Genomic DNA, 56929 nt, shown 5'->3' on the forward strand with positions numbered 1-56929 from the left:
CACCAAGGGATTTGAGAAACGAATTTGTAGCACACATTGCGAAACGCACTCCCAACATTGAGATGCGTATCAAGTCGCAACCCGGATCAAGACGGGCAACGTGGGGTGCTGCCAACGCTTACCTTTTGCTTACGAGGTGCGCTCAAATTTCTCTGCTTGAAATTGCCTGAACTCGCTATGCGTTGCGTAGTTTTGGAATACACAACGAATAACCAAGTACACCAAATTTACACCATTGGCTCAAAAACGGCAGAAACCTGCGACTTTGATCCCTTCCATCATGGGGGCCACGGAAAAGCGCGGCTGATGGCGGGTGTAGAGGCGGTCAGAAGTCGTCATGGGCGGCTCAATATCATTTGCGGGCCGAAGACGCAAAGGCGGCGTGCCGTGCCTGGTATCTGTCCAGTCAGGCCACGTCCGTCAAATGACTTCCGGCGTCAATTGATTGTCTTGGGCCGGATAAGGGCTCCGATGATACGGTCAAAGTCGCCGGTACCGCGGATTATTTCCAGGCCGCGGTTGAAAGAATCGATGAAATAGGGGCCGTCATCGATCTGGCGCGATACCAGCAAGTGATAGGACCAGGCATAGGTCATGGTGTGCAGATGGCCGATCCGCTTCTGCTGGTCCGGCGTCAGGTGTTCCAGCACCGCTTCATAACCGCTGGTTTCAAGCTCCGGGACAAAATCCACCCGTCCCATGGCCAGCATTTCAAACAGCTGCTGATTGTTCTGCACACGAGCGACAGTGATCGAACCGTCCTCAATCAGAGGCGCGAATTGTCGGCCGAAGGCGCTGGAATCGAGTGCGCCCATGACCTTGCCTTTCAGGTCTTCCGGTTTGCTGGCATCAAGCGCATGGTCCTTGTTGAAGAAGACAACCTCCTGCAAGGTGAAAAGCGGATCGCTTGCCAGGAAAATGCGCTCACGTTCAGGTGTCAGAACCCACATGAACGTGCCGTCCCAAGCGCCACGTTCCACCAGCACCATCGCCCGGTTCCACGGGAAGAATCCATATTCCACGTCTATGCCGACGGCGGCAAAGGCAGCCGTAACAAGAGACGATGCCGCTCCATAGCCGGGCAGAGTTTCCGACTGATAGGGCGCCCACTCCCCATTGGTCAGTCGTATTTTATCCGGGGTATCCGCGAAAGCCGCGCTGCCGAAACATAACAGCGTCAACAACGAAAAAAGCAGGCTTCTCGCAAAAGGCATACAAAACCTTATATGAATTGAGTGAAATTTACACCCTTGAATTGCCTTGCCGACCGGGTCCGTTCCAATGCGGCGAACACCAGCCTTGCGTAAGTACCCGCCTGTGCTTACCTGATCTTTCGGGCAGGAGACCAAGGTATGCAGACAGCAACAGCCGGCACAGGCTCTCAGGCGACAACCGGCATCCTGTTGATGTCGCTAGGGGTTGCAAGTCTTTGCGTCAACGATGCCATCGCCAAGACGCTGACGGAGGGCTATTCGCCGATCCAGATCCTGTTCCTGCGCAACATCATCGCCCTGCCCTTTGCCATGCTGATCGCGCTCAAGATGGGTGGACGCGCCGCGCTGGTGACGCACCGGCCGGTGGCTCATCTCCTGCGCGGTGTCCTGTGGCTGATCGCGGCGACGCTGTTCTTCACCAGCTTTCTCTATCTGGGCCTGGCCGAAGCGACCGCCCTGATCTTCGTGATGCCGGTCTTTGTCACCGCCGTGTCGGCGCTGATCCTGCGGGAACCGACCGGCTGGCGGCGCTGGTCAGCGGTTCTGGTCGGTTTTGCCGGGGTGCTGGTGATCGTTCGCCCGGGTGGCGACACGTTCCAGACGGCCTCGCTGCTGCCGGTGACGACCGCGTTTTTCTATGCCTTGCTGATGCTGAGTGCCCGCTGGGTCGATCCGCGCGAAAGCGTCTGGACCATGATGCTGTACCTGGTCGGCGCCGGCGCGCTCCTGAGCGCCCTGGTGATGCCTTTTGTCTGGGTTCCGCCGCGGTTGGAAGACACCTGGCTGTTTCTGGGCCTGGCGCTGTTCGGCACCGTCGGCATCACGCTGATGACCCAGGCCTTCCGTTTCGCGCCGGCGGCGGTCGTCGCCCCGTTCGACTACACGGCCCTGATCTGGGCGACCCTGCTGGGCTACCTGCTCTGGGGAGAAATCCCGGACCTCGCCACGTATCTCGGCGCTGCAATCATCATTGCCAGCGGTATCTATATCGTCTTGCGTGAGCGCAAGCTGGAGAGCTGATTGGCTGCCGCCGTCGACCTTGCTCCGGCAGCAAACCAACCCACACACTTTCTACTGCAGCGGCGGCGTAATGCGATTGGCGGCCGACCACACATTTGGCGAAATATCGCAACCAAGCCCCAGCTCATTCAACCGCTTGGAACGCTGTCCAACCTGATAGGGGCCGGTAAACGTCGGACACTGACAGGTGGTCAGGCCGTTTTCATCGATCGAACACGGCGCGGTCATGCAGCCCGCATAAAGCCCACTGTCGCAGGTGGTCGAGCCGAAGCTATGCTCAGAGACATGCGCGAAGCTGAAGGTCGAGATCAGATGCACGTCCGGCCGATCCGGATAAAGCGTCTGTTTCTTGTTGTCACTGGCGCTGCCGAGCATGGAGCAGACAGCGGCCTGCTGGCATTCTTCAGGCTTGAACTTGGCTTCCGAACACTTGTTCAGGTTGATCATGTTGAGACACTTCTTGCCCAACGGCCCGCATGTGGTGCGCGTCTCCTCTAGGGTCTGTGGACAATTAGGATTTGGTCTTGGTTTGAATGCAAATGGCTCGAGTTCAAGAAGCAAAGGCGCAGGAAGGGTCAACCCTTTCAAGCCTTTGCGACGCCGAAATGAGCCATTTGCATTCAAATCCCCCATTCCTGATATCTGGGGGGACGCAGCGGATTTCGGTTTCGCGTGCGTCGGAAAGTTCTTGTAGTGGGCAGCACCACTGCGAACTTTCCTTCTGCTCGAAGACCGAAATCCGACAAGCGCCAAGACCGAAACCTAAATGTCCACAGACCCTAGCACCTCTGGGTTCAAGATGCTGGTCAACAGCACATAATTATTCTGAAACTCAAGACCAAGCTGTTGCCCATCCGGTGCCCCGGTCTCCCCGTCCACCGCATAACAGGTGCAGGCGGCTGCCCCGGGATCGTTCGGATCCAGCTCGCAGGGCATCACGGGCGGATCGGAATAGCGGTGGCTGGGCGTCGCGATCTCGGGACCGGAATAATAACAAAGCGCATAATCATTGCCGCTACAGGCAAGGAATTGTGTCGGTAGGGTTCAACTGTCCGACCGCGGCGGCGGCAGGTCGTTGGCGGCCGCGGGCGAAGCCGGTAACAGACACAGGCTCAAGGCTAGAACAAGGGCCGAAAGAATGGATTTCATGATTGACCTCCCCAGGCTGCTGCATGTCTTTCTGATTTAATCTTTTTCAAGAAACTATCACTGGTTGCAGATTTCACCAACAGGGTTTGGGCAAAGAAGCGACCCATGAACTCCCGCCAGGCGTGACAGACACCATCTGCACACACGAAGGGGCGGTCCCGGACCGCCCCTTTGCTGGCACATCCTTTTCAGCCGGTGTCAGATGAAATCGGTGCCCGGTACGCTCATGTCCAGGGCACTGGTACCGTGACCAAGAGCCGTATCGAGATCGGAACCGACAGCGCTTGCCTCCGAAGCCCCAAAAGCGCCGAGCGTGTCCGCTGCGCCGTCGAGAAGCGCCAGAATGTCTGCGGAGGCGAAGGTCTCCGATCCGATGGAGACACTGTCGGCGCCAAAACTCACGCCGTCCTCGACGCCCACCTGATGGTATATCGCCGTCAGGTCGAACCGGAAGCTGTCGGCGCCCTGGACCACGTCGAGCCATTCCACAGCTGAGGAGGCGTCGTCCATGCCGTGAACCGTGGCGACGGTCCTGTCCTCGACCTGGATCTGCAGCGCATCCGCCGACCGCGTGAACAAGAACGTGTCCTCTTCCAACGCCATCGCGGAGAAGCTGCGAAGTTCAATCGTGTCGTTGCCGCTCGGCGCCTGGCTCAGCTCGTCGAGCTCGGGCAACTCGACGCCAAAGCCTTCCAGGAAGGACTGGATGCCGTCGGTGGCGCGTTCGGCAATGCTGACTTCACCGTCGGCCCAGATCGTGTAGGTGTCGTCGCCGGCTTCACCGGAGAGGAAACCGACCCCACCGAGGACGTCGTCGCCGGCGCCGCCCAGAGTGACATTCGCCTTGACCTCATAGGCGCCGATGCCGGGCAGTCCCAGGTCGGGGCTGAAATCGGAGACCGCGTCGATCAGATCCGACACCGGCTCGGTGACGTCCTTGATCGCGTTGGCGGTGCTTGTCAGAGCGGACCGGAAGGTCTGCACCAGCGGCACGTCGGTCAGGACGTCGTGGATGATCAGCTTGGTGAAGTCCATCACATCCAGGATCACATCGTTGCCGTCCCCACCGGCATAGAGGTTGCCCGCACTGACCGCCAGGACTTCGGGAGCTTCGCCCTGGTCGATTTCCTGCTGCATTTCCAACGCGTCGATCAGCTTGTCGAGACCGTTGCTGGAGAGGATCAGATCGTCCCCCTCACCGCCCATGACCAGCGAATTGGTATCCGCCAGGGCAAAGGCGACGTCATTGTCGGCGCCGCCGTGAACGATCGCGCCGGGACCGCCGGCAACCATCAGGTCTGCGCCCTCGCCGCCGAGCTGGGCCGTCAGAACCAGTTCCTCCGGCAGGGCCCCGGTGACGACGGCGCCCTTGCGGTTGCCGTCCGTGTCGGTTTCCGTGTTGGGCGACAAGGTCACAGCGGCCTCGTCACCAAAGGAAAGACCAAGCATCACGTCGGTGCCGGCGCCACCATGCTGGAAGGACACAGCGCCCTTGAACTGCGGGGCCACGACCTTGGCGGCCGCAACCATGACATCCGATCCATCCCCGCCGAACTGGGCAACACCCTGGCCACCGCCGATGACGATGTCGTTGCCGGCATCGGCATATTGCAGGACGCCGACGCCGCCGCCGACCATGACATCATCGCCCTGGCCCATGACCTGGACCGTGGCCGCGCCGGCACCGAAGGCATAGTCCTTGCCCGAGCCGCCGAACTGGAAGTTGTTGGCGCCGCCACCGATCAGCACGTTGGTGCCGCCGCCAGTCGTCTCGAAATACTCGTCGAAGTTTTCGATGACCTCGGCGAACTTGCCGTCATCGAAGCCGAGATCGGAGGGAACCGCGCTCCACAGGTGATCGCCGAACTGGATGTTGCTGGTGCCACCCGCCATCAGGACGTCATCCCCGGAGCCACCAATCTGGATATTCGCGCCGCCGACCGCAAAAAGCGCATCATTGCCGGCGCCGCCATGCTGCAGGTTGACCCCGGCAACACCGACCAGGACATCGGCACCGTCGCCGCCGAACTGGCCGACATTGGTTCCGAGCCCGAACAGACTGTCGTTGCCGGCCTCGCCGAATTGCAGGTTGCCGGTGCCGGCCGCGGCCAGGAGATCGTTGCCTTCACCGCCAAACTGGATATTGGCAACGCCGAGCGCCTTCATCCGATCTTCGCCGGTGCCGCCCCACATGGTGTTGACGCCGCCAAGGGCAAGCATGTCGTCGTCACCCGCGTCGCCATGGATGAGGTTCACACCGCCAACGGCCTCGATCGTGTCGTTGCCGTCGTCGCCGTGAAGCACGTTGATGCCGCCGGCCGCCTTGATGGTGTCGTTGCCGGACCCGCCATAGGCCCAGGTGGCACCGGCAACGGCTTCGATGTGATCGTTGCCGGCCTCGCCATGAATAACATTCGACGCGCCGTAGCCGTAGATGGCGTCGTCGCCATCGCCGCCGCGCATCACGTTGGAAGCGCCCCGGCCTTCCATGTGGTCTTCGCCGTCATTGCCGTACATGACGTTGGACGCGCCATGGCCTTTCAGGGTGTCGTCGCCGGTGCCGCCATGCATCACGTTCGAGAGGCCATGCCCCTCCATCGTGTCGTGGCCGCTGTCGCCATGCATCACATTGGAGGCACCGTAGCCATACATTCTGTCGTCGTGATTGCCGCCGGACATGACGTTTGACGCGCCACGGCCTTCCATGTGGTCCGCGCCGTCCTCGCCATACATGACATTGGACGCGCCATAACCTTTCACTGTGTCATTGCCGGTGCCGCCATACATCTTGTTGTAGGCGCCATAACCATAGACACCGTCATGGCCCGAACCACCCTTCATGATGTTGGTGGCACCGTAGCCATAGAGAGTATCGTTGTAGCTGCCGCCGTCCATGTCATTGTAGATGCCATAGCCGTAGAGCTTGTCGTAGCCGCTATCGCCGCGCATGACGTTCTTGGCGCCGTAACCATAGAGAGTGTCGTTGCCGGTGCCGCCATACATGCCGTTATAGGCGCCATATCCATAGAGCTTGTCGGTGCCGCTGCCACCATAAAGATAATTGGTGGCACCATAGGCCTTGATCTTGTCACTGCCCGAGCCGCCATAGAGATAGTTCGTCGGAGCCCAGGCCTCGATATAGTCGTTGCCGGAGCCGCCCCAGAGCTTGTTGCGGATCGCGGAATAGCCGTAGATCGTGTCGTTGCCGTCACCGGCATCCTTGTTGCCGTAAAGGCCGTAGAGCTTGTAGGTCTGGTGAATGCTTGAAGAAGAGCCCATTTCGAAAAGTCCTTTTATCTGGAAGGATTTGGATCACGCCGCGTAGGCGCGGGCCTTGACGGGACGGCCGAACTGATCGCGTCCGGGGTGCTGGACGACGCGCAGAATGCGGCCTGTTGAATCGCGCCGGACCGAGCGAAGCGCACGTTCTGGAAAGACGGTGCGTTTCAGATCGCGCGCGACATGAAACCCGTCTCCGAAGGGCGCTATGAAATCGATCACGACGGGGTTGTCGCCGTTGTTCCATTCCTCGGGTGCGGGTGTGTGGTCCTGGTGCAGAACGGCCTGTTCGCTCGCCTCGTCGAGCCACGCCCAGGTCGCCAGGGCAACCGGCCGGCCGGCGCGCCGCCAGACACGCATCTGGCCGAGCATCAGCGGCGGCAGGATCAATCCGCCGATTGCCGCGATGCTGCGCTCCTTGTGAAGCGGGCTTTCCGCCATCAGGGCGGTCGCTTCGCCCAAGAGGGCAAAGGTCACTTGCGGGGGAATTTCGACGGGGGCCATGAACTTGCTCCTGACTGCGTTAGCGTTGTCAGAAAGCTAAGAACGGCCGCTCCGCTGCGTTATGGGGTAAATCCCCCAATCGTCGGGTCGCCGGAAACCGGGCCCTCTCGCCGGGAAGGCCTGTCAGTCCTGGCCAGCGCCTTCGGGCGGAGTGGCCGCGACGAGCGGTATGCCGAGCGAGAACCTTGTGCCGCTGCCCGGCAGCGACGCGGCATCGAGCGATAACCCGTGCCCCGCGGCGAGTTCGGCGCAGATGGCGAGCCCGAGGCCGTGCCCTTCGCTGCCCTCGCCCGATTGCCAGGCTTGGCGATAGCGGTTGAGATCCTCGGCGCTCATGCCGGGCCCGGTGTCGAGGACCTGGATCTCGATCCGGCCGCCCCGCCGCCTCACTCCCGCCAGCACCTTGCCCTTGTCTGTGTATTTGATGGCATTCGACACCAGGTTCGAAACGATCCGCATCAGGGCCAGGGGCTGAACAGAGACCAGAGCACTGGAATTGACGACCTTGAGGGACAGTCCCTTGATCCGGGCTTCATCGCCGAACATCTGACCGACAGTGTCGAGGATTAGGGAGACGCTATAGGGCTCGGCTTCTGACTGCACGGTGTCCCTATTGTCTTTGGCGCTTTCGCCGGCCGCTTCAATTTGTGCTTCGTCCAGATGGCTGAGGGCCAGGTCCTGAATGTAGTCGAAGGCTTCCTGGAGGCGTGCGCGCGTCGCGCCCGGATCGTCGCGTGTCATCGCCTCCACGCTCATGCGCAAGGCACTCAGCGGCTGCTTGATGTCATGGGACATGGACGCCAACTGAAGCTGCCGCTTGTCGGCAAGGTCGCGAACACGGGAATAGTTCTGTTCCGCCTTCAGGAGTTCCTGTGTGACGGCGGCTTCCTTCCGCACCGCCTCGATTTCCCGGGCGAGCGCATCGGCATGTTCGCGGCGCAGCTCGATCAGGCCGGTGGAGAGGCCAGCCATGACGCCGAAGGCGAGCGTCGCGTAGACGCCCTTGATAAACCAGGGAATGGAGATGTCACCGACACCTGTTCTGGCGATTGCAAGGACCACGACCGCGGAGAAGCCAAGCACCGTCACCAGCGTGACCCAGCGCACCACACGTCTTCTGGCACCGTCAAAAGCATCCCACTGGAAGACGCAATAGACCTGGGTGGCAAACATGGCGGCCATCAGCAGGTAGCTCAGCGGCGCAACGATCTCCGCCGGAAGCACAAACACCAGGGCAATGCTGGCAAGCACAGCAGCTGACAGCGCGTAGAACAGCCGTACATGTTTCTGCTCACTGGAATAGCGCCGGATCGACAGGCCCGCCGTGAAAAATCCTTCCGCGATCAGGATCAGAAAAAGAACAAGACCAACTGGCAAGTGCCAGTCGGGATGGTCCGGATAGAGCCAGCGGAACGGAAAATTATCCAGATAGGCGACGAAGCCCAGGCCGAGCAGCAGCAGCAACGCATAGGCGAATTCGACGAGGCTGCGCATGGCCAGGCTGAAGACAAAGAAGAACAGCAGGCAGGCGCCGAGAAAAGCATAGAATCCGGCCAGTTTCAGCACATCGGCAAAGGCGGCTGCTAGATGTTCCGATGGCTCTTCGAGCGCGAAATTGGCCTCCTCGATCGCGCCATGGACCATCCTCACGGCCAGCGTGGCACGTTCCCCCGGCACCAGCGTGACCGGCGCACTGCGCAGCCGGGTCAGGCTGTAGTCCCTTGCGGAAAACGGCAAGCGGATATCATGGGCAAGCAGCTGCTCGCTCTTTCCGCCGGCGCGCAAGAGATAGACCTCGAGCGCGATCAGTCCATGAATACCGGACGTCAGGATCCAGCTGTGTTCACTCTCCTCACCGACAGTCTCGCGCGCCTCGATGTCGACCAGCCCCCAGATGGCCTGGTAGGGCACGACGGCGGCTCCGGCCGCCTGGAAATCCGGCGTGAGGTCACCGCGCCGATGGCGGTGTTGCAGATCCTGCAGCGTTTCCCGGGTGTCGGGAGCGAACCGCATTGCGCCCGCGACATCAATGACCTTGGCAGACGGATCGAGCATCAACGGCTTCTGTGCCTGCGCACTGCCGGGGAGCATGGTGAAGAGAAGGCTCAAGCAGACCAGAAGATATGTTATGACTGCTTTCACGCCGTGCCCTTCATCCGTTTGGTCGAGCTTATCGTGCAAGAGCCCCGCTTTCATGCCGTAATTGCAGACGACCATGCAATTGTCCGTGCCGGTCTGCGCATTGCCCTGGAAACCCCGGGAACCGTCGTTTCAGAGGGGATTGCGGTGGTCGCGGAGGCAAATGACGGCCTGCAAGCGATAGCGGCCGTGCGCCGGCACCGCCCGTCCCTACTCCTTCTGGATGTTCAGATGCCGCTTGCGGGCGGACTGGAGGTTTTCGTCGAGGCCAGGCGCTGGTCGCCGGACACGAGGGTCGTCATCCTGACCGGCGTGTCATCGGTGGGGAAAATCGGTGAACTCGTCGCCAGCGGGGTCGATGGCCTGTTCTCGAAAAGCGAGGACCACGACGAGCTGATTGCCAAGCTCCCCAATATCTTGAGCGGACAACGTCACATCGCGGGCCGGTTCGAGGAGATGCTGCGGGATGCACCTGCCCCACCTTTGCTGTCGGACCGCGAGCGCCAGACGCTCAATCTGATCGTTTCCGGCCGGTCGAACAGGGAGATCGGCGAGACCCTCGGCATCAGCGCCAAAACGGTCGACCGGCATCGCACCAACCTGATGAAGAAACTCGATGTGCATTCGGTGGCGCAGCTGATCGCCTATGCGCTGCGCGAAGGTCTGATCGACCCGTCCGTGGAATTGTGACTGCAACTGTTTACAGAGAAGGCAGCCGGTCCTTTCAACCGGCTGCCTGTCGTTGTCTCAGCGCCCTCAGATCCGCTGGGTGAAGGTTGCCGCCTTCACCTGGATCGCATAGTCCTTGGCAAGCTCAAGGAATGCGTCGTAGCTCTTCTGCACTTCGGCGAATTTTGGATTGGCCGAAGCGTTTTCGGCCATCACCTCGGCGACAGCCGGCTTCAAGGCGGCTATGACGTCGTCCGGGAAGGCCGCGAAGGTGACGCCGTCATCCTTCAGCTTCTTCATGGCCACGGCGTTGTAATAGTCGAACTGGGCCGTGGTCTCGACAGAGGCTGCTTCGGCCGCATTGGCAATGATCGCCTGCAGATTGGCCGGCAGGCTGTCATAGGCGTCCTTATTGACCACGATCTCCAGAGCGGCGGAGGGTTCGTGGAAGGCGGGCACATAGCAGTATTTGGCGACTTTCTGCAGACCGAATGCCTGGTCCAGCATCGGACCGACCCATTCGGCGGCATCGATGGCGCCAGACTGGAAGGCCGGGAAGATTTCCGGAGGCGGCAGCAGCACCGCGTTGACGCCGAGCTTGCGCATGGCTTCGCCGCCAAGGCCGGCAATGCGCATGTTGAGACCAGCCAGATCGTTGAGGCTTTCGACCGGCTTCTTGAACCAGCCGGCTGCCTGGACGCCGGAACTGCCGGAATAGAACGGCTTCAGGCCGCGCTCTGCGTAAATGCTGTCCCAAAGATCCTGGCCGCCGCCGTAGCGCAGCCATGCGGTTGTCTCGACCGCGGTCATGCCGAAGGGAACGGCGGAAAAGAAATGCAGCGCCGAGTTCTTTGAGGCTGCGTAATAAGGCGTTGAGTGACCAATCTCGGCCGTGCCCTGTTCGACCGCGTCCTCGACACCGAAGGGGGGCACCAGTTCGCCGCCCGAAAACACTTTGAAGGTCAGCTGCCCGTCGGACATCGCCGCCACCCGGTCAGCAAAGGTGGTCACGTTGGTGCCGACGCCGGGCGCCTTGGCCGGGAACGAAGTTGGAAGTTTCCACTCGATCTTACCCTGGGCAATCGCCGGGGCGGCCAACAGGCTGGCAGGCGCGGCGACCGCGCCCGCTTTCAGGAAATCGCGTCTCTTCATGGTACTCCTCCACATTATCTGAACAGAATCTCAGGCAGGAACGTCGCCAGTGCCGGAAAGGCCGCGACCAATCCCAGCGCCAGCAGCTGGATGACAACAAACGGAATCACCGAAACATAGATATCCGACGTGCGGATTTCAGGCGGCGCAACCGACCGGAAATAAAAGAGCGCAAACCCGAAGGGCGGCGTCAAGAAGGATGTTTGCAGGTTCAGCGCGATCAGGACTGCGAACCAGACCGGTGAGATGTCCGACTGCAGGATGATCGGGCCGACAATCGGCACGACGATGAAGATGATCTCGACGAATTCCAGGATGAAGCCGAGCAGGAAGATGACCAGCATGGTCAAGACCAGCATTCCCAAGGCGCCTCCCGGAAGAGAGGTGAGCAGTTCCGCCACATGTTCGTCGCCATTGAAGCCGCGGAACACTAACGACAGGATGCTGGCCGCCATGACGATGCCGAAAATCATCCCGGTTATGGTCACGGTTTCCCTTAGCGCCGGCAGCAGAATGCCACCGCGCAGCAAGGACCCGGAAGCAGCAAGCAGCAACAGGAAGGCCGTCCCGGTCAGCACCAGGGACAGCAGGGTCATGGCTGACCAGCTGACCTGCCCTCCTTCGAAATCGAGACCGAACAGCCCGGCCTGACGCAAGACAAGAAGCAGCACCGCCAGACCGGCGCAAGCCATGGCCACGCGCGCCATCGCGCCGCCCCGGTTTGCGGCCGCAATCAGGATGGCACCGGCCACGCCCACGCTGGCGGCCTCCGTCGGGGTCGCAATGCCCACCAGAATGCTGCCGAGCACCGCCACGATCAGCCCCAGGGTCGGCGCAATGTCGCGGATCAGTTCTATGGCAGAAACGGAGCGTTGCGAAGACTTCCGCCCGGTATCACGCCCCTGCCCCGACCGGCGCAGCCGGAGCAATACGTAAGCGCCGTAAAGGGCAACGAGCAGCAAGCCGGGCAACAGCGCGCCGGCGAAGAGGTCGCCGACCGTCACCGGATCGGGCGCGAAGTTACCGGCCTCCTGCTGCGCCTCGAAATAGGCGTTGGAGACCTGGTCTCCCAGAAGGATCAGCACGATCGAGGGCGGGATGATCTGACCGAGCGTGCCGCTGGCGCAGATCAGGCCGCTGCTCATGTGTTTGTTGACGCCGGCCGACAGCAGCGCCGGCAGCGTGATCGTGCCGAGCATGACGATGGTTGCGCCGATAATCCCGGTCGAAGCCGCAATCAGCGCGCTGACCAGAACCACGGAAAGCGCGAGCGCCGCCTGGTGCCCTCCCAGGGCCGCCGACAGGCTTTTGAGCATGCGTTCCGCCTGGCTGGATTTCTCCAGGACCAGTCCCATGAAGACAAAGAGCGGAACCGCCAGGAGCAGCGGATTGGACATGATGCCGAACACTCGCTGCGGCACCGCCTGGAAATAGAGAAGATCGAATGCGCCCAGCGAAGCCGCCGCAAGCGCGACCAGTGTCGGCGCCCCAGCAATAGCCAGCAGAACAGGCACACCGCTCAGGATGCAAGCGAAGACCGACACGGCCATGATGATGAGCCAGACAATATCCATGCTCATGAACGCGGCCGCCTGAGAACGCCGATAAGCCGCTGCAGCACAAACAGAACCACAAGCGCCGGCAGGATCAGGAGGCAGGTTTTGACAAGAAAAAGCCCCGGCAGGCCACCGGTTTCGGGAGAACCTTCCAGGATTTCCCAGGAACTGCGTACCAGCGGATAGGCTGTCCACAGCATCAGGCAGAACACCGGCAGCGCAAGCAGGAGATCTCCAGCAGCGTCGATTGTCCGGTTGGTCCAATCGCTCCAGGTCTGCCGGAAGACATCGACACGCACATGCTTGTCGGCATCGAAGGCAACGGCAACGGACAGGGCAACCAGAGCGGCGAAGGCATAATTCACGCCGTCCTGGATTTCCAGGAACCCGACGCCGAGCAGATAGCGCATGAGCACCATTGCCAGCTGCCCTAAAAAGACAAGGGCGGCAAACCCCATGCAGAGCCACCGAATGGTCTGAAAAATCCCTTGCATCAAATGGCCTGTCTCCAAGGACGGAATCCGTGTTTCGGCAAAAATATCCGTTCCGACAATGATTTGCCAGAAATTCCGCTTGGAAAGCTGTGCAAGCTTTTTGCGCATCCAGAAGGATTTTGGGCGACTGCCTCGCTGTATTTTTCAATCGCGGCCGGCGACCGTTGCCGCTGATGCCCCCTGTCAATCCCGTCAGGTTTTCCAACAGAATAAACTGCGCACAAGCTTCTTTGTCGCAGGCGGGCAAAAGCATTGCGGCAATGCAGCAAATGCGATAGGCGGGTGTCCTCTTCCGCTTTCAGGGCTCTGGTGTCCGGCTGCAATCCTCCCGCGGTCCGGACACGGTTTCAGGGCGCTGACCATTCTGCCTTAAGCCAATTCCGGAGTGAGAGATGCTCGGCAAAAAAGTTCCGTCCGTTACCTTCCGCACGCGCGTGCGCGACGAATCCATCGAAGGCCCGAACCCGTTCCGTTGGGAAGACAAGACCAGCGACGACTATTTCAAGGGCAAAAAGGTTGTGCTGTTCTCGCTGCCGGGTGCGTTTACGCCGACTTGCTCCACCTACCAGCTGCCGGATTTCGAAAAGCTCTTCGACGAGTTCACGGCTGAAGGCATTGACGAGATCTACTGCGTGTCCGTCAACGACGCCTTTGTCATGAATGCCTGGGCCAAAGCTCAGGGCATCGACAAGGTCAAGGTGATTCCGGACGGTTCCGGCGAGTTCACCCGCAAGATGGGCATGCTGGTCGCCAAGGACAATCTCGGCTTCGGCATGCGTTCGTGGCGTTACGGCGCGATCGTCAACGATGGCCAGGTCGAGCAGTGGTTCGAGGAAGAAGGCTTCTCCGACAACTGTGAAAGCGATCCCTACGGCGTCTCCTCTCCGCAGAACATTCTGGAAAAGCTGCGCGACGCCAAAGTGCAGGCTGCCTGATTTTCCGGCCCCTTCCAAAAACGAAGAGCCCGGCAATTGGCTGGGCTTTTTTCGTTTCTGCTGCCGGTCGGCCGGCGCTCAGAACACCTGGTCGCAACCTTCGATTTCCGTCACGGGTTCGATTTTCAGATGACCTGACGCGAGCTCCTCCTTGGTCTCATTGACCTTCCCTTCAATGTCGGCCACCAGCGCCTTGTTATACTGGTCGACGGACCAGTCGACGCCGTTGTCGCTGACGGACATTGTCAGGACACCCGCTTCCCAGGTGCCCTTGGACACCGCTTCCCATGTCGAAAAGGCAGCCTCGTCCACGCGCTTTAACGCGCTGGTCAGGACCGTTCCGGGAATGAAGTCGTTCCGGTTGGCGTCCACCATGATGACATGCGCACCGGCTCCTTCCGCGGCCTTTGCGACACCTTCCGCCGCAAGGCCCGCCGGAGCAAAGATGACGTCGACCCCTTCGGCCAGCATCTTCTCGGCGATCTGCTTGCCGCCAATTATGTCCCGGAACGCGCTGATGTCGGCACCGACGAAGGCGGCAACCACCTGGGTCTGGCTGTTCGCATGTTTCGCACCGGCGGCAAAACCGCACATGAAGCGGCGCACCGGTGGAATATCCGTTCCACCGATGGTTCCGACCTTGCCGGTCCTGGATTTCAATCCGGCAACATAGCCGGCGATGAAGCCGCTTTGTTGTTCCGAAAACAGAATGGACCTCACATTGGGCAGATCGGCAACCATTCCATCAATCAAGGTGAAGCTGACATCCGGAAACTCGACCGCCGCCGTTCTGACCGCGTTCGTGTTGGCGAAGCCCAGGGTCACCAGATGATTGGCGCCCCGTTTGGCGAGCATGCGCAGCACGTTGAGCGTCTCTTCCTCATCCACGGTCACCCATTCGTCGATGTCCAGGCCGAAATCGCCGATCGCACGGGATGTGCCGAGATGGGCCAGTTCGTTGAAGGAACCGTCATTCTTGGTGCCGGCGAACAGGATGGCGCCGCTCGTCTGGGCAAGCGCGGGCGTTGCCACGAAAAGGCACAGCACGCCGATAACCGCCAGCACTTGTTGTCTATTTCCAATCATTGGCCCGCGTTTCCAAAGGCAAATCCGGTCACCTGCAACATCAAAGGAAACGGATAGTCCGTCCGTAAGGACAGCAACAGAAAACTGTACACATCAATTCACATTAGAAGTGTCCCCAGCCCAGAACAATGGTCACTTCCGACAAGGCCGGCCGGCCCAGAAAGTGTCGACCGGCTCGGGAGGTCGTAGTTGACCTGTCGAAACGCAACAGGCCGTTCAACAGAAGCAATTTCCGGTGGAATTTCTTAAGATCCACGCCCCATGATTTTGAAACTCGCCCTGTTTCAGAGATGGTTCCCATGAAGAACTTGAAATCCGCATTGCTGGGAATTGGCCTGCTGACCGCGGGCAGCCGGGACGCGTTCGCCCTAAACCTGGGATTTGTCAGGTTTCCGGACTGGATGGACATCTACATTTTCTCGCAGTTCGCCATCACCTTTGTCGCCTGGCTCGGTCTGTGGGTGACCAAACCAAGAGGTGTTGCCTTCCAGGATCTGTGGAATGTTCGGCTCTCGCCCTTGGCAAATCTCTTTCACTACACGATGGCCATTGCCTTCATCGCGGGCATGATCCTGCTGTTCTTGGGGATGGGGCTGACCCGCTACGCGGAAGCAACGTCGTGACCTTCGGCGTTGCAGTCCCGCATTAGCGCCGCTCCTCGAGCCGCCTGCGGGCGTCCTCTGAGCGCAGCTCCAGCCACATGGCGTTCAGGATGGCCAGGCAGCAGGCCAACGGCATTCCGAGGATCCAGGCAAAATACCACATCGATTTGTCTCCTCAGTAAGCCGTGTGGTTGTCGCGCTCGATGCTTTCCTCGTCCACCTTGCCCCACAGGACTTTGTAGACCCAGGCGGTATAGACCAGCACGATCGGCAGGAAAATGAGGGTCGCAACCAGCATGTTGAACAGGGTTCGGTGGCTGGAGGATGCGTCCCAGACCGTCAGGCTCGCCTCCGGCTGGATCGAGGATGGCAGAATGAACGGGAACATCGACACACCAACGGTGGAGATAATGCCGAACAACGCCATCTTGGAAAACGGGAAAATCATGATCTCGAGACGGGTCTGCAGCAGCAGCAACGTGCAGAACAACCCCAGGAAACCCATGGCCGGTGCCAGCCACAACACGGGATGGACCGTGTAATTGTAAAGCCAGGCGCCGCTTTCGGTGATCGCCTGCTTGGCAAGCGGATTGGCCTGCATGTTCGGGTCAATTTCCGAGGTGATGCGGAAGCCTTCGACATAACCGGAGGCGACCAGATAGCCGCCAAGTGCGAACAGCACCAGACCGAGACCGGCTGCCAGGGTTCCGAAGCGGCGCGCACGCGCGGCAACGTCACCGGTTGCCCGCATCACCAGCCACACGGAGCCGTGCATGACCAGCATGGAAACAGACAGCAGGCCGCACAGAAGCGAGAATGGCGAGAACAGTCCGAAGAAGGAACCCTCGTAGGTCATGCGCAGATCATTGTCGAGCGAGAACGGGACCCCGAGCATGACGTTGCCGACTGCAACGCCGAAGACCAGCGCCGGCACGAAGGAGCCGGTGAACAGCGCCCAGTCCCAGGCAGTGCGCCAGGCCGGATCCGGACGCTTGGACCGGTACTTGAAGGCAACCGGCCGCAGGATCATCGCGGCCAGCACCACGAACATGGCGAGATAGAAACCGGAAAAGCTGATCGCGTAGAGCGGCGGCCAGGCGGCAAAGATCGCCCCGCCGCCGAGAATGAACCAGACCTGGTTGCCTTCCCAGGTCGGGCCGATCGTGTTGATGACAACACGCCGTTCGATGTCGGTTTCGGCAACGAACGGCAGCAGCGCGCCGACCCCCATGTCGAAACCGTCCATGACCGCAAAGCCGATCAGCAGCACCCCGAGCAGCAGCCACCAGATCATTTTCAGCACCGAGTAGTCGATCAATTCGTAAAGAACCATGTCAGATCACTCCGCGGGAACTGAGGCTGCAGTTGGAATGACCGGCTTTACAGGCGCGGCGGGCGGTGTCCGTGCCGCCTCGCCGTCCTCCGGGCCGATCTTGATATATTTGATCATCAGGGTGATCTCGATCACCAGAAGAGTACTGTAGAGCGCGATGAAACCGGCAAGCGTCAGCAAAACCTCGGTGACGGACAAGTTGGAAACAGCCGCGTGCGTCGGCAGCATGCTCTCGATGATCCAGGGCTGACGGCCGTATTCGGCGACGAACCAGCCCATTTCACAGGCAATCCACGGAAGGGGAATGGCCCAGACCGCCACATGCAGCAGCCAGCGGCGCTTCTCGCGCAAGGCATCCAGCTGGCCCGAGGAGGAGTAGAAGAAGAACAGCCCGGTCATCAGGATGAAGAAAAAGCCGCAGGCGACCATGATCCGGAAGGCGTAGAACATGGGCATGACTTCCGGAACGGTCGACCAGGCCGCCGCGTCCACCTGCTCGGTGGTCGCCTCCATCGGATTGTCCGTGAACGGCAACAGCAGATAGGCATAGCCGAGCGAATTCTCGTTCTGCAGGAAGGTCTCGCGCACCTCCGCGCTGGCATTGGCCGGGTCCTTTCGGATCGTCTGCAAGGCGTCCCAGGCAATCGCGCCCTGGCGGATCCGGTCCTTTGTGCGTTCCACCAGATCCTTGATGCCAGGAATGACCGTGTCGAGCGAGCGGGTCGCGATCAGCCCCATCACATAGGGCACTTCGATCGCAAACACGTTCTCGCGCTTTTCCATATCCGCCCAGGCGACCACGTTGAAGGAGGCAGGCGCCGGCTCGGTGTCCCACATCGCCTCGATCGTCGCCAGCTTCATCTTCTGGTTCAAGTTGGCTTCGTAGCCGCTTTCATCGCCGAGAACGACAACAGAGAGCGCCGAGGCAAAGCCGAAGGCGGAGGCAATCGCCATGGAGCGCTTGGCAATCGCGATGTGCCGTCCTTTCAGCATGTACCAGGCCGAAATGCCGAGCATGAACATTGCCGCGGTCACATATCCAGCCGACACCGTGTGCACGAACTTGGCCTGAGCCACCGGGTTGAACAACACATCGAAGAAACTTGTCACTTCCATGCGCATGGTGTCGGGATTGAAGGCGGCGCCGACCGGGTGCTGCATCCAGCCATTGGCGATCAGGATCCAGAGTGCCGAGAAATTGGTGCCGAGCGCGACCGCCCAGGTGGCCGCCAGGTGCTGGCGCTTGGAAAGCTTGTCCCAACCGAAAAAGAACAGGCCGACAAAGGTTGCTTCCAGGAAAAAGGCCATCAGCCCTTCAATGGCCAGCGGCGCGCCGAAGACATCGCCGACATACTGGCTGAAATAGGCCCAGTTCATGCCGAACTGGAACTCCATGGTCAGACCCGTCGCAACCCCCAGCACGAAGTTGATCCCGAACAGCGTGCCCCAGAACTTGACCATGCGTTTCCAGACCTCGCGGCCGGTCATCACATAGACCGTTTCCATCGTGGCCAGCAGGATCGACAGCCCGATGGTCAAGGGCACAAACAAGAAGTGGTAGAGCGCTGTCATGGCGAATTGCAGCCGGGACAGGTCAACGACGTTGAGTTCCATCGTATTCCCCCTTTTCAAACCCGATCGGGCTTGAGCAAAAACCTGATCGAAAACTCAATTGTCCTGCCGGTCCGGCAAGCGGCGCCCTTCCGTCCTGAAAGCTTGTCTGCTTGCCAATCCCGTCAATAAACCAGCTTGGAATATGAGTCTTCGTATGACCGGATGGTGGCCCAGGGTTAGAGCGAGGTCAATGCGACACTTCGGATGGAACAACCTGAAAGCGAGAAAAAACGGACGCGAACTCTTTGCAAAATGAACCACCTAGACAGCGATGAGGGTCAGATCGACGGGTTTTCCGTCAGGTGCAGACACCGGTCCGCATGGGCCGCTTCGCGTTGTTTATGGGTGATCATCAGCACTGACGCCTCGCCCCTGAAAGCAAAGAACCGTTCCAGCACCGCCGCAGCTGTTTCCGCGTCCAGGCCTTCCGTCATTTCATCCAGAATGAACAGGTCGGGGCGCGTCAAAAACGCACGCGCAAGCGCCAACCGGCGTTGTTCGCCTCCCGACAGACCCAGGCCGCCTTCCCCCATGACCGTGTCCAGCCCCAGGGGCGCCGACCTGATCCGGTCGGCAAGCGAGGCTTTTTCAAGGGCTTCCCAAAGCCAGTTTGCATCCGCGTCAGGCCTGGCAATACGCAGGTTTGCGGCGACCGTGTCGTTGAAGAGATAGGGACGCTGGCCCAGCACCGATACACGGCTGCGCAAGTTGGCGTCCGGAAAGGTTTCAAGATCCTGGCCATTTAGCAGGATACGCCCCCTACCCGGCACGATCAGACGCGCCGCCAGCGCCGCGACGGTGCTTTTGCCGCAGCCGCTACGGCCCGTGATCGCAAGCACCTCGCCGTTCGCGAGCTGGAAACCGAAATGGTTCAGGACGTCACGTGCCGCACCCGGATAACGGAAACCGACGTCCTGAAACGACAGCGCCACCGCAGGGGGGCCGGCGGATGACTTGACGTCTGAAACCATCGGCTTGGGCCCCGCCGGCCCGTCTTCGGGCATAAGTTGCCTGGACCGGCCGGCGGCAAGGGCAATCCGTGGCAGACGGTTTAGCCCCGTCACCAGCAGACCAATCGTTTCCGGCAAGGCCATCGCGACCAGAACCAGAGCGACGGCAAAGGCCGCACTGAAGTGCCCGGCAAGCGCGCTCCAGACAACAACCGCCAAGCTCGCCGCGAGAAACAGCTGGCCGATCAGACCGGACGCCGCACCGAGTTTGAGGGCACGCCGATCCTCAAGGGTCTCGGCAGCCTGCAGGCGTTCCTCGGCCGCCAGGACTGTCCGTGCTGCGGCGTCCAGCCCGCCATAGATCGCAAGGTCCCGACGTCCGGCAACCAGATCGGTGGTCCGGAGCCGCATCGCTTCAAGCGCGGCATCCGCCCGACGCGCCGTTTTCCTGTCGGCACGCGACAGGGAAAACGCGAATACACCGAGCCAGGCACAAATGAACAGGCTCCCAACCGCAAGCACCGGCAACGTAATGGTTGACCACCAGACCGCCAGCGATAGGGCCAGAACCGCTGCCACGACACCGGGCACGACCAGGCGCAGATAGAGCGTATCGAGGGCCGCGATGTCGAGCGTCAGCCTGTTGAGCAGCTTGCCGGATCGGGCGCCGCGCTGACCGTTCGCGGACATCGTGGAAAAGATCCGGTTGCGCAGGTCCGACAGGAACCGGAATGTCGCATCATGCGTGAGGACACGCTCGCCGTAGCGCCCGCCGGTTCTCGCGATCGCCAGAGCTCGGATGATCGCGCTTGGGGCAAAGATGTTCAGAAAGGAGCCGGAAAGGCCTGCGACAGCGGCCGCAGTGATGAACCAGCCGGAAACGCCGAGCAGCAACAGGCCGGCCGCGGCCGGGATCATCGACACAAGCACACCCAGCAGGAAAAAGCTCTTGTCGTGCCGGTACTGCGCCCGGATGATCTGCCAGACAGCCCTCATGAGCGCACCCCGGCAAGGGCCGGTTCAAGGGTGTTCAGATCGATAATGCGGCCGGGCAAGGAAAGAACCGCCGGATCATGGGTCGCGATCACCGTTGTCCGGCTCCTTGAAAGCTTTGCCAGGCCGGCGATCACATCGGCGGCTGTGTCTTCGTCCAAAGCGGCCGTGGGTTCGTCAGCGAGCAGAATTGCGGCGTCGGTCCGCAGCGCGGCGCGGGCAAGCGCAATCCGTCTGATCTCGCCGACGGACAGGCCGAACCCGTCTTCACCGACGGGCGTTGCCAGCCCGCGCGGCAATCGCGCGACCAGATCCGTGGCACCGGCCAGCGCGAGCGCTCTCCAAAGGTCGGCTTCCGTCACGGTCTCGGGACGGGTTGCCCCTTTCAGGAGATTGGCTTTCAGGCTGCCGTGAAACAGGCGTGGGGCCTGACCCAACCAGCAAATCGTCTGCAGCAAGTCCGGACCGGCCTGCTGCGGCGAAACGCCCCCAATCCTGATCTCCCCTTGCTCAAGCCGATGGAACCCGAGAAGGCTGTCGATCAGGCTGGTCTTGCCGCTGCTGCTCGCCCCCGTGAGAAGGATCGTCTCGCCAGGCTCGATCAGCAGGTTGAAATCCTTGAAGACAGTCTGGCCCCCCAGCAAAAGCGTTGCCGCTTTCACCTCAATGGCGGGAAGCCCCGGACACTTTCGGGCCGTCACCGCACTTTCGTCCCCCTCCCGTGCGGGACTGGAGCCGCCAGGGCGGCATTCCTTAAGGATCCGCGACAGGTTCTCTTGAGCGGCCAGCCCGGCTGCGCGATCATGATAGGCGGCGGCATACGCCCGGAGCGGGGCAAAAAACTCCGGTGCCAGCAACAGGATGAACAGGCCGGGCGCATATCCGAGCGGTGCCCCCCAGGCACCGATCGAGAGGTCGCCCAGCAGGGAAAAGCCGACAAAGACGGCGCAAAAGGCAATGCCAAGCGCCGAGAACAGTTCCAGCACCGTCGAGGACAGAAACGCGATCCTCAGTACCCGCATCGTGCCCAGACGAAACCGTTCGCCAGCGGCTGCAATGTCTTCGCGGGTCCGGTCAAGGGCACCGAACAGTTCCAGGGTCTCCAGGCCCCTGATCCGGTCCAGCAAAGTACCGCTGAGACGTGTCAGCTCTTCCTGCTGGTCCGCGCTGGCGGCTTTGGCTTTCATGCCGATCAGGGCCATGAACACAGGGATGAGCGGCCCGCAGACGAGGAGGATCAACGCCGCCAGCCAGCTGAACCAGGCCGTCGCCAGGACGATCGCAAGCGGCACAATTTTCAGCCGCAGCACCTGGGGAAAGAAGTTTCGGTAATAGGGGCCGAGATGATCGACCTGCTCGGTGACATGGGCTGCAAAGGCCCCTGATGACGGAAAATCGGCTGCCGGTGAAGCTTGAGCGGCTGCGGTGAGCAGTTGCGCGCGCGCCCGGCTCTGCAACGACTGGGCCGCCTGCCGCGCCATATCCGCTCCCAGCCCTTGCAACACGACACGAAGGATTGCCAGCAAAACCAAACCAGTCACGCAGACCAGAGCGGGACCAGACACGGAGGCTATGGCAAACGTCTCTTCCGGCACCGCATGCAAGCTCGTCAACAAAACCCCAAGCGCGAAGGCGATCAGACCGGCTTGCGGGATCCACAGCAAATCGGACGCCGCCGCAAGCCAACCGGCGCGCCGCAGACACTGACGTTCTTTTGCAAGAGGCTGGCCAATGTTCACCACGCCCATCGGTTCGTCGATGGGGTCCCGTGACCGGACATGTTCACTTACACGCTTTTGCATCGCTGTGTGATGTCGCGCTCCCCTCGCGAATTCAAGCGGCGTATTGCCACGTTTGCGGCATTTGTCGTCAGGCGGCCAGCTTCCAACGAAAGCGCGCATATTTCCAGCTGAAGGAAAATCCATGTTTGGAAAACTCTCCTGACAGAAGGCTGTCAGGATGGCTGTGGCATGTAGGTGCCAGGGAATTCCCCCTTTCAAAAACATGGAGATAACAATGTCAGCCCCGTGCCTCGAACTGGTCATTTTCAAGGTCAAGGACGCAGAGAAAGCCCGGATTGCCCGACGTACCGCCCAGGACACGGTCAAAACTTATGAGGGGTTCCTGTCCTGGACAGCCTATGAATCGGACGAAGATACCAATCTCTTTGCCGATGTCGTTCTGTGGAAGGACCTGAAGACGGCGAAGGCAGCCGCGGAGAAAGTGATGAAGGATCCTGGCTTTGCAGCTGTCATGGCCGAAATCGACGGGCTGGTGACCATGTCTCACTATCATGCCGACCGCATGGTGACGGCGGACGCTGCGGCCGCCTGACCCGGAACGGGTTCCGCGGCAATGGCCTGCGGAGCCCCTCTCTTGCCTTTGAAGGCGAAATGACGGCCAATGACCGGATCAGGTTTCAATCGTGGCACCTGTCCGGAGACTGTCATGAGCGAAAGAAGAACCGGCTTCGGCTACGTTATTGCGGCCCGCATGCTCGCAACCTTCATTGCGGCAATCGGGATCACGATGGCAATGTTTTTGATCCTGATGGGCGCCTACGGTCAGGCGGTTCTCGGCCTGTTGATTTTCCTGTTCGGCGCAGCCTGCGGTTATTTGCTGGTCAGGGACTTTGCAGACGGCAAGGTTCTCCTACCGCACGGCTATCTCGAAAGATCCCGGCACGAAGCAGCCTTCTGGATCTTCTTCTGCGTTTATTGCCTTTTGCTCCCCCTGCTGCTGGCCGGCACAGCCGGCTATCTGATGGGGTTCTAACTCCCAGAGCTCTTCTTCGGGCTGTCCAAAACGCCTCTTTCGAGACTCGCGATAACGGCCTGGATCACGGCGTCGGCGCGGTCCGGCGTGCATTTTGCCCAAAGGCGCGCAATGACATAGGGATCCCGGAACATCTGCGTGGCCTTCCAGACAAAAAAGGCGCTCCCAACCAAATTCGGGAGCGCCTTTAGGGTCAGCCTGGGAGGCTTATTTCATCGTCGGAATGACGAACTCGGCGCCGTCCTTCAGGCCGGACGGCCAGCGCGATGTGACGGTCTTGGTGCGGGTATAGAACTTGAACCCGTCCGGACCATGCTGGTTGAGATCGCCGAAGCCGGATTTCTTCCAACCACCGAAGGTGTGATAGGCGAGCGGCACCGGGATCGGCACGTTGATGCCGACCATGCCGATGTTGATGCGGGACGCGAAATCACGGGCGGTGTCGCCGTCACGGGTGAAGATCGCCGTGCCGTTGCCGTATTCGTGGCTGAGCGGCAGGTCGAGAGCTTCCTCGTAATTCTCGGCACGGACAACGGAGAGCACCGGACCGAAGATTTCGGTCTTGTAGATTTCCATTTCCTTGGTGACGTTGTCGAACAGGCAGCCGCCCATGAAGAAGCCGTTTTCATAGCCCTGCATGGAGAAGTTTCGGCCGTCGACGACCAGCTTTGCTCCTTCCTTGATACCCTGATCGACCAGACCCTTGACGCGGGCCAGGGCTTCCTTGGTGACGAGCGGGCCGAAATCGACATCGTTGCCTGCGGTGTACGGACCGATCTTCAGGGCTTCGACCTTCGGCGCCAGCTTCGCGATCAGTGCGTCTGCGGTGCTTTCGCCAACCGGGACAGCGACGGAAACAGCCATGCAACGTTCGCCGGCTGCACCATAACCGGCACCGATCAGGGCATCAGCAGCCTGATCCATGTCGGCATCCGGCATGATGATCATGTGGTTCTTGGCGCCGCCGAAGCACTGGGCGCGCTTGCCCGAAGCGGTCGCCCGGGAATAGACATACTGTGCGATCGGGGTGGAACCAACAAAGCCGACCGCCTGGATGGTTTCGTCGTCCAGGATCGCATCGACCGCGCTCTTGTCGCCGTTGACGACGTTCAGAACGCCCGCCGGCAGACCGGCTTCAATCATCAGCTCGGCCAGCATGATCGGCACGGACGGATCGCGCTCGGACGGCTTCAGGATGAAGGCGTTGCCGCAGGTGATGGCCGGGCAGAATTTCCACATCGGGATCATGGCCGGGAAATTGAAGGGCGTGATGCCGGCAACGACACCCAGCGGCTGGCGCATAGAATACATGTCGATGCCCGGGCCGGCGCCTTCGGTGAATTCACCTTTGAGCAGGTGCGGCGCACCGATGCAGAACTCGGCGACTTCCAGGCCGCGGATGACGTCGCCCTTGGCGTCCGGGAAGGTCTTGCCGTGTTCGCGGGAGAGCGCCTCAGCGAGCTTGTCCATGTCGCGGTTGAGCAGATCGACGAATTTCATCATCACGCGAGCGCGGCGCTGCGGGTTGGTGGCGGCCCAGGCCGGCTGCGCGGCGGCTGCGTTGGCGATGGCCGCGTCCATTTCAGCCTGGCTGGCCAGAGCGACCTGCGCCTGCACTTCGCCGGTGGCCGGATTGAACACATCCGCATAACGGCCGGACGTGCCTTCGACACGCTTGCCGCCAATGAAATGACCGATCTTTTCCATGTCGCGTTTCTCCCAAATGTCTGACGCGCCGGCGCAGAATTTCTCACCGGGTCTGAGGACTGTTTTGACTTTATTTTTTGTTATAAACAAGATCCGTTTTTCCGGATCTATTGTGCGTTTTTTATAGTTATGGCAAATTCTCGAAGCAGTTCCGCCTCGCTGTCGAAACGATAGAACCAAAGACCTCTCCTTGTCATCCCGGCCGCAGTGAAGCGGAGTGCCGGGACCCAGTACGCCGTAGCCTTCGACGATAGCAACTGGCGTTTCGGGATACTGGGTCCCCGCCTTCGCGGGGATGACAAGGAAAGGTTTGGGAATGTGGCACGATGAACTGGGACGACATCCGCATTTTTCTGTCGATCGCGCGCACTGGCCAGATCCTGGCGGCGGCGCGGCGGCTGGGCCTCAATCACGCCACCGTCGCCCGGCGCCTGACCGCGCTGGAAGACAGCGTCGGCACAAGGTTGTTCGACCGGTCCACCTCCGGCTGCCTTCTGACCGAGGCCGGCAGCCGTTTCTTCGACCGGGCCGAACGGATCGAGGCCGAGGCCGTGGCGGCGGAAGCCGATCTCGGCGGCGACACGCCGGACATTTCCGGCACGGTTCGTATCGGCGCGCCGGATGGTTTCGGCGTTGCCTATCTCGCACCCAGGCTCGGCAAGCTGACCGAAAAACATCCCGGCCTGACGGTACAGTTGGTCCCGGTTCCGCGATCCTTTTCGCTCTCCCGGCGCGAGGCCGACATCGCGGTGACCATCGACCGTCCGGAAACCGGCCGTCTGGTCGCCGGCAAACTGGTCGATTACCGTCTCGGCCTTTATGCCTCCAAAGATTACCTGCAAAGGCGCGGTACACCGTCCACGCCGGCCGATCTAAGCGCGCACGACCTGATCGGATACGTGGAAGATCTGCTCTACTCCCCGTCCCTCAATTACGGCACGGAAATCGCCAAGGACTGGACTGCCCGGTTCGAGATCGCCTCCGCGCTCGGCCAGACGGAAGCTGTGCGAAGCGGTGCCGGCATCGGCATCCTGCACGATTTCATCGCCCGCGATGACGGCAATCTGGTGCCTGTACTTCCGGAGATCAAGCTGGAGCGCGCCTATTGGATGGTGACCCACGAAAGCTCCCGCCCCTTGCGCCATGTCGCCGCCGCACAGGAATTCCTGCGCGATCAGGTCGCCCGCGACAGAGCGATGTTTGGGTAAACGATTGAAACAAGATTTACGAATTCAGCGGCCTAACAACATTCAATATTTCCGCTTCATCATGTACGCCCCAACGCAAAGCACAACAAAAACCGAAAGATATTTATTCCAAGGCTCCGAAAAAAATAAGTAAATCGCAAAAATTAGACCTATTACAATCACTCCAGAGAAGACATGCTTTGCGAACTTCTCAAACATCTCTTTGTCTGATCGCATAATTTAACACTCCTGAAGACTCTCGACACCTATACTCAGGCAATAAACTGAAATCGTCCACCCGACGTGTTTAAGAATTCCTCCACGTCTCCGTCGCCGCGATCCATTCCCGGGTCTGCGCTTCCGGATCTGCGTTGAGGGTGATGTCGGTGACGACCGCGGCAACATCGGCGCCGTTTTCGAAGACGCCCGGCAGACGCTCCGGGTTGAGACCACCGATGGCGACGAGCGGCAGATCGCCGACCTGAGCCTTCCACCTGGCGATCTTCTCGACGCCCTGAGGCGCCCACTTCATCTTCTTCAGGATGGTCGGATAGACCGGGCCCAGCGCCACGTAGTCCGGATCTACGGAAAGCGCCGTGTCCAGCTCTTCGCCGTCATGGGTGGAAACGCCCAGCTTCAGACCGGCGCTTCGAATGGCACCGACATCGGCCTCGGCCAGATCTTCCTGGCCGAGATGGACAAAGTCGCAGCCCTCGTCGATGGCGAGTTGCCAATAGTCGTTGACGATCAGCTGGCAGCCATGGTCGGCGCAGATGATTTTGGAGGCAGCGATTTCCCGGCGCAGCACATCCTCGGGCTGGTCCTTGATGCGCAGTTGCACCAGCTTCACGCCGAGCGGCACCAGCCGGCGGATCCAGTCGGCACTGTCGACTATGAGGTAAAAGGGATCGAGCTTCATTCAAACACCGCCATTCCAATAACCGGGGTTGAGGGCACCGCCATGTCGCGCGGCTCCAGGGGAATTGCTTCAAAGGCCAGCCGCCCAGCCTCGACCGCGCCGGCAAAGGCCTTGGCCATGGCCACCGGATCGCCAGCCTTGGCAACGGCCGTATTCAACAGCACCGCGTCAAAGCCGAACTCGAGCACCTGCACCGCATGGGAGGGACGACCGAGACCGGCATCCACGACGAGCGGAGTGTCCGGGAAATGCGCCCGGTAGCTTTTGAGCGCGTCCGGATTGGCCGGCCCCCTCGCCGATCCGATCGGGGCGCACCAGGGCATCAGCACCTCGCACCCCGCCTCAAGCAGTTTCTCGCCAACGACAGCATCCTCGGTCGTATAGGGAAACACCTTGAAACCGTCGTCGCTCAATATGCGCGCGGCCTCGACAAGACCGAAGACATCGGGCTGCAGACTGTCGTGATGGCCGATCACTTCCAGCTTGATCCAGTCGGTGCCGAAGAGGTCGCGCGCCATTTTTGCCGTCATGACCGCTTCCCTGACCGAATGACAACCGGCGGTGTTGGGCAGCACCCGCAGTCCGAGCTCCCGGATCATCTCCCAGAATTGACCTCCCGTTCCACCTCCCGCGGTTTCGCGCCTGAGTGAAACCGTCAGGATCTGCGTGCCGGAGGCCTTCACGGCCTCACCGAGCACCTTGGGTGACGGATATTGCGCCGTGCCGAGCAGAAGACGCGAGGACACGGTTTCCCCGTAGAGGGTCAACATGGCTCAACCTCCCTGCATGGGCGACAGGATCTCGATCCGGTCTCCCGACTGAAGCTGGCAGGCCGAACGGTCTTCAGCCGTCACGAGATCACCGTTCCGGGCCGTCGCCAGGAAGTCATGGTCGTAAGCCAGTTCTTCCAGCAGCAGCGCCAGGGTTGCGCTCGTCACCTCCTGGGACTCGCCGTTAATGATGAGCTTCATGAGCCCTCTCCTGAGCTTGTGTAAGAATGAGGTCGGTGGCTTGCCCGGCATAATGAGGGGCCAGAAGAAAGCCGTGCCGGTAAAAGCCATTCACGGAAACGGTAATTCCTTTGCGCCGAACCCGCGGCAGGTTGTCCGCATAGGCCGGGCGCAGCCCTGCGCCGGTTTCAATGATCCTGGCTTCCGCAAATCCCGGATGGAGACTGTAAGCCGCGTTGAGCAGCTCCATGGTCGAGCGCACGGTGACGGGGCCGTTGTCGGCGCTTTCGATCATGGTCGCACCGACCATGAAGTGATGCTTGTCCCTCGGCACCACATAGACCGGAATGCGGGGATGCAGAAAGCGAACCGGTCGGGACAGCGTGACCTCCGGAGCGTGAAGCAACAGCATTTCGCCGCGCACCGGCCTCAGATCCGGTTCTCTTGCGGCCATGCCGGTGCAGTCGGCGATCACATCCGCATGGTCCCGGGATTGGGTGCCGTCGCACAGATACCGGACACCTGTAGCGACCAGCTTTTCGAGCAGTCCCGTCAGCGCGGTACGCGGATCGAGATGCGCCTCGCCCTCGAAGAACAATGCTTTGGCAAAGCGTCCAGCAAGATCCGGCTCGAGGACGGTAATCTCTTCTCGCGCCACTCGCCGATAGCCACTCGTGCGGGCTGCGAACCGGTCAATTTCCTTTGCATCCCTTGGTGAGGCGACCACCAGGGTGCCCTTGCGCTTGACCAAACCGGGCAGCGCCCTTTCCCACCAGTCGATGGCGCCACGGCCATGGAGCAGGACTTCCTCCTCGGCATTTTCCCGCTCGCACCAGGGTGCCAGCATGCCGCCTGCCAGCCAGGACGCGCTACCGGTAAGATCGCGGCCCGCTTCGACCAGGGTCACCTTGGCCCCGCGCTCCACGAGTTGATACGCGAGCGCAAGCCCGGCGACGCCAGCTCCCCTTATTTCGACATGCGGTGTCTGCGCCAACAAGGACCTCCGGCAAGCCTTGGAAAAGCTTGCTGCCAGGGCGGTCAGTGCGGAAGAAAGAGCTGATTGGGGCGGGTTCCGTTTGGATCCAAGCACTCCCGATAGGCACCCTCCCTTCGCCAGCATGACCTGGATCAGGTTCGTCGGGTCCCTGCGCTTGCGCGGGCGCGCCAGCAGTATCTCAGCCCCTTGTCGGGACACCCCGGGTGGAAGTTTCCTTGTGCCGCCGTGAAGGCACTCCTGTCAAGAGAGCGATGTCTTACCCAGCTCTGCCAGGAACGCTCTAACCTCGGCTAGACTTGTCAGCCGGTGTGCGGTGAGATGGGCGGGCGGCGCCTGATAGACCGCATCGAGCTTGGCCCGCGCGGAATGACGCGTCCGCCAGATGAACCGGAGAAACTCGGCGGTCTGCCAGTTAAAGCGTTCCGGGCAGCCTTCGGGCAGATCCGGGCGGCTACGTCCGTAGTAACGCACGGACCTCTTGAGGACGCGGGCGATGCGCAGTCCCACCGGCACATCAAGCCAGATGAACGTATCCGCACGCGCGATCCGTTCGGCGTAAGTGCTGGAATGGCCACCTTCAAAGATCCAACGGTCCTGGATATGGACTTCATGGGTCAGCCGGTCTTTTTCGGCCCTGGGGCGTTCAACCCAGCCCGGCCGGTAGTGGATCTTGTCCATGTGAAAGACGGGCAGACCGGTTGTCTCGCCCAGCGCGGTCGCGAGCATGCTTTTGCCCGAGCCGGGACCGCCGACGATCATGACGCGTTTCATGGCACACCTTGGAGAAGGAAGGGAGGGCTCGCGGTTATACACGTTCCGGTTCAGAAGAAAAGCCGGAAACAGACTGTTCAATGGACACTTTCGCATCTGCAGCCCTATCTAGTCGAAGCAGACACGACATCATGCCAAGGAGAGGACCATGAGCTGGCTGAACTGCCCCGATCCCGTAGCAGGCAACGCGGCGAGTTGCGATCCGATCGACACGATTGTTGTTCCCCGAACTTCGGATCTCGGCGGCTTTTCCGTACGCCGTGCCCTGCCCTCCGCCAAGCGGCGCATGATCGGGCCTTTCATCTTTTTCGATCAGATGGGCCCTGCGGAACTCCTTGTCGGCGGCGGCATCGATGTGCGCCCGCATCCGCATATCGGACTGGCCACCGTCACCTATCTCTTTGAGGGAGAGATGTATCACCGCGACAGTCTCGGCACCGAGATCGCAATCGCCCCGGGCGCACTCAACTGGATGAGCGCTGGCAAGGGCATCGTACATTCGGAACGGGAGCGGCCTGAACGGCTCCAGCAAAAGCGGCCGCTGTTCGGCCTGCAAAGCTGGGTCGCCCTGCCGAAGCATCTGGAAGAAGGCGATCCAAGCTTTCAGCATTTCGGCACCGAGGAGCAGCCGGAATTCACCGACAAGGGTGCGTCCGTCAAACTCATTGCCGGTGAGCTCTATGGGCACAACGCACCCGTCAAAACCGCTTCGGAGATGTTCTATGCGGATATCACCCTGGAACCGGGCGCCAAGATCCCGCTTGATGCCGGGTGGGAAGAGCGCGGTCTTTACACAGTCGCCGGCCAGATCACTATCGCGGGCCAGAGCTTCGATCCGGCGCAGCTGCTGGTGTTTAAGCCGGGTGACCATCTGGTGATCGAAAACACCACACCCGTCCCTGCACGCTTTGTCGTGCTGGGCGGCGAACCGATGGATGGGCGCCGCTACATCTGGTGGAATTTCGTGTCTTCGTCGAAAGAACGGATCGAACAGGCCAAGGAAGATTGGCGACAGGGCCGCTTCGACACCGTTCCGGGCGACGCGGAAGAATTCATTCCTTTGCCGGACCGTTCCGGTCCCTGACACTCCAGCCGCTTTCCAGAGGCGGTGCCTGCTCAAACCTGTCGGCGGGCCGGATCAGGTCCGGCTCGCCGAAATTCATGATGATATTCATCCGCTGGCTGGCAAGCGGATCGCCCGTCAATTTCGGATCCTCGGGAGCGACCGACAATTGCACGCCGCGATGAGTTGTCTCCAGGCGTTTGAACTGGGCAACCGCCTCGCGAAAGGCATCGGGCACGGTCCAGCCGTAGCGGCCCGCCAAAGCGTCGATCACCAGCCAGACCGCATCCAGGCCAATCTGCTTCTGGCGCGGATCCTCGACAACCAGCTTGAGACGCAAATAGTCGATCTTGTCTTCAGAGGCGCCGCGCAGCAAAAAAAACAGGGTCGTCGATCCGAAGTCGACACTCGGTGTCGTCAGCTCGACCAGATCGGAAGCACATTGCCACCGGTTTTTCTTGAAAGGGGCTTTGCGCCAGCCCGGGTTGGACAAGCCGATCGCCCGCAGCTCGTCGCACAGCGCATCCGGCTTTCCCAGAAAACTGCGTTTGAGCTCGGCAGCCAGTTCCGGCGTTGGTGCAAGCAGAACGTCGCGCGCGCCCTCCTGCAGTGCGACCAGAGGGTCCGCCAACCCGGTGCCCTGCCCGGCTCCCTCCGAGCGGCCGTCCGGCCAGAAGCGCATGCCAGGTCCGCCAACCGCGATACCGGCCGCCAGCAGAGCGAGCGTGCCCCAAAGGTAATAGGACGTGACAAAGGACGCGTGACCGCGCTTCCCGGAGTTGGTTCGTTTCCCGGGAGCCGGCTCAATATCGGGGTCCGCCCATCGCGGCCCGCTCTGATGCTGCGTGGAGCGCCTGGACACCGGCTTGCCGTCCTTGCGGCCGGCCTCTCCCGTCCCTCCGGATTTGAACAGTTGCCTGAACCTGTCTGCTGGTCCTGCCATGGTGTCCTAAACTGGCGTCCCGCGCGGCCGGATGGCCGGGCTTTCGGGATTTATCGATACAAAGTCTTGAAAACGCAACCGGATACCTGTCATCTATGCCCCGCTTCCACCGCGCCTGCAGAATTCCGGTTCGAAAGATCGAAAGACCAGTCCAAGATGTCCTCGTTCGAAGATGATACCCCCGACCTGCGCCGAGAGATCATCGAAACGGCCCGCGCGCTGCCCCGGCTCGGCCTGACCAAGGGCACATCCGGCAATGTCAGTGCACGCACCAAATCCGGTTTTTTGGTGACGCCGTCAGGTACGCCCTATGAAGTGCTCACGGAAGACATGATTGTGGCGCTCGATATGGAGGGCTGTTACCGGGGGGAGATCCTGCCCTCGTCGGAGTGGCGGATGCATCTGGATTTCTATCTGGCGAAGCCGGATTGCGGCGCGGTGGTCCATTGCCACAGCCCGCGCGCAACGGCGCTCTCCTGCCATCGTCGCGGCATTCCGGCGTTCCATTACATGGTCGCGCTGGCTGGCGGAGACCGGATCGACTGCGCGGACTATGCCAGTTTTGGAACCCGTGCGCTGTCAGAAGCAATGATCGCGGCTCTTGGAGAAAGGAATGCCTGCCTTCTCGCCAATCACGGTCAGATTGCCGGTGGTCCAACTCTCAAAAAGGCTCTTGCGGTGGCGGAAGGTGTGGAGGATCTGGCGGATCAGTATTTGTCAGCCCTCGCGCTTGGCGAACCGGTCATTCTCGACAGTGCGGAAATGACCGAAATTCTCAAGAAATTCAAAAGCTACGGCAAGCAAACCGACGAGCTTGACGAGGGTCAGGCCGCCGCCTTCGAATTGCCGAAACGGGTGGACTGACATGCGACTTGGAATTGACTGGGGCGGAACAAAGATCGAGGTCATAGCCCTGTCCGATACGGGCGAGGAACTGTTCCGGCAAAGGTGCGACACCCCAAAGGGAGATTACGAAGGCTGTCTGGAGGCGGTCCGTCAGCTGGTTGAGGCGGCTGAGCAGGCAACAGGCGCAACCGGCACCGTAGGCTTTGGCATTCCCGGCTCGCTGTCCCCCAAAACGGGGCTCGTCAAGAACGCGAATTCCACCTGGATGAACGGCAAGCCGCTGGACAAGGATCTTCAGCGTGTGCTGAACCGGCCGGTGCGCATCCAGAACGACGCCAATTGCCTGGCTGTCTCTGAAGCAACCGACGGGGCCGGTGCCGGGGCGCATGTGGTCCATGCCATCATCATCGGAACCGGTAGCGGCTCAGGCATTGCCATAGACGGCAAGGCTCACCTTGGCGCCAACGGCATCGGCGGCGAATGGGGCGGCATCACGGTGCCCTGGCTGAAGCCGGAGGAATATCCCGGACCCGATAGCTGGATCGGTCACAAGGGTGTCATCGATCAATGGTGCTCAGGCACCGGATTTCAGGCCGACTATCAGGAAAGGACCGGCACGTTCTTGAAGGGACCCGACATCATGGCACTTAAACGCGCTGGCGACGAGACCGCAACCGCCGTTTATGAGGGCTATGTCAGCCGCCTCGGACGGTCGCTGGCCATGTCCGCCAACCTGCTCGACCCGGATGTTTTTGTGCTCGGCGGTGGCATGTCGAATATCGACGAATTGTATGATGACCTGCCCGGCGCCATGGCGCCTTACATCTTTTCAGACACGTTCGAGACGCCGATCCGGAAGGCCGTTCACGGAGACAGTTCGGGTGTGCGTGGCGCGGCCTGGTTGTGGGGCTGAGGCTGCCAGAACTTCAGGGACCTTAGAAAGCTTCTCCAGCCCGGGCGGAGTTCCCGCGCTATCGCGGCCCGTGTCTTTTCGGCGCCGCGCCTGTAGTGCTGCTGCGCAGCCTCGATGTCCGGAGTACCTCCGACGCGAAACAGGAAAGAATCCTTGTTGTTCTGCTTGACCAGCCTGCATCCGAGCGACGCCATCATGCCGATCAGCGCGTCTTCGGTGAAATAGTATTTGTGCGAGATGTGGAAATGCCGAAGCCATTGGCGCGCCCGCTGTCGATCAATGATCGGCGTTGCCACCAGAAGCAGGCCGTCCTTGGTGCAGCACCGATCGATGATGTCGCGCATCTGGTGGACCGGATCGATCATGTGCTCGATCACATGAGAAACGATCACCAGGTCGTAGCGGGCTGAAGGATCGTGCGGTTTGATACCGTTTTCAAAGGCGTATTGGCTGTACCTGGTTTCGACCTCGTAGAGCGACAGGTCCTTGCTGGCCTTGAGAAAATCGGCTGTCTTGCCACCCGCGCCGCCGCCATAATCCAGGACTGTCTCGAACTCGCCCAGGATATCGTCAAAGAACGGCACAATCGACAAGGCTTGCTGTTCGCGGAACAGCTGCTCGGGCGAACGGTCGGTACGCTTCACGTTGCCATAGACATTGCGGTAATAGAAATCGGCCGTTTCCGCTGTGAGATAAGGATTGGCCCGCAAAGTGCCACATGTTTCACAGGCAACAATCGGCTGGAAGTTCCGGTGCCGCGATGTCGTCGAAACCACGGTCGCTTGATTGCCGCCGCAGACACAGGTTGTGTACTCGACCGCGTGGTTTTCGATACCTGGGAATTCGTCGAATTCTTCCCTGTATTTGTAATGGGACTTGTTGATATCGAAAAGCATGCGCTGGCTCTGCTGCAGTGAAGGATGCCCCGCTGGTATCTGACTGCCAAAGCTCCTGTCAACCAATTCCCAGCCACTCTGGCGCAGTGCCGCTCTTTGTCCGTGCGAAACTGCGCCAGTCAGGTTTTTTTGTTTCCTAACGGCCCCGCCGACCAAGGGACACCAGCACGATCCCAGCGCCGACCGATGCAACCGCAGCCAGTTTCGCCGCATTCGGCACTTCACCAAAAACGGCATAGCCGAGGCCCAGTCCGACGACAGCGGCAACAGACCCGATCTGGCTGAGATAGACGGGACCGGCGGTCTGCTGTAGCCGGAAGTAAAGGCCATATTGAACCGCGAAAATCGCGATCTGTGCGGCGATAAGGCCAGTTGCCATCGGCGTCCAGGACTGCGGCACCATGGAAATTCCCATTGCAGCATTGAACGCCGCCAGGGCCAGGAAACCCGTTGCCATCATGCCAAGCGCGAGGTCGACCGGTTTCGCGCCTTCCGGCCAATAGTACGTCCGGAAGATATTGCCGGTCGCCAGAAACACCGGGATCAACAAGGCGACCAGCGACCACCAGGACGCTTCAACCGACAGGTCCGCGCCGGAGACCGCCAACAGCAGTCCGCCTGTCAGGCCGAACAGCACGCCTGTGACCCGCAGCAACTGAAACCGTTCGATGCGCAACAGCACCGCGAAGGCGTAGGTCAGAACAAGGGGAAAGGCAAAACTCAGCGAGACAAAGCCGGCGCCGACTTCCGGCGCTGCCATCACCGCGATCATGTTCGGAGCGATGAACAACAGACCGCTCATGACCAGGTAACCGATCAACCTGCCACGCCCGGCGCCTCCTTGTGCCGTGTCCACCCGCCGGCTGCCAGCAAATGCCCGATTGATGGCGAACAGGCCGATCGCGCCGCCGAAGATCGCCCATTGCAGAAGCGCAAGCGGGTGCCAACCTGCAAGCGGCGCGGCCTTGGCGATGACCGTCGAAACTGCGAGAAAACTGCCTACCACCAGCAACAGAACGGGTGGTTTCTGGAACAATTCCGCGCTGCCTCCGGCAAAGATCGCCCGCCTTGACGCAAGGCCGACACCATCGGTGTTCGCACCGGACCTGACCGTGTCCACCATTGGACTTTCCCTTCAATTCTTCGGCGCCGGCACGTTGCCCCGCCTCTGCCGGAAGAGATAACACTATTTATCTTGAAATCAAGATACTTGATATAAAGATTCTTGAAGAGGATTGACATTTCTCTGTATCGAGGGAATGATGTATAAACCAAATTCACAGATATTTCAGCAAGTTATCTCGGCTTCAGCGATCCTCGGAAACCGGGCTCAGAACGGACGCGAACAATGACAAAGGCTTCGACAGGACGGGATGCACCAAAGGACAATCTGTTCGGCGATCCGGAGGATCTTCTGATCGACCGCGCCGAGCGGGCCCGGCGGCAATGGCAGAAGGAAATGCCGGATTTCAGGGACCGGCTGGCCCCGATGGTTCTGCTGGGGCGCTTGAACGAAGCCTCACAGGTGATGAGCCGGGACTATCTTGCGCCGGCCTATGCGGATATTGGCCTCAAGACCGGCGAGTTCGACGTGCTCGCCACCCTGGTGCGCTCCGGACCGCCCTACAAGCTGACACCGACCGAACTTTACCGCAGCACCATGATGAGTTCCGGCGGAATGACCGCACGCGTGGACAAGCTGGAAAAGGCCGGGCTGGTTGAACGCTGCCCGCATCCGGACGATCGCCGCGCCCTGACCGTCTGCCTGACCGGCAAGGGTCTGGATCTGATCAAGTCTAAGATCCCCGATTACATCGACACGCAACACGCGGCCGTCGAAGGGCTGACAACCGAGGAACAACTGCAATTGTCGTCACTTCTGGAAAAGCTCATCCGGTCAGCCACCGATCCGCTCGCCAAATCCTGAGCGGTTTTGAGGACGGAGTTTCTGCACGTTAAACGACCGGCGCCCGGAGAGCCGTTTCCAGTCGGTCCCATTGGGAGCGGGAGATCGCTTCCCGCGATCCTAGAAGCCAATAGGTCTGATGCGAGGGCAGACTGTCCTCGCTGACCCGCATCAGGCGACCGGCGTTCAGGTCAGCAGCGCAAAGAGGAAGCGACGCCAGCAGCACACCGTGACCGGCACGCGCGGCGCCAAGTGCCGGCGCGAATGTATCGAAGCGCAGAACCGGCAACGGCGTGGTCGGCGTGCCGAACCGCTCTGCCCATTCGCTCCAGCCTGGCCGGGGGCCGGAAAGGGCAATACGCGGCAGTTCCGTCCACCCGGCGCCTGATTTCAGGAGACCAGGCGCGGCAACAGGGCTGATTTCTTCGCTGTATAGCGGCGTCTTGAAGGCAACCGGCCACTCGCCCGCGCCGTAACGGATGCGGATAATGTCGTCTTCCAGCCCCGTGTCACTCGCCAGAACCATGGTCCGGAAGGAGAGCTGTGCCTCAACGCTGCCTGTTAAAAACGCAAGCCGCGGCAGGATCCACAGATCGATGATCGAGGTGCTGGCCGAAATCGTCAGACGGCTGCGCGCAGCCCCGAACAGCCCTTCCGAGCTTTGCCGCAGGCTCTCAAAGGCCGTCTGAACATGCGGCAGCCAGGCCTCCCCCTCGACGGTGAGCGCGATGCTGCGCGCCTGCCGCAGAAACAACTGGGTGCCAAGACGCTTCTCAAGCTTGTCGATCCGCTGACTGATCGCGGACTGGGTCACGCCGGTTTCCAGCGCCGCTGCGGTGAAGCTGCCATTTCGCGCCGCCGCCTCGAAGGCGCGGATCCATTCCAGCGGCAGGCTCGCAAATCTGGATTGATCCATTAGCCAATCATGCCCTCAGCCTGACAAAACCTAATTTGATTTAATGGATAAAACCTTTGATCCTTGCTTTCAACAAATGGATTTGAGGATCTGACTCATGACGGACGTTTCGATAAGCGATGCCGGCAAACATCTCACGCTGACCATCGGTGGAAACAGCCACCGGTTTCACGCCATCTGGCTGCGCGACAACGCGGCAGACGCGGAAACCAGGTCGCCGGGAAACGGTCAGCGACTGATCGCGCTGCGCGACATTGACCCCTACACCCGCATCACCAAGGCAAAGGTCAGCAGCGGGTCTTTGCTGGTCAAGTTTTCACCGGAAGACAAGACTGTTGCCTATGACCTGGGCTGGCTGCTCGACAACAGCTACGACCGCCCGAGCATGACGGAACCGGGCTGGCTGGACCCGGGCAAGGAGACCTGGACTGCACAGCTGAACGACCAAGTGCCCTCGGCCGACTTCGAGGCTGTCCGGAGAGGTGCAAGTGTCAAGCGCGGCTGGCTTGCGTCGCTGGCGCGCTACGGCTTTGCCAAACTGACCGGCGGGCCTGTCGAAAACCTGGCCCTGATGCAGGTGGTGGATCTGTTCGGTTATGTGCGCGAGACCAACTATGGCCGCCATTTCGAGGTGCGCACCGAAGTCAATCCGACCAATCTTGCCTTCACCGGGCTCGGACTGCAGGCCCACACGGACAATCCTTACCGGGATCCTGTGCCGACCGTTCAGGTCCTCTACTGCCTGGAAAGTTCCGCGGCCGGCGGCGAGAACATGGTGGTTGACGGCTTTGCAGCAGCCCTGCGCCTCAAAGGCGAAAACCCCGACTGGTTCCGGGTTTTGAGCCGCTATTGCGCCCGCTTCGAATATGCCGGCGAAAAAGGCGTCGTGCTGAGATCCCGAAAGCCGATGATCGAACTTGCCCCGGATGGCGAACTGATCGCCGTGCGTTTCAACAACCGTTCGGCCGCCGCCATCAACGACGTGCCTTTCGAGGAGATGGAGCTCTATTACCAGGCCTATCGGCGGCTTGGCGAAATCATCGACGACCCGGCAATGGAAGTCACCTTCCGGCTGGAGCCCGGCGAGTGTTTTATTGTCGACAACACGCGCGTGCTCCATGCCCGCAAGGCCTATTCGGGAACGGGTACCCGCTGGCTGCAGGGTTGCTACGCCGACAAGGACGGCCTGCTGTCGACGCTGGCGGCTCTGCAGGCGGATTTGCCGGAGGCCGCGGAATGACAGCTCCCGGCTCCGCGGAACTGACCCGCGACACGATCGTGGCATTTCTCGGCGACATTTTCGAGCGCTGCGGCGATGAAGAATATCTCGGCGAGCCCGTGACCATGGCGCAGCATATGCTGCAGGGCGCGACGCTGGCCGAACAGAACGGCCTCGACGAGGACATCATCGTCGGCGCGCTGCTCCACGATATCGGCCACTTCACCTCCGAATTCGGAACGTTCTCTATGAACGACACCGAGGACCGGCACCATGAGGATGCCGGCGCCGAGGTTCTGGCCCGTTTTTTCCCGACGGTCATCACCGACTGCGTGCGTTATCACGTGGCCGCCAAGCGCTATCTGTGCGCGACAAAACCCGATTATTTCAAACGCCTGTCGGAAGCCTCGGTCCACTCGCTGAACCTGCAGGGCGGACCGATGAGCGCCGAGGAAGTCGCCGAATTCGAGAAAAACCCAAACCTTAACAAGATCATTCAGGTCCGTTATCTCGACGAAGCGGGCAAGCAGCCGGACCTGGAGACGCCGGATTTCTGGCATTTCGCGCCGATGGTCCAGCGGATTGTCGACCGGCACATGGGAGATATGTCTTGAACACCCCGCAATACATGTTCGATGCCGGCACGAAACCCTCCCTGCCCTGGCATGAGGTTCCGCTGGTACGCGCCACGGATGCATCCGTGAAAGGCTATGGCTGCCTGGTTGACGATCCGTCCGGATTTGAGATCGAAATCACGCGATGGCCGCAGCAGGGATGGCGTCCGATCGACGAAGGCACCGGCGACGAAGGCGGTTGGGTCGAAGGCGTGTTCAAGGGCAGCTGGCAAGGAGGCGTTCTATATGGCGTCAACGAAGCGGTGAATGGCAAATATGTTCTCTGCTGGTCGACGGACCCGCAGCACGCGCAAACGGATGCGCCAACTGTCCCGCGCGGGCAGGTACTGCTCTGGCACATGAACTATCATCCCGATGGTGGCCAACTGTTCTTTCCCCTCGACAAGCGCCCCTTCGTCGTTCCCCTCGCCCTTCCAGGCGACAACCTCACGCCCGACAAGGTGATTGCCTTCTGGTGCGAAGGCGATCGGGGTCTCTACATCCATGCGGGCATCTGGCATGAGGGCATTTTTCCGGTCGAGGACGAGCAGCGTTTTCTCGACCGCCAGAGCGCCGTCCACGCCCTTGTCAGCGCCGACATCGGCAAGGAATTCGGTGTCTATCTCGCCTGTCCGCTCGACGCCGGCAAGATCCGGGACCTTTGACCATGCGCAAGATCTGCCTCATCATCATCGATGGATTGCGCAACGACACCGCCCTGGCGGAATGCGGTTTCCTCACGGCATCGACGGAAGCCAAAACCGCCCGTCACTGGAAAATGATCAGTTGCCTGCCGACCATATCGGCGCCGCTCTACGAAACGCTACACACGGGCCTTGCCCCGAGCGATCACGGCATTACCAGCAACGAGGCGCTCCGCCCTTCAAACCGGCCGAATGTCTTTTCAGAACTTAAACAGGCGGGCCGCGCCACCGGTGCTGTGGCCCATTCCTATTTCCACACGCTTTACGGCGGCTCTGCCTTCGACCCGTTCGACCATAACGAAATCGATGACCCTTCGGCATCGGTTCCCCATGCCCGCTACTATTCGCTGGAGGGGTATGGTCGCGCCAACCCCGCGCTGCCGTCCGAGGTCGATCTCTGTGCCCAGGCCTGGGCGATCGCGCATCGGAAGGCGCCGGACTATTTGTTGCTGCATTCCTCCAGCTGCGACACGCTCGGGCATTTCTATACGTCCGACTCCGCCGAATACCGCACGCAGGCCTGGCGGGTCGACAACGCCCTCTCCCGCCTCGTGCCGCGTCTTGTCGGTGCCGGCTACGATGTGCTGGTCACAGCGGACCACGGCATGAATGCGGATGGCCATCATGGTGGCGACCAGCCGGGATTGCGGGAGGTGCCCTTCTTTGCGTTCTGCGACCGTGTGAAGGCACCGATCGACGCCGTGCTCGACCAGCGCGCCATCGCGCCGACGGTGCTTGCGCTTTTGCGCGCAGACGTCCCGGATACGATGACCGCCAAACCGCTCCTATAGCCGGCGTCCCGATAGTGCCTCTCAGGCTCTGTCGGCCGTCAGTTGTCGAGTTCGAACCGGGTAGAGCGGCGCATGAGGGCGTTTCCATCCCGCCAGAGCACCGCTTCGCCGGAATAGGTTCCTTTCGGCCAGCCGCCTTGCGGGGTCTTGCGGCCGGCAAAGGTCACCCATTGCGCCTTGTTGCTCTCCAGCGGTTTTCCATCTGAAACGGCAATTGTGCCCTCAGGCCCAACGAGTTCCAAGGCGACGCGGTCGCCCTTTTTTAAGTTGATCAGCCTTGCAAAAAAGACGAGCGCCGGCGCGTTGGATGCCGGGGGCACCTTGCTGTCGGTTTCCAGATCCAAAGACTTGACCGGCTTGCCGGCAAAACCCGTCTCGACCAGAGCGCCACCGGCATCCTGCAGCAGTCCGCTTGCCTCCCCGTCCCAAAGGCTCCCGCCAGGGAGAGTTGCTGTCTCCGTTGCCGCGCAAGCCGCCACTCGCTCCGCTGATTTCTCGGCCGTGCCAAGAAAAGGATCCACCGTCTTGCCGTCTTTGCGCACCGAAAGATGGACATGCGGGAATGCGGCAAGGCCGGAAAAACCGACTTTGCCCAAAGGCTGTCCCCGTTCGACCTCGTCGCCGACGGACACAGACAGGGTCCCTTGGCGCATATGGCAATATTGCGTTTCCCAGCCATCACCGTGGATAATCACCAGCCCGTTGCCGCATTCCTTGTCGCGGACCGCCGCCCGGTCTTCCTTCGTGCGCACCAACCGGTCGGGCATGTCTTGGCGTAGGGCCTTGACCCGCCCCGGCGCCGCGGCAAGCACATCCTTTTCCACCTTGGTGTTGAGCACCCGGAAATCCGTGCCTTTGTGACTGTCATAACTCGCCTGTCCACAATCCACCGTCAGGACAGTTTTTCCAGGATCAATGTCGACGTAATTCTGTACGAAACAGTCGCGGCCAGGGTCACAGGCAATCGGCACGGACAATTCCAGGGCCAATACGGGCACGGTGGTGAGAGGCGGCATCATGAGCATCGCGGCCAAAGGGCTCGCCCAACAGTGCTTCATTTTCCATTTATCCCTGTGAACATCGGCTCATCAAATAGCATTGAGTTGCAATCGCGCTGGCAATCACCGACCTTTGCGCCAATCGATATCACGCAATCAGGTGGAACAAATATGGTCAAGACATGGCTGGCCGGCCTGGCCCTCGCCGCGCTGCTGGCGCTACCGGCCGCGGCGCAGGAAGAGCTTCAGATCCGGGACATCGAAAAAGGCACGGGCGAAGAGGCCAATGTCGGTGAAACGGTGGTGGTGCATTACACGGGCTGGCTGATGGACGGCACCAAATTCGATTCCAGCCTCGACCGCGGCACGCCCTTCTCCTTCACGCTTGGCGAACGCCGCGTGATCCAGGGATGGGAACAGGGCGTCGAAGGCATGCAGGTCGGCGGCAAGCGCGAACTGATCATCCCGCCGGAACTCGGTTATGGCGCGCAAGGAGCCGGCGGCGTCATTCCGCCGAACGCGACGCTCAAATTCGAGATCGAGCTGCTTGAGGTCAAGGCGAAGAAGTTCTCCAGCCTCGGCAATGATGCCCTCAAGGCCCGGCTCGCCGCTGGCGCGACAATTGTCGATATTCGCCGGCCCGAGGAATGGCGCGAGACCGGTGTCCTGCCCGGCAGCCAACTGCTGACCTTCTTCGACAAGAACGGCCGGGTGAACCCGCAGTTCGGTGCGGAGCTGCAAAAGCTGATCTCCGGACCGGACGATGAACTTGTTCTCATTTGCCGGACCGGTCAGCGCAGCCAGGTTCTGTCTCAGTATCTTGCCGACAAGGCCGGCTTCACCAATGTCGCCAATGTGGAACAAGGCATCGTCAGCTGGATCGAGAGCGGCGGCAACGTCACCCAGGCCGAGACACCGGAGAATTGTTGGCTCTGTTGAAGACCAACAGTTGATGCAGGGCTGCTATTTGCCCCTTGTCAGTCCGCTGCCAGAGCCAGGCTCAGGCGATTGTGATCCCGGATCACCGGGGCCATGTCCATGGTGACGATGTTCCCGTCTTCGACGATCACCCTGCCGTTCACCACGGTTGTCTTTGCGGATTGCGGCGAACAGAACACAACGGCCGCAACCGGGTCATGCAATCCACCCGCGAATTGCAGGGTGTTCAGGTCGAGCGTGAAGAAATCGGCGCATTTCCCTGGCTCCAAAGACCCGATGTCGTCGCGTCCAAGCACCGACGCCCCCCCCAGCGTTGCCAGCTCCAATGCTTCGCGCGCGGTCATCCATTCTTCCGCCCTCAGTGGATGAGAGGGCGGCAGGAGCGCGTGCTTGCGCGGCCCTTCCGGCGGCATCAGCCCCAGCTGCAATCGGGCAAGCAGCATCGCCTGACGAACTTCAGCCAGCATGTTCGAGCTGTCATTCGAAGCAGAGCCGTCAACGCCGAGGCCTACCTTGACGCCTGCTGCCAGGTATTTCTTGACCGGCGCGATGCCGGAAGCCAGCCGCATGTTGGAACAGGGGCAATGGGCCGCGCCGCACCCGGTCGCAGCGAACAGGCGGATTTCATCGTCATCGACATGAATGGCATGGGCATACCAGACATCCGGGCCGGTCCAGTCGAGGCTCTGCATCCATTCCACCGGACGCTTGCCGAAGCGTTCCAGCGTGTAGCGCTCCTCATCCAGGGTTTCGCACAAATGGGTGTGCAGCATCACGCCCTTGTCGCGGGCGAGCGCCGCGCTTTCGCGCAGGAGATCCTCGGACACGGAAAAGGGCGAACACGGCGCGACCACGACACGGGTCATCGCTCCCTTCGAGGCATCGTGATAGCGGTCGATGACCCGGACCGTGTCCTTCAGGATGTCGTCCTCGTCCTCGACGCATTCGTCCGGCGGCAGACCGCCCTTGCTTTCGCCGAGCGACATGGAGCCGCGGCTGGCGTGAAAGCGCACGCCGAGGTCCCTTGCGGCCTCGATCTGGTAGTCGACCTTGTTGCCGCTCTGGAACAGATAGGTGTGGTCGAACACCGTGGTACAGCCCGACAGCGCCAGCTCCGCCAGGCCGACCAGGCTGCTGGCCCGGGACGCTTCCGGGTCCGTCTTCGCCCAGATCCGGTAATGAGCCTGCAGCCAGGGAAACAGGTTGTTGTTCTGTCCCGCCGGCAGGGTCCTGGTCAGGGTCTGGTTCAGGTGGTGGTGGGTGTTGACGAAGCCGGGCAGTACGATCTGGCCGGACGCATCGATCACCCTGTCCGCCGTTTCAGGCAGGTCCGCCGACAGGCCAACTTTCCGGATCAGACCGTCCTCGGCATAAAGGCCACCGCCGGCAATCTCACGGCGTTCGCCGTCCATGGTGACCAGCATGTCGGCGTTTTTCAGAAGCAGCGTTTGAACCATCAGGCAGCCTTTGGCGGGACTCAATCAAATGTACACATCAGCGTACAACCTACCCGTTCAACGGAGCCATAACTATTTTCGGTTTCCTGAAACTGCCTTAAGCGAAATTTGAGAATGACACGCACCCCAAGTGCTACTGCTCCAGCGGAGGCATGCGGTTCCAGGCGTCGAGGGCTGCGATCTTGTAGGCTTCCGCCAGGGTCGGATAGTTGAAGGTGTTCTCGACGAAATATTCCAGCGTGCCGCGCAGATTGAGCACCGCTTGGCCGATATGGATCAGTTCGGTCGCGCCCTCGCCGACGATGTGGCAACCGAGCAGGCGCCGGGTCTTCAGCGAGAAGATCATCTTCAGCATGCCCGTATCGAGCCCCATGATGTGCCCGCGCGAGGTTTCCCGGAACCGCGCCACGCCGCATTCATAGGCAATGCCCCGGTCGCGGATTTCCTCTTCGGTCATGCCGACGGTGGAGATTTCCGGTACGGCATAAATGCCATAGGGAAAGTACTCGGGCGGGTCATAGGCCTTTTCGCCAAGCGCATGGCAGGCGGCGATACGGCCCTGTTCCATGGACGTAGAGGCCAAGCTCGGAAATCCGATCACGTCGCCGGCAGCGAAAATGTGGGGCACCTCTGTCTGAAAGGTCATGGGATCGACCTTGAGCCGGCCACGATGGTCCATCTCCAATCCACACGTCTCAAGCCCGAGCGACGGGGTTGCTCCCATGCGCCCGGCAGCAAACAGAACCACGTTGGAGCGCACGCAGCGGCCGCCCTCCAGGGTGATCTCGCAGTCGGCGGGTCCGTGCTTCTCGATCTTCTCGACCTTGGCACCGAAGCGAAGCGCGATGCCGCGATCGCGCAGCTGATGGGTAAAGTCGGCCACCAGTTCCTTGTCAAGAAAGTCGAGCATGGTGTCGCGTGGCTCCACCAGGGTGACATGCACGTCGAGGGCGGAAAAGATCGAGGCGTATTCGACGCCGATGACGCCCGCGCCGATGACGGCGATGGAACGCGGCAACTGGTTCAGCTCCAGGATCTCGTCGCTGTCCAGAACATATTCGCCATCAAAGGGCACGTAATCCGGCCGAAAGGGCCTTGTGCCAACCGCGATCACGAACTTGTCCGAAGAAAAGGTGTGAACCTCCCCCGCCTCGCCTTCGACCTCGATCTTGTGAGCACCGATGAATTTGGCCTCGCCATAGATCGTGTCGACCTGGTTGCGCGCAAACTGGTGCTCCAGGACCTCGACCTCGTGATCTAGCGTGATGTGCAGCCGGGCCCTTAGATCGGCGGCGGAAATATCGTCCTTGACGCGATAGGAGCGGCCATAAAAGCCGCGCTCGCGCCAGCCGGTCAGGTTGAGCACGGTTTCGCGCAGGGTCTTGGACGGAATCGTACCGGTATGAACCGAAACGCCGCCGACCCTGCGGCCGCGCTCCACGACCAGAACATTGCGGCCGAATTTCGCGGCCTGGATGGCAGCCCGCCGGCCCGCCGGTCCGCTGCCGATCACGATCAGTTCGTAATGTTCCATGAGCCCCTCGCTTCTGCCTGTCCGCCCGATCTTTCACCAACGGCATGCAAAAGACGCGCAGAAATGCGTCCTTTTGTGTTGCTGCAGCGCAAAGACAGTATCTTGGCGGGCGGGTCAAGATGGCGGCACGAAAAGCGGTAAATTGGCGGAGCGCATATATGTCAGCGTGGCGAAGACCATTTCCGGCAGATCGGAATTTGGCTCGGGTATGAACACCGGAATACCAAGCCAAATCAAATTACAGTAAAAGCAAATTCTGCATATTCTAATTCATATATGTATTCTTGCACAATTCTTAGTTGAATACAGTTGTTTCAATAATCCACCCACTTGCTAAAGTTATTTAACAAATCCGAAACAAAAAACCCTTATGCCCCGTTCTTAGATGCAAACACTCATCAGCCGGCTTGGGAGCAAGCTTATCCGGATGCAGTATGCCCGCCTTCACGTCAGTGCCGTGCTCGCAGCGATCAGCCTTGTCCTGTCGCCCTCTGCCGGTCTTGCCCGGGAGCTTGTCTTTGCGGCCGACAGATGGTGTCCGGCCAATTGCGACCCGGCGAGCGACAGGCCGGGCTATATGGTTGAGATCGTCAAGGCGGTGTTCGAGCCGCTCGGCCACACCGTCACTTATGTCGAACTGAATTGGCCGCGTGCGAAGCTCTATACGCTCGAAGGCAGGTTCGACGGCATTTTCGCAGCCTGGCCCGAGGGCGAGCCGAGGTTCGTCTATCCGCAACTGTCTCACGGTGTTTCCGCCAATGGCCTGTTCGTGCACAGGGACTCCGACTGGACCTATGAAGGCCCACAGTCGTTTCAGGGCCAAACGGCCGGTCTCATCGTCGACTACAGCTATGGCGAGGAGTTTGAACGCGCAATCCAACATTATGGCCGGGCCTCTTATGTCGCCGGCGACAATGCGCTGGAGCTCAATCTCAACAAGCTGGCACTGAACCGGCTCGACCTCGTCGTCGAGGATGTCAACGTATTCCGCTACACGGCCATGAGCATGGGTCTCAACGATCGCTTTCGACTGGCCGCAGCTGTGGAGGCAGACGATATCTACATCGCGTTTTCGCCGCAGGCCCCGGATGCCAAGACACTTGCCGAGGAATTGGACACAGGCATGCGCCGGCTGAGGACAAGCGGGGAACTTGACCGTATTCTGGCCCGCTACGGGCTGGCCGACTGGCAGGGAGCTCCTGACCCTTTACAAACGCCGGCAAATTAGGAGGCCGTACAGGCCTTCCGGCCGTTTGCCGTCCGCGGGTGTAAGCAACCTTGCGAATTGAGCTTTCCGGCCGGCTTTGTTTAAGATCCAAGACCACCAGACAAAACACTGGCGTGAGACACTTCCCCTTGCAGATCACACATCGGCCAATGCGGTTGTACATTCCCGGCACGTTCGCCAACACAATTTGGACACTGGTGGTGATTGCAGTCCTTTCCGGTTCGATCAGTTCTGGCAGCGCTGCCGAGACGGAGGCTTGCCCGATCAGCGACGACATCGTCATCACTGCGGAAGATGCCTTTTTCCCCTATTCGGGGCTTTACGAGGGAGAACTGAGAGGCTTTGCGGTGGACATCGTTTCCGCCGCTTTTGAAGAGGCCCATTGTTCGGTGTCCTTCAACATCATGCCCTATAACCGCTGCATGCGCGAAGTGGCGCAGGGCCGGCAATTGGGCTGCTTCGACACCACGGGCTCAGAGGAAAACCGGCGCAATTACATCTTTCACGAAGTGCCCCTCTTTTATGGAAAAATTCTGATCTTCGCGCATCCGGACAACACCGAGGCGTTCAGACCTTCGTTCTTTTTCGAGAAGACCTATTCGGTAGTCCGTGGCTACACCTATACGGATGCTTTCGACGCCGATCCGGCGATTTCCAAAATCGAGGTTGATTCCGATCTGCAGACCCTGGCCCTCGCCGCCAAGGGCCGGTCGGATTATGCGGTGGTTTACGAGAAAGTCGCCGCCTTTCACATCAGCAACAGTCCGGAACTGATTTCTCCGGAGCCCGTCCCTGTCGAGGAACTTGTCCGCTTCGATCTCTATGTCTCGTTTTCCAAAATGACACCGAAGCGCTCGGAAGCGGTGGCGGGAATTCTCGATCAGGGACTGGAGACCATCCGGGCAAATGGAACCTATGCGGAAATCGAACGTGTGTGGGACGACTGGCTGACAAGGGGCCTGAAAAACGGCCAGCCAGCCCCCTTCTGGGGATCGCCAGCAGAGCTCAAATAGGTTCTTTCGCGACCAACCGGGGCCGCCAGTCTCAGGGTGTCTCGCAAGTCAGGAACGTTACCGGCAAATACCGGCCATTTGAAAGATTGCGCTTCCGCGTCAGCGGCGACGCAGCTCCAACTCGCCGATTTCCGCAGGCTTGGGCGTGGTTTGCCTCGTTTTCAGGCTTAATGCGCTGCCGAAGAGTGCAAGTCCAAATTCACCAGTCACAACCTCAGTTGCGTTGCCTTCCTGGGAACTCCAGCGGAACAACAATCTGTCACCGCTGCGCCGTCCGCTCATATGATCGAGCCTCCATCCCGCGGCGGACCAGGTTGCGCGATAAAGACCGTTGCCGAGAGGGGTTAGACGCGCCGAAACCTGGCTTTGTGAGCCCGCACCAGCGCACTTTCCGGTCACCTCAAGCGACCCCGAAGAGCCCTTCGGGATGAAGGACAGGCGGCACCGAACCGCCTCGCGGGGTGCTTCTGGTGTCTGCCGCGCCCAACCGCCTCCGCTCCACTGCCCGGATAGCCTCTCCAGAAAGGCATCGGCCATGCAGGCCCGGCACATCAAAAGCACGGCAATGGCGACCAAGGGCAGCCTGAACCGTTTCATCGCCGGGTCCACTTCATCTTGAGTAGGCATGGCAACACAAACAGATCGGCCGCCAGCGCTGTTAGGAAGGTCAGGATCAGCATGCCTCCGAACAGCTTGACTGTGTTGAACGCGCTAAAAAATGTGACGCTGATGCCAAGGGAGATGAGCAGTGTCGTCACGATCATCGGCCGGCTGGTTCGGTTGATGGCCACGACCAGGGCCTCCGAAACGGACTGACCTCCCTGTCGCTCGCGCACTGCCCTGTTGAGGAAATGGATGGAGTCATCCACGGCAATGCCGAAGGCCACCGTCAAGGCCAGCATGGCCGTCGGCGTTATATGACCTCCATAAAACGGATAGAGAGCGGCTGCGGTCACCGCGAGCGGCAAAACGTTGGGCAAGATCAGGACGGGTATCAACATCACCGACCGAAAAGCCAGTGCGATCAGACATGTAGCCAGCAGACAGGCAAGGCCGAGGCCAAAGGAAAGTTCCCGGACGATCCCAGCAGGTTCATGACGCAGTACCATCGGCATTCCCGTAAGGCTCCTCACGCCATCTTGCCGAACGATCGCTTCAAGCGCGTCGTGTTGTTCGAGCGTCGCTGCGTTTCTCATGGGCTCCGGCACAGTCGCGATGATCGCGGTGGTCCCGTTTTGCGGATCGATCAAGCTTGCGAGGACCGGCGCCGGCAGTTCCTCCAGTTCGGCGGGGGTCGGCGGTGCGTCAGGGTGTCCGAGCCAGTCGGCGTATGTCACCAGAGACAGGACCGTGGCATCCGGCGCCGTCTGGCGCACCATGTCAGACAGTGCGCGCAACCGATCCCAATCCTCTGACGGGCCGTCGCCGGAGACAAAATCAACCGTGTACCACAGCCGGAATACGCCACCGAAATCCTCGGAGATTGTATTGTTCGCCGCCAGAACGCGGCTCGTCTCAGGCAAGTTGTTGTTCAACTCGAACCAAGGCCGCAACTGGCTCGCGGCCACAACAGAGGCACCCAAAATCACCAGTCCCGTCGCAACGATCAGGTTCCGGTTTGCAAGGATGGTTTGGGCTGCCGCGGGTGGCATGGCGAGCCAGTTCTTTGTGGAAGCCGCCTTTGTGTTCCGACCGAGCAACGGAACCATTAGGGCAAACGCCACCAGGACAATGATGTAAGCTGCAAAAACAGCCAGGGCGCCGGTGATGGCAAGTTCCTGCAAGACATCGTTTTGTGTCACCCCAACCGCCAGAAACGCAAGGGATGTCGTTATCGCCGTGAGCGCGCAGGCGGGGCCGACGGCTTGGAGCGTGTGTTTGGCACGCGCCTGAACCGTTGTGCCCTTGGCATCATCCCGGAGAAAAAGCACCAGGTGCACACTGTCGGCAAGTGCCAGAACAAGCACCAGAACCGGGACGACATTGTTCAAAACTGTGATCGGCCAACCGAGTAAGAGAAAAACCCCAAGAGACAGGAACGCGGCCAGAAACGCAGGACAGCAGGCCAGGAGAACAAGCTTCAGATTGCCGAATAGCAGGCAAGCAGCCACAAAGGCCAAAAATCCGCCGACAAGGTTGAAAACAATAAGGTCCTCCATAAGCGCATCGACAATTTCAGGTCCGATGACGCTTTCGCCTGTCGCCGAAATGTCCAGCCCATCCGTCTCGGCAAGCGCGATCGTTGAGTCAATCTCGTTTGCAAGAATGTGCTTCTGGGAGGGATCGGAAGAGACCGCGACAACAATCAGCGCCTTTTTGCGATCCCGGGACATAAAGCTACGCGCTCCGGTGGTCGCGTTTTCGAATGCGGCCAACCGGCTCTCGATGTCTGTCGTTTCCAGTGCAAGTGGTAGAAGGGGCGCGCCAGGATGATCCGGATGGCTGCGCGGAAACCGCATTGTTGCAACGGAAAGAACGCCGGCGATACCGTCGATCAGTTCCAGGTTCAGCGAAAGATCTCGGATGGTTTCGTAGTTCTCTGCCGAAAATGGCCGATCCCCCTGCACCAGAACGAGCAGCTGCTCCGTTGGCCGGTCTGCCCGCGCCAGCAAGGCCTTGTAGGTCTCGGAATGCTGTCCGCCGGAAAAGAAGGCCCGGCTGATCTGCTTGTCGAAACGGAGGGACGGCAGTGCCGCGCCGGTTGCGCCGATGAGCAGGGCCAGCAGCAGCCCCGCGATCAATGGCCGGCGCAGCGCCACAAGCCCGGGAAATGCCAGAAAGGACAAGTCACGCAAGGCTTAGGCCCCTTGAACCGGTTCCATGCGCCTGATGGGAGCTCCCGTCCTGATGCTTGTCATCGCTTCTCTCCAGGCCTCCTCTCGCAACCGCTTCAAAACCGGTAGCCACAGGTGCTCCAACCGCGACGCCAGAACCGCGAGCACTCTGGCAGAAACCTGAGTTCTCACTTCTCGTCCCTGCAAAAAACCCTGCAATGCCTTGCGGAAGACAAGGTCCGACTGCTCGCCATAGATCATCGAGCGCAGCAGTCCGAGGTCCGGATTGCGATCATACCTTTCCCGATAGCTGCGCCAAACCAGAATAATTGCCTCTGCGAGGTCGAACCGGACATGTGCATGAATGCCGAGCAGCAGTGCCGCCTGGGACCGGAAAGGAACAGCCCCGTTGCCCTTTGCCAAAAGCTGAGCGTGGCGCTTCCAATGAGGAACAATCCGTATTGGTTGCCCTTGTTCATGAACGGCGTATTTCCGATAAAGGTCAAAAAAATGAACGATCAGCAGGTGGATCATGATCGGATCACGACTGGTCCGAGCAAAGTCCAGCCAGTGTTTGGTTGTGAAGTAATAGAGTTCGGGGAACAGCCGGTCCAACTCAGCGTCCCCGTGCCGCCTTCGGTGCCTCGCGGATCTCAGCCATTTGACCACTTCGTCGGGTTGCTGAAGCAACACACCCGGATCCGCCCCTGAAACAGAAAAGTCAGAACAATGCATGTTTTGCCCCAGCGCAACCAAGATGCTGACCAACTTTTCGATCCGCACCTGCTCCCAATTCGATAACACAAGATAACGTTAGGTCACAGTCCACAAATACCCATTGCCATCCCCTGCCCCGTCGGCTATGGCTTCACCATGAACATGATCCTGAAAGCAGCATGGTGGTGGCGCGGCGCGATATAGGCGGCCAGCGATCAGTCATGCTCTGAACGGATCATAGATCAAACCAAAGGCCGCCGCGGGATACCGCTGGCGGCCTTGGTGCATTATAAGGCCGCCAAAAGGCCACCAGAACGGGAAGCAACATCATGCCGGTGCTGGCAGACCAGACCTTTGAAACTGCAAGCGGGATTACCATCCTGCGGACCTCGCGCCCTTCCGACTATGAAACGGGCACGTCCGACTGGATCGACCGGCTGGATTCCGAACTGGGCGCGGTGCTGTCCTCGTCCTACGAATATCCCGGCCGCTACACCCGCTGGGACATGGCCCTGGTCAACCCGCCGCTGGTGCTGGAAGCCGCCGACCGGAAGGTCGAGATCCGCACACTCAACGACCGCGGCAAGGTGATCCTGCCGGCGATCACGGAGGCACTCAAAACCCATCCGGACGTGGACACGTTCGAGGCCGACGACACGCATATCCGCCTGACCGTCAAGCTGCCCGACCGGCTGTTCAACGAGGAAGAGCGCTCGCGCCAGCCATCGACCTTCTCGATCGTCCGGGCACTCAAGGACATGTTCGCCTGCGGTGACGACCAGCTCGGCCTTTACGGTGCCTTCGGCTATGACGTCGCCTTCCAGTTCGAGCCGATCAACCTCAAGCTGGACCGTCCAGCGGACCAGCGCGACGTGGTGCTGTTCCTGCCGGATGAAATCCTGATCGTCGACCACCACGGCAAGCGCGCCTATGTGCTGGAATATGATTTCGTCGTCGGCGGCCACACCACAAAGGGCCTGGAGCGCAGCGGCGAAAAACGCCACTACACGCCCGCCAACCGGGATCCTGGGCGCGGCGATCATGAGCCGGGCGAATATGCCAAGCTCGTGCACAAGGCGAAGGACTATTTCCGCCGCGGCGACCTGTTCGAAACCGTGCCGGGTCAGACCTTCTACGAGCCCTGCGCCAACCCGCCTTCCGCCGTCAGCCGGCGCCTCGCCCAGATCAACCCGTCGCCCTATTCCTTTTTCTTCAATCTTGGCAACAACGAGTATCTCGTCGGCGCCTCGCCGGAAATGTATGTGCGTGTCACCGGTGGCCGCCGAGTGGAAACCTGCCCGATTTCCGGCACCATCCGGCGCGGCAAGAACGCCATCGAAGACGAGGCCCAGATCCGCAAGCTGTTGAACTCGGCCAAGGACGAAGCTGAGCTGACCATGTGTTCCGACGTCGACCGAAACGACAAGAGCCGGGTCTGCGTGCCGGGTTCGGTCCGGGTGATCGGCCGCCGCCAGATCGAGATGTATTCCCGCCTGATTCACACGGTCGATCACATCGAAGGCATTCTGCGCGAGGACATGGATGCCCTCGACGCCTTCCTGTCCCACACCTGGGCTGTGACCGTGACCGGCGCGCCGAAACGCTGGGCGATGCAGTTCATCGAGGATCACGAGAAATCCCCGCGCGCCTGGTATGGCGGCGCCATCGGCGCGGTGCTGTTCAACGGCGACATGAACACCGGCCTGACGCTCAGGACGGTGCGCATCAAGGACGGCATGGCGCAGATACGCGCTGGTGCCACCCTGCTCTATGACAGCGTTCCGGAAGACGAGGAAGCCGAAACCGAGCTCAAGGCCGAAGCCATGCGCGCGGCCGTGCGCGAGGCCGGCCTTGCCACCAAGACCACGGAAAAGACCGAGGCCCAAAAACCGGGCAAGGGTCTGAAAATCCTGCTGGTCGACCACGAAGACAGTTTCGTGCACACGCTGGCCAATTATTTCCGTCAGACCGGCGCGGATGTCGTCACCTACCGCACACCGGTGGCCGATCATGTGTTCCACGACGTCAATCCGGACCTTGTGGTGCTGTCGCCGGGACCGGGCAATCCGCAGGATTTCGACTGCGCGGCAACCATCGGCCGGGCAAGAGCACGGGCCCTGCCGATCTTCGGCGTCTGTCTAGGCCTTCAGGCCCTGTCGGAATATTTCGGCGCAACGCTCGGTCAGCTGGACATTCCGATGCACGGCAAACCGTCGCCGATCACCGTGTCCGGCAATTCCCTGCTCTTTGACGGGCTGAACGCCCCTGTGATTGTCGGCCGCTATCATTCCCTGTTCGCGCAACGGGACACCCTGCCCGCCGACATGCGTGTCACCGCCGAGACCGAGGACGGGGTCGTGATGGCAATCGAGCACCAGAAAGAAGCGATCGCAGCAGTCCAGTTCCACCCGGAATCGATCATGTCGCTGGATCAGGATGCCGGCCACAAGATCATCGAGAATGTCGTCAACCGGCTGGTCAGCAGCAAACAGATCGCCGAGGCGGTCTGACACATCGGAACCGGCCAATCAGGAGGCGCATTTGACCCAGCGCCTCCTGTTTGTTGTGCTTTCGGACGAGTGGGTCCAACCAGCCCCAAATTCGCGCAAAAATTGAAAGTCGCGTTTGGGTTCACAGCTCCAGACAGGCCTAACACGGACATTCGCTCAGTCTCGTGCCAATACCTGACACCGGCTGCAGCACCGCCCAAATGCCGGGCATTTCAAAAAAACTCCAATTTTTCAGTTATTTATTTCGTATTTCAGAGTTGAGACTCGCTGCTCGCCGGACGCATCTGGTGTTTCACGCAGATTCCTATTGTGATTTTTGTCACGGTATTTTCTACGCAGCTCGATAAAGTTGCAGCCTGTTTTCAACGCGGAGATTTCCCTTGCACATTCTGCTCGCTATTCTCGGTATTCTGGCCGCGGCCAGCTTCTGGATGTACCGCATTCATAATGCCGCCAATGCGGCAAACGCCCTCTTGAGCGCTGCTCAGGACGTCCAGTCCGCCGCCCGCCGGTTCGGCTATAGACTGCGCAACAAGCAACACCCCGCAGAAGGGGTCGACGATCCGCGCGTTTCCGCGACCGCTGTTCTGGTGCTGGTTGCCAAGACCGAAGACGGTGTCTCAAAGACGGCCCAGGCGGCGATCGAGGACCAGCTGCAAACGGTTTTTCAGATGCGTCCGTCCGACGCGCAGGAAATGTATTTCCTGGCGAAATGGCTGGCCGGTCAAAGCCAGAACCCTTCCGACATGACACGCCGTCTGATCAGGCGCACCTTGATGCTGGGCGGGCGCGACACCCTGCCCGACCTTATCCGGATGGTCCGCACGGTTGGTGAGGCGGAAACGGGAACCGCGTCGGTGGACACGTTGCACGTTATTGAATCGATCAAGCAGCTTAACGCCTGAAGCACTGAATTCCGCAGCGTAAGTTTTCGATCTGTATACGGGCTCTCCCACCTTCTGTTTCCGTCGCTTTTTTGCTTTCCCAGCCACAGGAAACAAAAGAAAGTTGATTAACAGACTGCAACAGAGTTCTATGGAAATACGCGATCTGGTTTAGCCGGTATTCACCGGCCGACAGTATAATGGCCAGATCCCGAAAAAGAGTCTGGGGAGTCGGAATGACCGAAAGCGCCCAAGGTCTTGAGGCGCGGCAACTTTGCTCGCCGGCGAAGTGGTCGTGGTCGCGCATTGTGACGGCCATGTTCGCCGGTGGTCTCGCAATGTGGGTCAATGCGGCTCCAGGGCAAGACATAGCCCCCCTGCAGAACACCGTTCTGGCAATCGGCAACTGCCCGCCCTGGAACGCGCAATCCGTCGAAGTGTGCAAAAACAGCGCCGACAAGGTGATGTCCGCCTTGGCGCCTCGACTGGATGCCGGTCCCGACAAACGACATCTTCTGGTCAATGAAGGGGCGAGCGCGGCTGCGCTTAAGCTGAAGGCCACCGAGCTGGCAAATCAGCTGACGCCGCAAGACAGGCTGATCATTTATGCCAATCTGCCGCTCAGCCTCGCAGAAACCGCCGATCCCGACGATGCCAAGGGCTATGTGCTCGAACTTTGGGCAGAACAGAAACCCGAAACGGCGCTTCAGGCGATCAGCGAAGGCACTTTCATGTCGGCCTCGGCGTTTGCCGCACTCATTCACACCTTCCCCGCCGGTGAAGTCATTCTGGTCCTGGACACCAACAATCCGCATGCGATCGATATCGACCTTTTGGCCAGGCACAAGGTCGATCACAAGGATCGGCCCGAAGCGCTGGTGATTTCCTCCGGGCCCGGGCAAGCGGCCAATTATTCGGCGGACCGGACCATTTCCCTGTTTGCCAAGCATCTCGCAATCGCCCTGAACGAGACCGACGGCTCGCTTCTGGATGTCGTCGCGGTGGCGGCCGCGGGCACACGCCAGGCGGCGATCCCGATTTGCGCCGAACTCAAGGGCACTCTGGCACAGGGGGACAGCGAGGCGACCGACTGTGCCCAGGTTCCGGAAATTCATGACCCGGAAGCGCTGCTGGAGCGGACCATGCTGATCCCGCATGTGGAATCCAACATGAACTGAGGGACAGGCGGGCGGGCGGCCTTCAAATTCGTTCAGCTGGCCAGATTGGTCTGGTTGCTTGCCTCGAACACCTGAAGTCCACCGAAATTCTGGTTTTCAAGCGCGGCGGAGACCACCTCGGGGATGGAGCGCGCAAGGCTGTCCGTCGGCATCGGCCGCCCAATCAGATAGCCCTGGGCTTCATGACAGCCGCGCTGCGCCAGGATGCAGAGCTCATCGGCGTCTTCGACGCCTTCCGCAACAATGCGCATGTCGAGCGCCTTGCCGAGCCGGACCACGGTCTCGATGATGGCCAGCGACCCGTAATTCCGCTTGGCCTCGGAAACGAAGGACCGGTCTATCTTGATGCAATCGAACGGAAACCGGCTGAGGTAGCTGAGCGACGAATACCCGACCCCGAAATCGTCAAGCGCGATCCTGACGCCGATTTCCTTCAGCCGGGTGAGGACCGACAGGGCCCGGGCGTCGTCCTCAATCAGGGTGTTTTCCGTGATTTCCAGTTCGATCCGTCCGGCAGGCACGCCCGAGCGGTCGATTGCCTGTCGCACGTCGTCGACAAAATCCTTGTCGCGGAACTGCACCGGACTGACATTGATGCTGATATTGGCGTCCAGAATGGTCGATGACGCAATGTCCAGAGCCTGGGCCAGTACATATTTGCCAATGGCGATGATCTGGCCGGACGCTTCCGCCACGGGGATGAACTCGCCCGGGCTGACCAGGCCTCTATCGGGATGGTTCCAGCGGATCAGCGCCTCATAGCCGACGATTTCCGCTGACGCGAGGCTCATGCGCGGTTGAAAATAGAGATCGAACTGGCCATCCGATAGTGCCGAATTGAGGTCCTTTTCCAACGCGCGGCGCTGACGCACCTCGTCGCCCATGCCGGCC

At 60.4% G+C, this 56929-nt stretch carries 52 protein-coding genes and 1 riboswitch (1 of these 53 cut by a window edge); of the genes, 21 read left to right on the plus strand and 31 right to left on the minus strand.

What is annotated here, in order from left to right:
- Positions 1-437: 437 nt before the first annotated feature.
- Positions 438-1214 (minus strand): substrate-binding periplasmic protein, encoded by a 777-nt coding sequence (locus M0H32_RS21370; protein WP_248157465.1) that lies wholly within the window; start codon positions 1212-1214, stop codon positions 438-440.
- Between the two features lie 138 nt (positions 1215-1352).
- On the opposite strand from M0H32_RS21370, the gene M0H32_RS21375 reads away from it, so the two are divergent.
- A complete protein-coding gene (locus M0H32_RS21375; protein ID WP_248157467.1) occupies positions 1353-2234 on the plus strand; it encodes a DMT family transporter in 882 nt (293 codons plus the stop codon).
- Positions 2235-2285: 51 nt separating this feature from the next.
- Here the strand turns inward: M0H32_RS21375 and M0H32_RS21380 are convergent, their stop codons facing one another.
- The 4 genes from M0H32_RS21380 to M0H32_RS29660 form a co-directional block, all read right to left on the minus strand.
- Positions 2286-2681, minus strand: coding sequence for a hypothetical protein (locus tag M0H32_RS21380; protein WP_248157469.1), 396 nt, complete (start codon positions 2679-2681; stop codon positions 2286-2288).
- Positions 2682-3581: 900 nt separating this feature from the next.
- Complete coding sequence (locus tag M0H32_RS21385) at positions 3582-6662, minus strand: calcium-binding protein (protein ID WP_248157471.1); 3081 nt, start codon at positions 6660-6662, stop codon at positions 3582-3584.
- A gap of 33 nt (positions 6663-6695) precedes the next feature.
- Entirely contained in the window at positions 6696-7166 is a 471-nt protein-coding gene (locus M0H32_RS21390) for a toxin-activating lysine-acyltransferase (protein ID WP_248157473.1), read from the minus strand.
- A gap of 123 nt (positions 7167-7289) precedes the next feature.
- On the minus strand, positions 7290-9077 hold the full coding sequence (locus tag M0H32_RS29660) for a sensor histidine kinase (RefSeq protein ID WP_248157475.1): 1788 nt from the start codon (positions 9075-9077) through the stop codon (positions 7290-7292).
- Here M0H32_RS29660 and M0H32_RS21400 point away from each other — a divergent pair.
- Positions 9006-9995: a response regulator gene (locus tag M0H32_RS21400; protein WP_248157478.1), complete on the plus strand. Its 990-nt coding sequence runs from the start codon at positions 9006-9008 to the stop codon at positions 9993-9995. The two genes, M0H32_RS29660 and M0H32_RS21400, sit on opposite strands and share 72 nt — an antisense overlap.
- Positions 9996-10061: 66 nt before the next feature.
- On the opposite strand, the gene M0H32_RS21405 is transcribed toward M0H32_RS21400, so the two are convergent.
- From M0H32_RS21405 to M0H32_RS21415, 3 genes are read right to left on the minus strand one after another with little or no spacing between them, the layout of a single operon-like run.
- Positions 10062-11126, minus strand: a complete 1065-nt coding sequence (locus M0H32_RS21405) for a TRAP transporter substrate-binding protein (protein ID WP_248157480.1) — start codon at positions 11124-11126, stop codon at positions 10062-10064.
- Between the two features lie 14 nt (positions 11127-11140).
- On the minus strand, positions 11141-12706 hold the full coding sequence (locus tag M0H32_RS21410; protein WP_248157482.1) for a TRAP transporter large permease: 1566 nt from the start codon (positions 12704-12706) through the stop codon (positions 11141-11143).
- Positions 12703-13140 carry a TRAP transporter small permease subunit gene (locus M0H32_RS21415; protein ID WP_248157484.1) on the minus strand — a complete coding sequence of 146 codons (438 nt, stop codon included), beginning with the start codon at positions 13138-13140 and terminating at the stop codon, positions 12703-12705. The genes M0H32_RS21410 and M0H32_RS21415 overlap by 4 nt, the downstream gene beginning before the upstream one ends.
- A 428-nt stretch (positions 13141-13568) precedes the next feature.
- Here M0H32_RS21415 and M0H32_RS21420 point away from each other — a divergent pair, with 428 nt between their 5' ends.
- Entirely contained in the window at positions 13569-14111 is a 543-nt protein-coding gene (locus M0H32_RS21420; protein ID WP_248157486.1) for a peroxiredoxin, read from the plus strand.
- A 78-nt stretch (positions 14112-14189) separates the two neighbouring features.
- Here the strand turns inward: M0H32_RS21420 and M0H32_RS21425 are convergent, their stop codons facing one another.
- Positions 14190-15197, minus strand: a complete 1008-nt coding sequence (locus M0H32_RS21425; RefSeq protein ID WP_248157488.1) for a BMP family lipoprotein — start codon at positions 15195-15197, stop codon at positions 14190-14192.
- Between the two features lie 299 nt (positions 15198-15496).
- Here M0H32_RS21425 and M0H32_RS21430 point away from each other — a divergent pair, with 299 nt between their 5' ends.
- Entirely contained in the window at positions 15497-15820 is a 324-nt protein-coding gene (locus M0H32_RS21430; protein WP_248157490.1) for a hypothetical protein, read from the plus strand.
- Between the two features lie 22 nt (positions 15821-15842).
- On the opposite strand, the gene cydX is transcribed toward M0H32_RS21430, so the two are convergent.
- The 5 genes from cydX to cydD form a co-directional block, all read right to left on the minus strand.
- Positions 15843-15962, minus strand: coding sequence for a cytochrome bd-I oxidase subunit CydX (gene cydX / locus M0H32_RS21435; protein ID WP_248157492.1), 120 nt, complete (start codon positions 15960-15962; stop codon positions 15843-15845).
- Positions 15963-15974: 12 nt separating this feature from the next.
- The gene (gene cydB, locus M0H32_RS21440; RefSeq protein ID WP_248157494.1) at positions 15975-17132 is read right to left on the minus strand and encodes a cytochrome d ubiquinol oxidase subunit II; all 1158 of its coding nucleotides are present in this window, start codon (positions 17130-17132) and stop codon (positions 15975-15977) included.
- 6 nt (positions 17133-17138) lie between these two features.
- Entirely contained in the window at positions 17139-18746 is a 1608-nt protein-coding gene (locus tag M0H32_RS21445) for a cytochrome ubiquinol oxidase subunit I (RefSeq protein ID WP_248157495.1), read from the minus strand.
- Between the two features lie 278 nt (positions 18747-19024).
- Positions 19025-20692: a thiol reductant ABC exporter subunit CydC gene (gene cydC / locus M0H32_RS21450; protein ID WP_248157497.1), complete on the minus strand. Its 1668-nt coding sequence runs from the start codon at positions 20690-20692 to the stop codon at positions 19025-19027.
- Positions 20689-22491, minus strand: coding sequence for a thiol reductant ABC exporter subunit CydD (cydD, locus tag M0H32_RS21455; RefSeq protein WP_425607345.1), 1803 nt, complete (start codon positions 22489-22491; stop codon positions 20689-20691). Before cydD ends, cydC begins: the two co-directional genes overlap by 4 nt.
- A gap of 214 nt (positions 22492-22705) precedes the next feature.
- On the opposite strand from cydD, the gene M0H32_RS21460 reads away from it, so the two are divergent.
- Positions 22706-23023 carry a hypothetical protein gene (locus tag M0H32_RS21460; protein WP_248157499.1) on the plus strand — a complete coding sequence of 106 codons (318 nt, stop codon included), beginning with the start codon at positions 22706-22708 and terminating at the stop codon, positions 23021-23023.
- 114 nt (positions 23024-23137) lie between these two features.
- Positions 23138-23464: a hypothetical protein gene (locus M0H32_RS21465; RefSeq protein ID WP_248157500.1), complete on the plus strand. Its 327-nt coding sequence runs from the start codon at positions 23138-23140 to the stop codon at positions 23462-23464.
- A 207-nt stretch (positions 23465-23671) separates the two neighbouring features.
- Here the strand turns inward: M0H32_RS21465 and M0H32_RS21470 are convergent, their stop codons facing one another.
- Positions 23672-25171, minus strand: coding sequence for a CoA-acylating methylmalonate-semialdehyde dehydrogenase (locus tag M0H32_RS21470; RefSeq protein ID WP_248157502.1), 1500 nt, complete (start codon positions 25169-25171; stop codon positions 23672-23674).
- Positions 25172-25497: 326 nt separating this feature from the next.
- Between M0H32_RS21470 and M0H32_RS21475 the strand changes: the two genes are divergently transcribed.
- The gene (locus M0H32_RS21475; protein WP_248157504.1) at positions 25498-26379 is read left to right on the plus strand and encodes a LysR family transcriptional regulator; all 882 of its coding nucleotides are present in this window, start codon (positions 25498-25500) and stop codon (positions 26377-26379) included.
- A 286-nt stretch (positions 26380-26665) separates the two neighbouring features.
- Here the strand turns inward: M0H32_RS21475 and M0H32_RS21480 are convergent, their stop codons facing one another.
- The 5 genes from M0H32_RS21480 to M0H32_RS21500 all read right to left on the minus strand — a co-directional run bounded on the left by M0H32_RS21480 (position 26666) and on the right by M0H32_RS21500 (position 29995).
- Positions 26666-27277, minus strand: a complete 612-nt coding sequence (locus M0H32_RS21480) for a thiamine phosphate synthase (RefSeq protein WP_248157506.1) — start codon at positions 27275-27277, stop codon at positions 26666-26668.
- Positions 27274-28047 (minus strand): thiazole synthase, encoded by a 774-nt coding sequence (locus M0H32_RS21485; RefSeq protein ID WP_248157507.1) that lies wholly within the window; start codon positions 28045-28047, stop codon positions 27274-27276. The genes M0H32_RS21480 and M0H32_RS21485 overlap by 4 nt, the downstream gene beginning before the upstream one ends.
- 3 nt (positions 28048-28050) lie before the next feature.
- Complete coding sequence (gene thiS / locus M0H32_RS21490) at positions 28051-28248, minus strand: sulfur carrier protein ThiS (protein ID WP_248157508.1); 198 nt, start codon at positions 28246-28248, stop codon at positions 28051-28053.
- Complete coding sequence (gene thiO / locus M0H32_RS21495; RefSeq protein ID WP_248157509.1) at positions 28232-29221, minus strand: glycine oxidase ThiO; 990 nt, start codon at positions 29219-29221, stop codon at positions 28232-28234. The genes thiS and thiO overlap by 17 nt, the downstream gene beginning before the upstream one ends.
- Positions 29222-29314: 93 nt before the next feature.
- A riboswitch (TPP riboswitch) is annotated at positions 29315-29436 on the minus strand.
- 28 nt (positions 29437-29464) lie between these two features.
- On the minus strand, positions 29465-29995 hold the full coding sequence (locus M0H32_RS21500) for a P-loop NTPase family protein (RefSeq protein WP_248157510.1): 531 nt from the start codon (positions 29993-29995) through the stop codon (positions 29465-29467).
- A 148-nt stretch (positions 29996-30143) separates the two neighbouring features.
- On the opposite strand from M0H32_RS21500, the gene M0H32_RS21505 reads away from it, so the two are divergent.
- Positions 30144-31079: a pirin family protein gene (locus tag M0H32_RS21505; protein WP_248157512.1), complete on the plus strand. Its 936-nt coding sequence runs from the start codon at positions 30144-30146 to the stop codon at positions 31077-31079.
- Here the strand turns inward: M0H32_RS21505 and M0H32_RS21510 are convergent.
- On the minus strand, positions 31048-32001 hold the full coding sequence (locus tag M0H32_RS21510) for a DUF6030 family protein (RefSeq protein ID WP_248157514.1): 954 nt from the start codon (positions 31999-32001) through the stop codon (positions 31048-31050). The two genes, M0H32_RS21505 and M0H32_RS21510, sit on opposite strands and share 32 nt — an antisense overlap.
- Positions 32002-32157: 156 nt before the next feature.
- Here M0H32_RS21510 and M0H32_RS21515 point away from each other — a divergent pair, with 156 nt between their 5' ends.
- The gene (locus M0H32_RS21515; RefSeq protein WP_248157516.1) at positions 32158-32865 is read left to right on the plus strand and encodes a class II aldolase/adducin family protein; all 708 of its coding nucleotides are present in this window, start codon (positions 32158-32160) and stop codon (positions 32863-32865) included.
- Position 32866: 1 nt separating this feature from the next.
- Positions 32867-33760 carry an ROK family protein gene (locus tag M0H32_RS21520; RefSeq protein WP_248157518.1) on the plus strand — a complete coding sequence of 298 codons (894 nt, stop codon included), beginning with the start codon at positions 32867-32869 and terminating at the stop codon, positions 33758-33760.
- Here the strand turns inward: M0H32_RS21520 and M0H32_RS21525 are convergent.
- Both M0H32_RS21525 and M0H32_RS21530 read right to left on the minus strand, forming a co-directional pair.
- Positions 33712-34656: a class I SAM-dependent methyltransferase gene (locus tag M0H32_RS21525; protein WP_248157520.1), complete on the minus strand. Its 945-nt coding sequence runs from the start codon at positions 34654-34656 to the stop codon at positions 33712-33714. The two genes, M0H32_RS21520 and M0H32_RS21525, sit on opposite strands and share 49 nt — an antisense overlap.
- Before the next feature lie 136 nt (positions 34657-34792).
- Complete coding sequence (locus tag M0H32_RS21530; RefSeq protein ID WP_248157522.1) at positions 34793-35779, minus strand: DMT family transporter; 987 nt, start codon at positions 35777-35779, stop codon at positions 34793-34795.
- A gap of 225 nt (positions 35780-36004) precedes the next feature.
- Here M0H32_RS21530 and M0H32_RS21535 point away from each other — a divergent pair, with 225 nt between their 5' ends.
- The gene (locus M0H32_RS21535) at positions 36005-36583 is read left to right on the plus strand and encodes a MarR family winged helix-turn-helix transcriptional regulator (RefSeq protein ID WP_248157524.1); all 579 of its coding nucleotides are present in this window, start codon (positions 36005-36007) and stop codon (positions 36581-36583) included.
- A 28-nt stretch (positions 36584-36611) separates the two neighbouring features.
- Here the strand turns inward: M0H32_RS21535 and M0H32_RS21540 are convergent, their stop codons facing one another.
- Complete coding sequence (locus M0H32_RS21540; protein WP_248157526.1) at positions 36612-37478, minus strand: LysR family transcriptional regulator; 867 nt, start codon at positions 37476-37478, stop codon at positions 36612-36614.
- Positions 37479-37575: 97 nt separating this feature from the next.
- Here M0H32_RS21540 and tmpA point away from each other — a divergent pair, with 97 nt between their 5' ends.
- From tmpA to M0H32_RS21560, 4 genes are read left to right on the plus strand one after another with little or no spacing between them, the layout of a single operon-like run.
- Positions 37576-38718, plus strand: coding sequence for a 2-trimethylaminoethylphosphonate dioxygenase (tmpA, locus tag M0H32_RS21545; RefSeq protein WP_248157528.1), 1143 nt, complete (start codon positions 37576-37578; stop codon positions 38716-38718).
- The gene (tmpB, locus tag M0H32_RS21550) at positions 38715-39311 is read left to right on the plus strand and encodes a (R)-1-hydroxy-2-trimethylaminoethylphosphonate oxygenase (RefSeq protein WP_248157531.1); all 597 of its coding nucleotides are present in this window, start codon (positions 38715-38717) and stop codon (positions 39309-39311) included. The genes tmpA and tmpB overlap by 4 nt, the downstream gene beginning before the upstream one ends.
- The gene (locus M0H32_RS21555) at positions 39308-39976 is read left to right on the plus strand and encodes an ureidoglycolate lyase (RefSeq protein WP_248157533.1); all 669 of its coding nucleotides are present in this window, start codon (positions 39308-39310) and stop codon (positions 39974-39976) included. Before tmpB ends, M0H32_RS21555 begins: the two co-directional genes overlap by 4 nt.
- 2 nt (positions 39977-39978) lie before the next feature.
- Positions 39979-40806, plus strand: a complete 828-nt coding sequence (locus M0H32_RS21560) for an alkaline phosphatase family protein (RefSeq protein ID WP_248157535.1) — start codon at positions 39979-39981, stop codon at positions 40804-40806.
- Between the two features lie 38 nt (positions 40807-40844).
- Here M0H32_RS21560 and M0H32_RS21565 read toward each other — a convergent pair whose 3' ends face one another.
- Positions 40845-41825, minus strand: a complete 981-nt coding sequence (locus tag M0H32_RS21565) for a M23 family metallopeptidase (RefSeq protein ID WP_248157537.1) — start codon at positions 41823-41825, stop codon at positions 40845-40847.
- Between the two features lie 150 nt (positions 41826-41975).
- Between M0H32_RS21565 and M0H32_RS21570 the strand changes: the two genes are divergently transcribed.
- Positions 41976-42743, plus strand: a complete 768-nt coding sequence (locus M0H32_RS21570) for an FKBP-type peptidyl-prolyl cis-trans isomerase (RefSeq protein WP_248157539.1) — start codon at positions 41976-41978, stop codon at positions 42741-42743.
- 38 nt (positions 42744-42781) lie between these two features.
- Here M0H32_RS21570 and M0H32_RS21575 read toward each other — a convergent pair whose 3' ends face one another.
- Positions 42782-44200, minus strand: a complete 1419-nt coding sequence (locus M0H32_RS21575; protein WP_248157542.1) for an 8-oxoguanine deaminase — start codon at positions 44198-44200, stop codon at positions 42782-42784.
- A gap of 133 nt (positions 44201-44333) precedes the next feature.
- The gene (gene sthA / locus M0H32_RS21580) at positions 44334-45734 is read right to left on the minus strand and encodes a Si-specific NAD(P)(+) transhydrogenase (protein WP_248157544.1); all 1401 of its coding nucleotides are present in this window, start codon (positions 45732-45734) and stop codon (positions 44334-44336) included.
- A gap of 427 nt (positions 45735-46161) precedes the next feature.
- Between sthA and M0H32_RS21585 the strand changes: the two genes are divergently transcribed.
- Both M0H32_RS21585 and M0H32_RS21590 read left to right on the plus strand, forming a co-directional pair.
- Positions 46162-46962 carry a substrate-binding periplasmic protein gene (locus M0H32_RS21585; RefSeq protein WP_248157546.1) on the plus strand — a complete coding sequence of 267 codons (801 nt, stop codon included), beginning with the start codon at positions 46162-46164 and terminating at the stop codon, positions 46960-46962.
- Positions 46963-47162: 200 nt separating this feature from the next.
- Entirely contained in the window at positions 47163-47975 is an 813-nt protein-coding gene (locus M0H32_RS21590; protein WP_248157547.1) for a substrate-binding periplasmic protein, read from the plus strand.
- A 99-nt stretch (positions 47976-48074) separates the two neighbouring features.
- Here the strand turns inward: M0H32_RS21590 and M0H32_RS21595 are convergent, their stop codons facing one another.
- The 3 genes from M0H32_RS21595 to M0H32_RS21605 are packed head-to-tail and all read right to left on the minus strand — an operon-like array spanning position 48075 to position 51364.
- On the minus strand, positions 48075-48572 hold the full coding sequence (locus M0H32_RS21595) for a hypothetical protein (RefSeq protein WP_248157548.1): 498 nt from the start codon (positions 48570-48572) through the stop codon (positions 48075-48077).
- A complete protein-coding gene (locus M0H32_RS21600; RefSeq protein WP_248157549.1) occupies positions 48569-50734 on the minus strand; it encodes an efflux RND transporter permease subunit in 2166 nt (721 codons plus the stop codon). The genes M0H32_RS21595 and M0H32_RS21600 overlap by 4 nt, the downstream gene beginning before the upstream one ends.
- A gap of 39 nt (positions 50735-50773) precedes the next feature.
- Positions 50774-51364 (minus strand): hypothetical protein, encoded by a 591-nt coding sequence (locus M0H32_RS21605; RefSeq protein ID WP_248157550.1) that lies wholly within the window; start codon positions 51362-51364, stop codon positions 50774-50776.
- A 431-nt stretch (positions 51365-51795) separates the two neighbouring features.
- On the opposite strand from M0H32_RS21605, the gene M0H32_RS21610 reads away from it, so the two are divergent.
- The 3 genes from M0H32_RS21610 (at position 51796) to M0H32_RS21620 (ending at position 56038) form a co-directional block, all read left to right on the plus strand.
- The gene (locus M0H32_RS21610; protein ID WP_248157551.1) at positions 51796-53976 is read left to right on the plus strand and encodes an anthranilate synthase component I; all 2181 of its coding nucleotides are present in this window, start codon (positions 51796-51798) and stop codon (positions 53974-53976) included.
- A 380-nt stretch (positions 53977-54356) separates the two neighbouring features.
- Entirely contained in the window at positions 54357-54881 is a 525-nt protein-coding gene (locus tag M0H32_RS21615) for a hypothetical protein (RefSeq protein ID WP_248157552.1), read from the plus strand.
- Between the two features lie 215 nt (positions 54882-55096).
- The gene (locus M0H32_RS21620) at positions 55097-56038 is read left to right on the plus strand and encodes a hypothetical protein (RefSeq protein ID WP_248157553.1); all 942 of its coding nucleotides are present in this window, start codon (positions 55097-55099) and stop codon (positions 56036-56038) included.
- A 32-nt stretch (positions 56039-56070) separates the two neighbouring features.
- On the opposite strand, the gene M0H32_RS21625 is transcribed toward M0H32_RS21620, so the two are convergent.
- A protein-coding gene (locus M0H32_RS21625) for an EAL domain-containing protein (protein WP_248157555.1) crosses the window boundary here: on the minus strand, positions 56071-56929 show its end. Its footprint extends 2330 nt past the window's final position; the window shows 859 of its 3189 coding nt (coding positions 2331-3189); its start codon lies off the right edge, out of view; the stop codon is at positions 56071-56073.

The organism is Roseibium sediminicola, from assembly GCF_023156505.1.
GTDB classification, from domain to species: domain Bacteria; phylum Pseudomonadota; class Alphaproteobacteria; order Rhizobiales; family Stappiaceae; genus Roseibium; species Roseibium sediminicola.

What these genes read in the sequence shown, in the direction of transcription:
- M0H32_RS21370 (WP_248157465.1), bottom strand. Translation starts at nt 1,214, where the DNA reads ATGCCTTTTGCGAGAAGCCTGCTTTTTTCGTTGTTGACGCTGTTATGT.
- M0H32_RS21375 (WP_248157467.1), top strand. Translation starts at nt 1,353, where the DNA reads ATGCAGACAGCAACAGCCGGCACAGGCTCTCAGGCGACAACCGGCATC.
- M0H32_RS21380 (WP_248157469.1), bottom strand. Translation starts at nt 2,681, where the DNA reads ATGATCAACCTGAACAAGTGTTCGGAAGCCAAGTTCAAGCCTGAAGAA.
- M0H32_RS21385 (WP_248157471.1), bottom strand. Translation starts at nt 6,662, where the DNA reads ATGGGCTCTTCTTCAAGCATTCACCAGACCTACAAGCTCTACGGCCTT.
- M0H32_RS21390 (WP_248157473.1), bottom strand. Translation starts at nt 7,166, where the DNA reads ATGGCCCCCGTCGAAATTCCCCCGCAAGTGACCTTTGCCCTCTTGGGC.
- M0H32_RS21405 (WP_248157480.1), bottom strand. Translation starts at nt 11,126, where the DNA reads ATGAAGAGACGCGATTTCCTGAAAGCGGGCGCGGTCGCCGCGCCTGCC.
- M0H32_RS21410 (WP_248157482.1), bottom strand. Translation starts at nt 12,706, where the DNA reads ATGAGCATGGATATTGTCTGGCTCATCATCATGGCCGTGTCGGTCTTC.
- M0H32_RS21415 (WP_248157484.1), bottom strand. Translation starts at nt 13,140, where the DNA reads ATGGGGTTTGCCGCCCTTGTCTTTTTAGGGCAGCTGGCAATGGTGCTC.
- M0H32_RS21420 (WP_248157486.1), top strand. Translation starts at nt 13,569, where the DNA reads ATGCTCGGCAAAAAAGTTCCGTCCGTTACCTTCCGCACGCGCGTGCGC.
- M0H32_RS21425 (WP_248157488.1), bottom strand. Translation starts at nt 15,197, where the DNA reads ATGATTGGAAATAGACAACAAGTGCTGGCGGTTATCGGCGTGCTGTGC.
- M0H32_RS21430 (WP_248157490.1), top strand. Translation starts at nt 15,497, where the DNA reads ATGAAGAACTTGAAATCCGCATTGCTGGGAATTGGCCTGCTGACCGCG.
- cydX (WP_248157492.1), bottom strand. Translation starts at nt 15,962, where the DNA reads ATGTGGTATTTTGCCTGGATCCTCGGAATGCCGTTGGCCTGCTGCCTG.
- cydB (WP_248157494.1), bottom strand. Translation starts at nt 17,132, where the DNA reads ATGGTTCTTTACGAATTGATCGACTACTCGGTGCTGAAAATGATCTGG.
- M0H32_RS21445 (WP_248157495.1), bottom strand. Translation starts at nt 18,746, where the DNA reads ATGGAACTCAACGTCGTTGACCTGTCCCGGCTGCAATTCGCCATGACA.
- cydC (WP_248157497.1), bottom strand. Translation starts at nt 20,692, where the DNA reads ATGAGGGCTGTCTGGCAGATCATCCGGGCGCAGTACCGGCACGACAAG.
- cydD (WP_425607345.1), bottom strand. Translation starts at nt 22,491, where the DNA reads ATGCAAAAGCGTGTAAGTGAACATGTCCGGTCACGGGACCCCATCGAC.
- M0H32_RS21460 (WP_248157499.1), top strand. Translation starts at nt 22,706, where the DNA reads ATGTCAGCCCCGTGCCTCGAACTGGTCATTTTCAAGGTCAAGGACGCA.
- M0H32_RS21465 (WP_248157500.1), top strand. Translation starts at nt 23,138, where the DNA reads ATGAGCGAAAGAAGAACCGGCTTCGGCTACGTTATTGCGGCCCGCATG.
- M0H32_RS21470 (WP_248157502.1), bottom strand. Translation starts at nt 25,171, where the DNA reads ATGGAAAAGATCGGTCATTTCATTGGCGGCAAGCGTGTCGAAGGCACG.
- M0H32_RS21475 (WP_248157504.1), top strand. Translation starts at nt 25,498, where the DNA reads ATGAACTGGGACGACATCCGCATTTTTCTGTCGATCGCGCGCACTGGC.
- M0H32_RS21480 (WP_248157506.1), bottom strand. Translation starts at nt 27,277, where the DNA reads ATGAAGCTCGATCCCTTTTACCTCATAGTCGACAGTGCCGACTGGATC.
- M0H32_RS21485 (WP_248157507.1), bottom strand. Translation starts at nt 28,047, where the DNA reads ATGTTGACCCTCTACGGGGAAACCGTGTCCTCGCGTCTTCTGCTCGGC.
- thiS (WP_248157508.1), bottom strand. Translation starts at nt 28,248, where the DNA reads ATGAAGCTCATCATTAACGGCGAGTCCCAGGAGGTGACGAGCGCAACC.
- M0H32_RS21500 (WP_248157510.1), bottom strand. Translation starts at nt 29,995, where the DNA reads ATGAAACGCGTCATGATCGTCGGCGGTCCCGGCTCGGGCAAAAGCATG.
- M0H32_RS21505 (WP_248157512.1), top strand. Translation starts at nt 30,144, where the DNA reads ATGAGCTGGCTGAACTGCCCCGATCCCGTAGCAGGCAACGCGGCGAGT.
- M0H32_RS21510 (WP_248157514.1), bottom strand. Translation starts at nt 32,001, where the DNA reads ATGGCAGGACCAGCAGACAGGTTCAGGCAACTGTTCAAATCCGGAGGG.
- M0H32_RS21515 (WP_248157516.1), top strand. Translation starts at nt 32,158, where the DNA reads ATGTCCTCGTTCGAAGATGATACCCCCGACCTGCGCCGAGAGATCATC.
- M0H32_RS21520 (WP_248157518.1), top strand. Translation starts at nt 32,867, where the DNA reads ATGCGACTTGGAATTGACTGGGGCGGAACAAAGATCGAGGTCATAGCC.
- M0H32_RS21525 (WP_248157520.1), bottom strand. Translation starts at nt 34,656, where the DNA reads ATGCTTTTCGATATCAACAAGTCCCATTACAAATACAGGGAAGAATTC.
- M0H32_RS21530 (WP_248157522.1), bottom strand. Translation starts at nt 35,779, where the DNA reads ATGGTGGACACGGTCAGGTCCGGTGCGAACACCGATGGTGTCGGCCTT.
- M0H32_RS21535 (WP_248157524.1), top strand. Translation starts at nt 36,005, where the DNA reads ATGACAAAGGCTTCGACAGGACGGGATGCACCAAAGGACAATCTGTTC.
- M0H32_RS21540 (WP_248157526.1), bottom strand. Translation starts at nt 37,478, where the DNA reads ATGGATCAATCCAGATTTGCGAGCCTGCCGCTGGAATGGATCCGCGCC.
- tmpA (WP_248157528.1), top strand. Translation starts at nt 37,576, where the DNA reads ATGACGGACGTTTCGATAAGCGATGCCGGCAAACATCTCACGCTGACC.
- tmpB (WP_248157531.1), top strand. Translation starts at nt 38,715, where the DNA reads ATGACAGCTCCCGGCTCCGCGGAACTGACCCGCGACACGATCGTGGCA.
- M0H32_RS21560 (WP_248157535.1), top strand. Translation starts at nt 39,979, where the DNA reads ATGCGCAAGATCTGCCTCATCATCATCGATGGATTGCGCAACGACACC.
- M0H32_RS21565 (WP_248157537.1), bottom strand. Translation starts at nt 41,825, where the DNA reads ATGATGCCGCCTCTCACCACCGTGCCCGTATTGGCCCTGGAATTGTCC.
- M0H32_RS21570 (WP_248157539.1), top strand. Translation starts at nt 41,976, where the DNA reads ATGGTCAAGACATGGCTGGCCGGCCTGGCCCTCGCCGCGCTGCTGGCG.
- M0H32_RS21575 (WP_248157542.1), bottom strand. Translation starts at nt 44,200, where the DNA reads ATGGTTCAAACGCTGCTTCTGAAAAACGCCGACATGCTGGTCACCATG.
- sthA (WP_248157544.1), bottom strand. Translation starts at nt 45,734, where the DNA reads ATGGAACATTACGAACTGATCGTGATCGGCAGCGGACCGGCGGGCCGG.
- M0H32_RS21585 (WP_248157546.1), top strand. Translation starts at nt 46,162, where the DNA reads ATGCAGTATGCCCGCCTTCACGTCAGTGCCGTGCTCGCAGCGATCAGC.
- M0H32_RS21595 (WP_248157548.1), bottom strand. Translation starts at nt 48,572, where the DNA reads ATGAAACGGTTCAGGCTGCCCTTGGTCGCCATTGCCGTGCTTTTGATG.
- M0H32_RS21610 (WP_248157551.1), top strand. Translation starts at nt 51,796, where the DNA reads ATGCCGGTGCTGGCAGACCAGACCTTTGAAACTGCAAGCGGGATTACC.
- M0H32_RS21620 (WP_248157553.1), top strand. Translation starts at nt 55,097, where the DNA reads ATGACCGAAAGCGCCCAAGGTCTTGAGGCGCGGCAACTTTGCTCGCCG.